Genomic DNA, 57,671 nt, shown 5'->3' on the forward strand with positions numbered 1-57,671 from the left:
GATATCGTTTGCGCTTTTGATATTGCCAGTGTGATGGCGCAAGTGGTTTTCGTTATGAATATGGCTCGACGATTTTACCGGAGACGATTGGACAACATTAGCCCCCACTTGGCCGTTCTCGGTCGATAAATTTAACGACACAATATTACCGCGATCGGCCAATATTGTTTGCCCTAACGATTTTTCATTGGCGCCCGATTGCAGTAAATAAAATTCCACGGTATCGCCTACGCGAGCGACACCAGTTTGCCGAGCACCGGTGCTGTCCATGGGAATACGTAAGGCGTAATGGTCGCCCAAGGTATCGAACTGCGCGCCCATGGTGTAGGTATCAATAACCGCGCCGTTTAATCGCGCTTCAATGTGGTAATCGGTATCGTCTGCAGACAACATTTGTAAACCCGACTGAACACGACCATAAAATACGTTATCGGGTTCAGACAAACTGGCATAAGCCGCTGAGCTTAGGGCTTGTAACGCTATCCCTTGTAAAGACAGGGCCATAAACAGTGATTTTTTCAATGTTTTTTTCAAATAGGGTTTTTTCAAACTCGTTTTTTTAAAATTCGTTTTTTTCAACATGTATCCATCCTCCTTTGAGTGATGGCAATTAATTTAACGGCGCCGCAGGCAATGTGGGTTCGGTGGCTACGGCGATGGATTTCGCCTCTGGGTCGACCAAACTGGCCAATACGGCAGCGTCGCGTTCAATAGAAAGATTGTTTCGCAACTGCGCTTTGGCGGTGTGTTTTATTTCCCGTAGCTTGTCGGCTTTTAATGCGCTCATAATGTTGTTTTTGACGTCTTTAAAAGGCTGAACCGTTTCCGGCTCGGTCTCCAGCAAACGCAAAATATACTGCGCGTTAGAGGTTTGAATGACGGGCGATAACGCGCCGCTTTCGGTGAGTGCTAAACCGGCATTGATCACATCGGTGTGCCAAGTGGTGGAAGGTTTCCCCTCAGAGAAAAATCCCACATCGCCACCCCGGTACCGACTGGGGCGATGCTTGGAATGCGACACCGCTAAACGGGAAAATAACGCTTCTCGCTCTGTGATAGGCAATGCCGAGAGTTGTTGGTGACTCTCGAACGCCACCGGCGAGTCGGCCTCAAATTCAATAAGCGCAATTCGCACTCGTCGCGGTTGGGTGTAGTGTTTGATGTCTTTTTCATACACCGCTCTGGCTTCGTCCTCCGTCACCGACAACGACGGCGCCAAGGCGGTTTCGAAGTGTTCGAGCAGGGTATCCATCACCAACTTTCGGTAGGCGCGCTGAAAGCTTGGGTCTTCATCGAGCTTTAAGGCTTTCAATTGCGCGACCGCCGCATGGCGATCAATTAATTGCTCTAACAATCGGTGCAAATCCGCTGAGTGTTTTGGCACATTGAGGCGTTCGGCCTCTGCCATTAACGCTTGTGCGGAAATGCTGTGGTTTTCCACCGTCGCCACCTGTGGCTCTCGTTCGCAACCGGCCAATAAAAGGCTGGCGGCCAACGAGAGTGCGACGGCGGATGATCGGTAATTTAACGTTTTCATTACGGTCATCCGCTTTTTCATGGTTTGTAAAACTACGATCCCGTAAAACTATAGGTATCGAACACGAGGCGAATATCGCTGACGCCTTCGCCGCCATTGGCCCCATTGATGAACACCTCCAGTCCTTCACCGTTGGTGCCACCAAGCAAGCTTTGGCTTGGAATAATTAATACCCATTCTGTGTTCCACACCGAGCGACCCACCAAGCGGCCATCGGTAGTGACGTCATCGAAATTGAAATGCGCTTGAGTATTCACCGGCATTTGGCTGTGGCGACGACGATCGGCCCAATTGCCCAACACGTCTAACTGAGGAATCCAGTCATCGTCGGTGTAGGTGTCGTTGGCTTGCACGAGGTCGGTGGGTACGGGAATCGATTGATCCAACACTTGATAGAAGCGCAGCTGGGTGATGTCTTCGGGTGAACGCATCACGTCCGTGCCCACGGGCACCAAGTAGGCGTAAGGGGTACGAATCAGCGAATCGGTTGGGTAGTTGTCGAAATGCAACCCCACTCGATAGAGCTTGGTGGCCGAGCGTGAGGCGGAATAAATCGCATCACCGGCACCGGCCTGCCAGCCGAAGAGGTTTTTGCCATTTTGAATGCTGGTGCCAAAACGCAGCACTAATCCGGGCAATTGGCCATCGGCTGGGCTCACACCAGGCGCCACACAGAACTCGCGGAATTCGGGTAAATCCCACAAGTCATCCACGCGAGCGTTTTGCAGCATCGACTGCCAACGCTCACGGCCCGAATCTCCCTCCAGAATGCGGAAGGCTTCGCGACGCAAAGAGAAGTGGTGTTCTTCGTTGAGCGGGTCGAGCAGACCGTAACGACTTTCGGCACCGGTGTAGACTTGCTGCATACGCGCCAAGGGTGTCGATAAGCCTTGAACGCCCGCGACGGGAAGACCACTGCCATCAAATTGCCCGAGGGAGCGCTCTTTCACTAACGACTCGTAGAAAGATTGGTCCTCAACGCTGTCTGACAGTAAACCGGTTTCGTAGTCGAACGCTTTGGCGGCCAAGTAGGTGTAGCGCGCCGCTAAATCAAAACTGGCGCGGTATTTTTGCAAGGCATCGTTGCGGAAAACACGGTAGGTCATGTCCCGATAGCGTTCATCGGTGGTGCGACTGGCGACCTCTTTACGGAAGGCAATCCGCTCTTCCATGACCCGCACGGCTTCGGCCACAAGCTGTTGGTAAACCCCTTTGGCGTTTTCCATTTCTTGCAGTAACTCCACCACGCTGTGCTGCTTTTGTAAGGCTTCGTGTATTAAGTTTTCAATAACAGTGAGCTGCTGCTTAAGTTCAATTTTGAATGACGATTTCTCGATAAAGATTGAATTGCTAAAAGCTAAATCCTCCACTCTAGCTTGCTCGTTCATGGCGTTGCCTCCAATAATACCTCCCGTGAGCACGCCAGCTGCGGCAAAAGAACCAGAAACTGAGCCAAAAGCTGCACGAACCGGGAAGGTAGGATCAAAAGACATACCGGCTGCTCCACTAAATCCAGCTAAAACTGGCCCTGCGAGCCGGTACACCGCCTCACCAGCTAAGGTGGATAGCTCGGCTGCTGCTCGCATGTCCGCCAGTTTATTCGTTAGAACGTAATTGCTACTGGAATTCTTATTCAGCACTAGGATCTCATCGCCGCGAATCTGATAAATCGATTCCAGTAGATCCACCTCCGCTTGAATCTGTTCGAGTAACACTTGGTTATCCGCTGTCGCACTATTCAATCGTGCTTGTACGGATTGGATTTCTCCTAGCTGAAGCTGAAGTTTTCCTGGTGCACGACGGCTTTCCCATGAATGAGGAGCAACAAAAGCATAGGAAGACAATTGAGAGTAATAAGGCATTTGCATGACCGCATTGCCACTCTCATCTAGGTTGAAGAATCCATTCACATCTTCCTCAAGATCCCTCCTGAACAAAAAGCCGGATGCGCTTCCTGTACCACACCTCTGACAGCCTCCTGAGGGTATTGTCAAAGGTGGAAGGGAAAATTGTACCGTTTCCAATCTGCTTTCCGGTAAATCCGGCAAAGCACTATCAATGTACATATATTGATACAAATCCGGCCCGTCGTAGCCGCTGGGGTAGACTTTACCGGGGCCAATATTGCCTTGGTATGGGTAACCCATTAACTCGATTAAGCGATTTTTAAAATCTCGCTCTTTGTCTTCCTCTAAGCGTTGGAATTCCGCATTGCTTAACTGCCCCTGGCGAATTTGCTGGGTTAACGCATTGGCGTAGTTGAAGATTTCCAACGAGTTATTGGCCGATTGCAATGCCCGCGAATACACCTGCTCAAAGTGGGTCTCGCCTTCACGGAGGGCTTTCGGGCTGATGTCGAAAGGAATGGCATCGCTCGCCAAGCCAAAGGGGTTATTGCCTTGGTCGGCGCGGCTAACAATGGCATCGATTTCTTGCAGTGCAGCGGGAATGGCCGTCAACTCAGATACCGTTTGGCGGTCGATACGATCCACATCGGTGCCGCTGTCGGTATCGCTGTTTGCGGAATCATCGTAGGGCAATAAGGCATTGGCTAAGGCCCAATCGAAGAACGCCCCTTGGCCTGCGCGCCTCGCCCAGCCGTCCATCCCCCACGCGCGCTCGGCGTTGGTGTCTTTGTAGCCCTGCCACTGGCCAGAGGGAGCATGGGTGTACTCTTTACGGAAGGTTAAATCCACGAGCCTTGCGCCTGTGCGGGCTTTGGCGGCCGCTGTACGCGCGAAGCGTTCTTCGTCTTGGTAGTCCACTTGCAACGCCACACCGGCAATGGTGGTGGTGTCCGTTAAGGGTTTCCAATCGTAATTGGGGTGACGGGCCAACGAGTAGTAGAGCTTGTTGGCCGTTAAATAATGGCCCCAGGCATCCCCATGGCCTTGTGGGAACTGCCGTTGGGCTTCGTCTTCAATGCCATCGCCATTGGTATCTGATAGCCCATACACTTGAACGTAAGTGGCCTCCACGGCACCGCCGCTGGTGTTCCACAAGAGCCGATTTCCGGTCAGGGTGTTGCGTCGTGGCACACCGCGCAGTAACGCCAGTTCTTCATCCAACAGGCTCGGTAGTGCTTGCTCGAAAGCAAACAAGCTGGGTGAGAGGTAACCGTTGCCATCGCCCGCCTGACCAATGGTGGGGTCCATGGCATCCGAGAAGGCTTCGTTCCCCAGCAGGGTGTAGAGGTCGGCCAAACGGCTGGCGGCAAACAACAATTGCTTGTTAATGGCATCGTCGTCAGTAATGGCATTGGGTGCCTGAATACTCAACGCAATGGCTTCATTGAGGATGGTTTGGTACAGCTCAATTAACCCAATTTGGTTGAGGTTACCGTTTTCGCTGTTGAGGGCCACATCCCCTTGGTAAGCCCGGCCCGCTTGCACCAACATGCTGGTGTAGCTGTTCACATCGTTATTGTGGAAGTCACGATAGCGCTGCTCGAAAGTATTGATGTCTTCCAATACACGCTTCACCCAACCACTAACGGCCACCGGGCGAATGGGGTCACCCGGCACCACCGCTTCGCCACTCAAACTGCTCCAATGGATGCCTTCTGGGTCGTTTTCGGTTCTCAAACCACGATAACGGCTTAAAACCCAGCCGTCGGACAACAGCGGGCGACCTTCGTCGAGATAATGACTGATGTCATCGCCTTGTAAGCGAACCCAACCAATCGGGGCTCCATTGCTGCCTACAGTGATGCTCGGCTCGCCGTCCACATCTGGGTGCCAGTACCATTCGAACTCCAATTCATCGGCACGGCCACCGAAATCCAAGTGGTGGCGCAGTACCAAGCGTTTATCCAGCAGGTTCAGTTCATTGCGCAAGACGTTCACACTGCCTTTGGCAATGGGCTCGACCACTCGAACAATGTGTAACTTAGTGGAGGGGGTATCGGAGTCGGTATCGGCGTTTTCTGCCAACACCACATAACCCGGTTTGCGGGCAAAGGCGGTGGTTAATGCCACATCCGCTTGCACCAAGTTGTGTTGCAATTGGCGATTGCCGTTGCTATCCAGAATGGGGTCTGGCAGTTCTTCGCTATCGTCATCCGGCGCTTCACGGGCGAGTTCCATCCCGATCAGTAAGGCTTCATCGGCTAGGCCATCGCCATCAAAATCCGTTTTATTGGGGTTGCGTGATTGATGGTAGAGCTTATCCACCACCACGTCCCAAGGGGTGCCAGCTTTCACATCGTCTGCGTTCAAGAACGGGTCATCGCTGGAGCCACTGACTCCGAAGTTATCGAAACGCTTCAGTAGCTCGCGTTCGAAATTCGTCATCACATTGGTTAAGTGCATGACGTTGGGCAGGTCGTCGGCGTCTTGCCCGGTGGTAGGGTCATACTTGCCACCACGGAAGTAAAAGAAACCGCTTTGCTCATTGAGCAAATGGCGGAAACGCAAACGATAGCGCAGGTCGCTGGGTAGGCGAGGGAAGTCGTAGTCGCCACCTAAATCTGGGCGGATACGCGCAGGCAGGTTCACCAATACTTCACCGGTATTACTGACCAGTTGAATCACGGGGCCACTTTCATTGGCACCTAACTGCACTTTGCCTGTGGGGGCCACTTGAATCTCTTGACGGTAATTGAACAACCGCACTGTGGCTTGTTCGGCGCGAGCGGCACTGGCGGGGTTAACGTCGATGGGGTCATTCTCATCGTACACCACCTGCAAGTTGCGCATGTTCTCGACGCCCGGCAGGTTGTTTCGGGCATCAATCAACGTTTCACCAATGGCGATGACTGGCACATCGTCTGGCCACTGGTTAGTAAAGGTAATGGTAAACGGCGTGCCGGCGCTGTCCACGTCATCGTTGCTGTTCTGATTGTGGATATCCAAATACGCGATTTGATCCACCGCATCCGCCGTGCCGTCGCCATCAGCGTCGTACCAGAAATCGAAACCGGCGGGTAGCTGATAAAAGAAGTTCACTGCCACATCCGTATCGCCAGAGCGTGACCAGACTTGATTGGTTGGGTCTTGCCAGAAACTCTCTGGGTTACCCCCGGCGGTGGTATTGCTGGTGGCCCAATTTTGCAACACCGGTAAATTCACCGGCTGACCGGCAATGGCATTCAAGGAGAAATTCGGGTAATCCGCACTGTTAAAGGCCACTTGGAAAATCCGGTAGGCGTAGGACGTTTCCTGATCTTCTGTCTCTTTTTGATAACGCACCAAGACGTAGGGGTCGGACGTCTCAACGCCGGATGGGTAATGATTTAAATCATGGCGTATGGCATGAACCACCACAAACTGGCCATCACCCGAAGTCAGCATATAGGCATGCTCTTCGTTGGGGTTGAAGCCGGCTTGCGTACGATCATTTTGAATGTACAACTCCGGCGCGTTCAGGGCGATACGGAGCCCGTCCAACGATTGCGGCTCACCTTTGTGTACACCCTCAGAACCCAATTGGCTGGTAAGCGCAATCAGGCCAGTCTCTGCGGGCCACTGGGGCACATAACCACTGGAAGCAAAAGGCCATTCAATATTTAAGGCACCTTGTTGATACCAGGCCACCAATAAGTCGTCGTCTTCCCCCTCTGGCCCGTTTTTATTCACTGGGATAATTTGCCCGGCACGGGTTGCGCGATCGTATACCAATGGCAAGGTGTCGTAACGGCCTAAGTTCGACATCACATAACCGGGCCGCTCTTCCATCGCCTCATCCAGTGGGGCAATCGTGCTACCAATATCCACAGGCAAATTGGGGGTATATTTTGCGGGTGTGTCCCAAGGGTAACTTCTTACCGACACTATGGTCGGGAAGCTGGACATCCCTACCAAATCACCTTCTTCAAAAAACACGACACTGGCAAGGCGGGGCTTTTCTGTGGCCAATGTTTCCTCATTGACCTTGATGCCATAAGGAATCGGCTCACCCGGTTGGTAGGTGATGTCGTTCTGCGTTTCTGACTCAATTGGGGTCGCATATTGCAGACCTGCCACCGCTTTGTTGGACTGGCTCAACACAACGGCCGGAATCTCTACCCCTTCTGTGGTGGAGTACAGATATTCCTGTAACCCTTCTGCCACCGTAGGCCAACGGACCTTGATGGCACGCCCAACGACGGGCTGAAAGGCTTCTTGCACGATACTGCTCGTGCCCCAGACCACGATGCCCTTCTCCAGCGGCCCACCGGCAAATACCCCGTGTTCTTTGCTCACCGACAGCAATGGCGTATTGGTGATAGTGGCAGAAGTAGGCACGCCGGCGCCCAACCCTAAATTATCGGGAATGGAGCGACGGAACGGAGAAGGGAGTTGCGTATTACTAATGACCGCCCCATTGGGTGGCAGAACGCGATTGCCGACTAGCAGCTTGGTGTAATGTTGGAAATCTTCAGAATGCTTCCCGTTGGCGGGGTTCAGCACACTCATCACACTGCCCATACCGTTGACGTTATCGGCGTTGGTGTCTGCATTAACGGCATCGAGTGGCGGCACTTGTGCACTGCCCTCGTTATTCGACACACCACCGGTCAGCCAATAGAGCGAATTTAAGTGGTTAATAAAAACAGAGTGCCCCTGGCTGTAGCTGGCGGAGTGAACGCGTTTTTGCCAAAGAGACTCAATACCCGTGGCATCCGCATTTTCTTTAAACCCGAAGATAAACGGCGCTTGGTTACGAATCGTGTTGTCGGGGGTAAGCGATTTGATTCTGAGTGAATAACCCCCTCGGTTATCACTGTGATTATTGTCATCCCACCGGAAATTCACATTAGCGGTTTGCCCTTGCCGCACTAACGCACTTACGGCATGAGGTAGCGCTTGCCGATAGTCCTGAAATCGCCTACCTACACCGATATTATGCCGAGTGTCGTTCAAATCGATCATATGATAATTGGCCAACACCTTTTTAAGGGTATTGGAGCGAATAAAGAACTGTGGGAAAAACCCTCTCGTATTAGTCTGATGACCACAGCCGTTCGGATTTGTGCAGGTAGAGTTACTCCAATAACTCACACTGTAATACTGCCCACCATTCAACGGCCCCACACGTTCAATGGAGTGAAATCCTTCTTCCAGCTCCACCAGTGTTGCGCCCGAATTTTTGCCATCGACATTCACAATTCGGGGGAGGGGTGTGGTTGGGTCTGGCGTGATCTCACCTGGACGTAAGTACGCACCCGTCACAACATAGTTGTCATCAAGGTCTTTCGCGATGGCAAGCGCCTTGCCGTTGCGTGTGGTGTTTGCCCACAACCAACGACCGGAATTGTTGTCATCGAGCTTCGCCACTAGGGTTTTCGCGTCAAGCTCTGTATTGAGGGTAACCGCTTGGGTGATGTCTACCCCGGTATTTTGTGAGCGGAAATCGATATCGGCGGTGCGTCCTGACGTGGGAGATACAAAGCCCGTTGCCATGACAGCATTACTCGCACTGTTGTACACCAGCCCGGTTATGGAAGACTCCCCGCCCACCGTCGACATATAACGCTTTTGGCCTTGAGCATTAATGGATGCCACAAAACCGTTCGCTTTGCCTGCCTCACTCTTCAAGGTTTGTAAGCCAGAAAATTGCGTTTGGCCGGTAAAATGACCACCGATATACACCGGGCTTTCTAAACCTTGGTTCGGGTCCAGCGTGATCGAGGTAATGCCTTGTGTATGGCATGGCTTGGTCACACTCGGGTCGAATACATCAATCTCATAGGTGAACTCTAACGAGACCGCACGGGCCCAGATATCATGATATGAGGCGGTTAAGCTGACGGTATTGATGCCGCCGTATTCGTATAGATATCGGTTGTTATTATTATGGTTCGCGCCCATCTCATAAGTCTGGGTACTCCGTGTTTCAATTTTCTGCGAACGTACCACACCCACGTTTAACCACACAGATACTTTGCCGTATTGAAAATGATCGTCTGCGGGGGGGAGCTGAACCAACTCCCCACGAAACTTCGCACTCACATGAGTAATGCGTGCCCCAGGGGGGGTTGGGTCTCGAAACGTAAAATTGGTTCGCTGCGACAGCTGTAGTTGATTTGCGTCTTCTGATAAGAAAATTCTGTGATTATTGCTATCGGCACCCGGATCAAAGCGCGTAATGTGTCGCTCGGTGACGGCGGTGGACGTTAGAGTAGAGCGTCCTACCACCCGGCCCGCCGGTTGATTTTCACAAGATTCCACCTCAACAGATTCTGCCCCTGCCTCTGGTAAGGCGCTGTCGTCCAGTTTGGTTAACCAGTCCCACTCCCAACGGGTTTGGTCGAGCGGTGCTTGCGGGTTATCCAAATAATTTACCCGTGCCACGAAAGCCCAATCACCTGAAGTGGTCACACCACCGCTGTGCGCTCGCCCGAGGTTATGCATGGTTTTACCGGCCAAACCGGCTCGAAGATTCCAAACCTGATTGCCCCCTGGTGTCGCAGAGGGTTGCATGGCCAATGAGTTTGTCACTTGTCCGGTTAAATACAAGGCAATGGTTTGATCTGTGCCACGAACGTCCATCGCCAACGACAACCCCTTGCCAAGGCTGTCATCGTCACTAGCCAAAGACAACTCTTTTAATAGCACATTGCTCGGGGCATTTTGCAATTGCGCTTGCAGCGGCAATACCGAAATATCTTTCCATTCGCCGTTGTCTGGGTTTAGGTTGGCCACAAATAAATTGGTGGCTGTCGCCTTATCAATTTTGCGCCCATCCACTACGGCTCCTCTCGCCCTTGCATCAAAATACGCCGTGCCCGAAATATAACCCGAAATAAAAATTAAATTATTTTGGCGGTCATATACGATACCGGTCGCGGCGTCCTTACCGGTGCCTCCGGCGGTTTTTACCCACTGCAAGGTGCCACGCCAATCAAATTTGGCCACCAATAAATCCCGATGACCTCGGTGGTTTCCGAGTTGGTGAATATCACCTTGAGGTAGCTCAGTGCCACCGGCAATTAATTCACGTGTGCCATTGCCATCGGTATCTTCATACACACTAAAATGCGTATCCGAACCCGCTTCAAAATACCCAATCACATAAAGATTGCCGTCATCATCGGCAATGGAGCCAACAATTTTTTCGTTACCAGAACCATCCAGTTTGACCGTAAAAGGCGCTGGATTCGTTTGTGCGTGGGCCATACCAACAAAGCACATGAGCCACAACATTGTTAAACAAAACAACGACCTACAATGCAATAAACTACAATACAACAGCGCAGACGATATTCGCCTTTGTATAAAATGAGGTATGTTCATGAAAATCACTCAGCATTTCAGCGTTAAGTTTTCAGAAATAAATTGAACGGTTTTAAGGATAAATTTTTTACATTTATCGTTTATCGCGTTTCAATCGAGACTAAGGGTCGATAACATCAATGGTATTAATGCGGTTAAGTTCATATCGGCCTCGCACCGTAATCACGTCTTTATGCAAACCATGAATCTGTTCTTCATACACACCGGTTAATCGCCCTAAACCATTATCTGGCGTAGGCTCTAAAGCCGAATTTGGCGTGAGAGACAGGGTTCGAGTTATTGGCCAAACTTCATCGGTAAACGTGGAAGCGGTATCGTCAATAACGTCACCCGTCGAATTATTTTGATCGTCATGGCCAAGGTGCCACTGATGCTTCATGGGATGCGTCGGTAAATTGGTAGGCAGTTCAATTACACCCGACAGACCGCTATGCACACTCCCTTGCAGCGACAAGGTATTGCCTACAAAATCAAATGCAGAACTGCTCAAGCGCACGCCCATAGACTCTCCCCGAGTAAGAGTCACACCGCCATAATTCGGCAATTGTTGATCGTCGGTAATTAATACCCCGTTGTCATTGCCATCCAAACTCGTTTCGCGCACCACATACACTTGTTTTAATAAACGCGCTTGGTCATTCTCATCCACATGAACGATGAGTTTCATCATTAATGGAGCGGGGGTTTGTTCAAGGGCGTCTCCATCAGCACTGTGTACATAACTCACCTGATCAAGCACTGCAATGCCCGCCCATAATCCTGCGAACGAATCCATTGGCGTGGCTTCTAAAGGTAAACGAATACGCTCACCTCCGGCCTTAATGGTTAACACACCTGACGTTTTTTCTGACAACACCGCCTTATCCAACCCCATTAACACATCCACTTGCTCGCCAGGGTTCATCGACGGCGAAAACCCCTCTATCCCAAGCCACTGGGGTTCAGCACTGTCTTGTGCAAAGCGCGAAAAATACATCAAGGGGAAGTCACCGACAGACACGCTCACCGCATCAATAGGGCGACTCATTCGATTGGTCAACGATAACGTTAAAATCGAAAGGTTCTCTGGGTAAATAAGGCCATTACGTGCCACACCGCCAATTTCTAACGGGCCAGAGTTGATGAGTGATCCATCGTTATACACATAATAACCCCGCCCCGGCTCCATTAAGCTGTCTGCACTGACCCGCTGCCATTGAGAACGCCCAACACTTTCATCAAACGCGAGTTCGTAAATTTTTTGATCGGAGCCGCCAGGTAAATTTAAGAAACGTCGAAAATCCGTTGGGTTATCTGGGTCACTGTAAAACCCCACCAAATTAAAACTGTTGGGCTGCCAACGAATCGGTTTGTAAGCAGGCTTTCCCTTAACCTCTAATTCGATCGAATCTTCTCCGGATACTTTCACCAAGTAAACTTGACCTGCGGTTGCCGCAAACAAATTGGTTAACATTGCGCCAGGTTTATCTTCTGGGATGTAAACTTTCCATCCTCCTTCGTTAAATCCCAATTCATCGGGCTGCAATAAATACTGCACCGGTGACTCTGGTCTGATTTGTGCCCAGATTTTTTCAATGCTTTCCGACTCAAAAACACGAGACATTATATTGTCGTTTGTCGTTTCCTCATCGCCATCATCGGGGCTTACTTCTAAAAAAACCGCATTCCATCCCGGGTTGAGCGAAATAGTTTGCGTGATGAACGCGTCCTGCGCCGCTGCTCCTTCTTCATTGGCGCTGATTGTTTTTGAAATCGGCACCAAAAAAAACAACACACCGAGACAAAACCTTAGCCGTCGCCAACCAAAGGGGGTTAAATGTTTCATTCTTGTTTCACCTAGGTTAAATAAAAATTTAATTTGATCAATTATTAAGTGCTTTCTAAGTGCAGCGAGAAACTCAGAATCGAATTCCACGACTCTAATAACGGAAAACTAAAAATACTCAGTCAAAAAAAGATTCAAATAACAAAAATTTAATAATTTGACTTATAGATCAGAACGAAATAAAAAATTAATGTGCTTGTCATATTTCAGACTTTTTCTACACTAAATGAAACTTACGCCCTTAATAGAATTTAGAGAGAGCAAATGACAGGAAATTAAATTTTCAACAATTGAAAAATATTACTTTTAAATAGGATTATAATTCATGCTTGATGCATTACTCGCTTCAGATCAAAAACCTTACATACCCGGAAATCAGAAAAAGATAACGGTGTTTTTTAACCTGATTGGCACCGGGTTTTCTATTGATGTACCAAGTCAAACTCACTCAAGTATGGTTAATTTTGTAAATTCAGAATCTACAATTGACTATTTTAATTATAGCCAGAGTGAGCTAACAATATGCGGCGATCTAATTTCAACGGGAGATGATCTCGTGGACTTTATCCCTCTTTTAATGCAAACCTACGAATTGCGCGGATTTCCTTTTGCCCTAACGAGCTTAGCCAAAATTGATCTTTCCATTAGCTTAGAATATTTCCCGACCATGCCTAAAGCGTTTTCGTTATTCAACCCGGCACACTTGGAAATAGCGACTAAGTATTTTATGTATTTCAATAATGGGCCGGGTGCAAAAAGTAAAAGTGAATTTCGAGAAATCGCTCCGACTCATTGGCAAACAAAAGAACTAGCAGGTTCGTTTATCGTGCAATATGACTCTGCTTACACCGATAAAATAAAGCGTGTAGAAGAACCTCCTTTTACTTACTCTCTTATTCCTATTAATCGATATCATGTCATCGTCATTAAATTTATTACACTACAAAAAGTCAAAACTCAGCGATGCCTTCCTATAGTACGAAAAGTACAAGAAGAAATTTTACAAAGTATTAAAGTTAAGTTATCAGACTCCTCTCGCAAAGAGCAGGACTATGCGAAAAGAACATGGCCAAAGGCTACCATCGCTCAAACCATGGAGCCTCAAAAATGGGTTTATGACGAAGGCCATTGGGAAGGTAACCAGTTTATTGTAACCGATCATAAAGCAACCCCACCACAATGGGAGTGACAATGCCCAAATAGATCTACAGAAGTAACCACAACAGCAAACTCAGTACCCCGATGCACATTACATTCAGCACTGCCCCCACCCTCATCATGGATTGTTGGGGAATAAGGCCACTGCTGTGCACAATGGCATTAGGAGGGGTAGCGACGGGTAGCATAAAGGCGCAGGAAGCAGAGATGCCTACCGCCAGAGCGGCTTGCTCCGTGCCCACCACAGAAACGGGCAAGGTAATAAAAATCGGGACGAGTAACGCAGTGGAGGAGGTGTTACTGTTAATTTCTGTTAATAAAATAACAAAGCTCACCAACACCACTAACACCAATACACCAGGCAATCCCATTACTGCATGAGACATCACGCTGCCTAAAAAAGCGCTGGCACCACTGACTTTTAAAACAGCACTTAAAGTTAAGCTACCCCCAAATAATAATAACGTGCCCCAGTGGGTGTATTCTTCAATGTGCTTCCATTCCACCACACGGGAGGCCACCAAGGCACACACAGCCAATAATGCCACCCAGGCATTCATTCTCTGTTCGATGCCAATAAGTTGGCCCAAAGGTTTACTAAAAAACCAACCAATCACCGTAAAAGTAAAAATGCCCATTAAAATCATTCGAGCGGGTGTCCACTCAAAAGTATACTGCTCTACTTCCACACGAGTTCCATTAAAGGAAGGCTTTAATACCCGATGCATTACCCATAACATTAACGGCCAAAGCAATAAAAACGCAGGGCCCCCAACTTTTAACCACGATAAAAAATCGTAGTCAATCGCGGTGGCCGCAATGCCGTTAGGCGCACTGCCCACCAACGTGGCAACACCCCCTAAATTTGCCGAATACGCAATACCTAATAAACTGAAAATTTTGGTGGACGCGCTTAAAGTTGGCTCTTGCCGTAATAATCCTAAAATTAACGGCAACATTAATGCCGTCGTGGCCGTATTGTTCATCCACATGGACAACACCGCCGTGGTCAAACACAGCATCATCACCGCTCGACTCAATAAACCGCCAGACATCCGCAAAATATTGTGAGCAATCCATCGGTCAATATCTTGTGCCTGCAAAGCCGCCGCTAACGCAAAGCCACCAAAAAAGACAAAAATAATGGGATGAGAAAACGCGTCTAACGCCTGGGGCAAATGCCAAATTCCAAACAAGACCGACAATACAGGTATCAACAACGCCGTAATCGTGACATGCACCATTTCACTCAACCACAGCACGGCAATAATCCATAACAAACACAAGGCGCGAATGGCAATCGGTTCGGCAGGTAACCATTGCAACGCAATCGACCCCAAGGTAATCAACAATAATACAACAATGGCTTTTGGCATTTATTTTTATCCATCAGAGAATAAAGCAGTGAATGAGTGTCTCACTCACTCGTTGAAATGCCATAGCTTATCGGAAGGCGCAATCGTTCTGCAAAAATTCAGCTTTTAACTGCTCAGCTTTCAACACCTCTGTTTTTCACTACTCGGTGATGCATATTCTCTAACCTAAAAAGGTTAAGGCGGCGGGCGACGATGATGAGGCGGTGGGTGACGTCCACCTCGCTGCTCTCGCTGACCAGGGTGTTCACGAGGCGGATGCCCCATGGAGGGATTACTGGAGGACGGGTTACTGGAAAGAGGTTTTTTTTGAAACGATAAATGAGGTTGCCCGCGAAAACAATTCAAAATCCACGGGTAAGTGTCTGTCACGTAATAACCGTATTGACCATTAATACGCATCCCATTGCACTTATCTAAATCGCCACTGCCTTCCTTAAAAGCATAATCGGCAATATAGGTGCCATCATAATTTCCACCGGGGTCAGTGCCATTTCGTCCGGGGCGATACCCCTGTTTTAATTGATAACTGGAACGGGCTTTACGCACGGTTTGGCCATCAAAAAAATAACTGCCATAAATGGGAAAGCCATCGGCGGCAAACCCAATAACCGGCGAGCCTTTCGCGCCCGGTTGATCATTAAATAACGCCTTAGGATTACCATGGTAATGGTACATTCCCCCCGGCTGAGTATGGGCATTATGAGCATCGGAACCGAATTTATGAATCGAGCCCAACGGCTCTAGCACCCATTTTGCGTTGCCTCTGCAACCCGCCGATACATTGCCTTCGCGATCGGCCATAGGGGCATTAGGCTGATAACACCCGGCAGACATCAAATCAATCACCACACCATTAAGCATAATACCATTCAGCCATTGTTGAGATAACGGCACCGTATGCTCACGGTATATTGGATAACGATTAAGAGTAAATTGCTGTGCTATCTCTTCAACGGAATGAGCAAAATGGGCGGTACGATCATTAAAATTATGATTGGGAATATTATTGGAGTGAAATAAACAATGATTGCCTTCTGCGGTAATAGTGAGATGACTTTGGAATGATTTTCGACGCTGCTCATCTTCAACACTTGCGTAAGTCACCGAGACATACTCTGCACAATCTGCAGATCGTTTGGTTAAAACCGTATTACGAATATTCTGCTTAGGTGAGCTTATGGAAGCATGACTATGCACTGCACCAGATGCCGCACTATTTTTTTCACTGGATGATACGTGTGATAATACCACACTAGAAAACAGCATTATCATCACTGGCAAAGTATTTTTTATCACAACCTTTAATACCTTTTCCTCAGTTTTCAGATATGTCAGTTTCATATCATAGGTCTACAATGAGAAGATAATTCGCAAATACTGTGATTATAAATCAAAAAATACCGTTTTGTTTCCTAACACAATTAGTTTCCTGCCAGTTTTTAGGTCTCACGCGCAACATCTATTCATTTTCTGCCATATTAATTTTTCTTTATTTATTTTTATTGCATTACCGTTTTTTAACGGTAACGTCATTACTTGGGCGCCTTATAAATCGATTTTTACACTTTTAACTTCTTCGTTCTTAACCTTCTTACAAGGCAATTAATTTTCGAGAAATAATCATGAATAAAAAAATTCTTACCATCGCTTTACTAAGCGCCAGCCCTTTATTGGCTTCTGATTATACTTCGCACTATTTAGGTGCCTTAGACATTCCCTTTGCTGCATTTGTAGACACACAAAAATTTTACGATCAGCCCACAAAATCCCTCACGGTCAGTAGTTTTTCCATCACCAATGCATTCGGCATTTATCGTGTAGACAATCTATGGGCTATTCCTACATTCGGAACCACCGATATGGTTGAGGTGAATGTTATTTCCGAAAATATACATTGGCCCAATGAGGCACAACTTGTCCCTGCCGGAGTGACGCCTTTTCAATCGATGACGATTGCCAGTGGATTTTTTCCTCCCTACCAAGAACAAGGTGGAATATATCTTTTTAATATGGAAACCCAAATGCCCCACCTTATTTCTGAAGCAGGATGGCTACATCATTCCGTGCACTGGGAGGACATTAATCACGATGGAGCACTGGACATTATCACCGCCAGAGCAAAAATAGCAGGGCCGGCGGGAGTATTGACAGAATTACTTTGGCTTGAAAATCCCAATAACAATTCTATCACTCAACCCTGGACGGAACACACCATTCAAGCGGGGCCAGATGTGAATTTTTATGTCGGTGATTTAAATAATGATAACGCACTGGATATCATCGCCACAGAGTTTTTTGCACAACGTCTAACGTGGATTTATGAAACGAATGATGCCAATACACCATGGGGATATCGTGTGATTGATGCCGAACTGGGGGCCGGGTTTTCCGTCAGTGCCAGCGATTTAAACTTGGATGGCAATATCGATTTATTGGTCACTAATCATCAGTCTGATTTAAGTGCATCGGTCTTTGCCTACGAAGTACCCTCTAATCCGCTCACTGAGATTTGGCCAAAACACACTTTACTCACTAATATTGAAACCCGAAAACCCGGAGATCGACAAGCCTCTCCTGGCGAAGCCGAAGCCTTTCACCCGAATACTCTCACCACGTTTTTAACCAAACCCTGGATTTACGTCAGTGGCGATGGCTCAATGCGTGCACATCTCCTGGTGCCCACGTCATCCTCTTCCAACAACTGGGATTACGAAGAAAGAATTCTTCACGAAAGCACAGAATCCGTCATCGGCACCGCAGCCATTATAGATAGCAATCTTGATACGTTTACGGAGATTTATATTCCTGCCTATGACGAAGGCAAAGTACATGCTTATACGTTTGGAGTAAAAAAATAAACCACTCTGATAAGCTTTATAAGGAAATCTGAATCTTATTTAGGGCAGAGCTATCTGCCCCTGTTTTCTCTTTATACTTCCTTTTGAACGTCACCAAACTGCAATTGGGCCAATCGCCGATACAAAGGTGAACTTTCCATTAATTCTAAGTGCGTGCCCAAGTCTTGCAATTGCCCGTTTTCCAGTACGGCAATATTATCCACATGCAAAATGGTGGATAGCCTATGCGCAATAATTAATGTGGTACGATTTTCCATTAGAGTCTCTAAGGCTTGTTGGACGTGATGTTCGCTTTCTGCATCTAAGGCGCTGGTGGCTTCATCCAACAATAAAATTTTGGGGTCATTCAAAATAGCGCGAGCAATAGCAATACGTTGTTTTTGTCCACCAGATAATCGTGTGCCTTGCTCGCCTAAATGACTGTTATATCCTTCTGGCAGTTTTTCAATAAATTCATGGGCATGTGCCGCCTTTGCCGCTTGGATGACTTCTTCATCCGTGGCGTTGGGTTTGCCGTAACGGATGTTGTACCAAACATCAGCGGTAAACAGCACCGGCTGTTGCGGCACTACGGCTAATTGTTGTCGTAATGATTCTGTGCTTAAAGTACGAATATCGACACCGCCTAAGGTAATTTGACCGGCGTCCGGGTCATAAAATCGCTGAATTAATTCAAATAATGTGGATTTACCGGCACCGGACGGGCCCACCAAGGCTAAACTTTTTCCCTGCGGGACATCAAGCGACAAGCCGGCCACCGCCGGTAAAGTGGGGCGAGAGGGATAAGCAAATTGCACATTTCGAAATGCCAATAATGGCCCTTGATTTTCTTTTTCACCTTGGTAGGTATCCCCTACGTTTGTGGGAATCAGGGATTTTACATTTAATAATTCAATTAAGCGCTCTGTTGCCCCAGCCGCACGCTGTAATTCGCCCAGCACTTCGGAAATGGTGGCGACGGCCGACGCCATGACGATGGCATAAAACACAAAAGCGGCTAAATCGCCCCCAGTCATACGACCAGCTAACATATCGCTACCGCCCACCCAAATTAGGCCACCAATAGCCACAAATACCAATAAAATAACAGAGGCAATTAACATTGCGCGCTGACGAATTCGGCCTTTAGCCACTTTGAAAGCTGTTTCAACTTCTTTGCCGAACGCTTTTTTTTCCAATTCCTCATGGGTGTAACTTTGTACGGTTTTAATATTTTGAATAATTTCTCCAGCGTAAGTGCCTACATCGGCAATGGCATCTTGGCTGGCTTTGGACAGCTTACGCACTCGGCGCCCGTACCAAAGAATGGGAGCCAAAACTAACGGCACACCAATGAGCACCATTAAACTTAATTTTAAGTTGGTGAATAATAATAAAATCAACGCCCCCACAAACGTTAACGCACTGCGCAAGGCCATAGAAAAGGACGAGCCAATGATGTTTTGCAATAACGTGGTGTCTGTGGTTAAACGCGACATAATTTCACCACTGCGATTTAATTCAAAGTAGCTCGGGTGCAAGGTGATTAAATGAGAGAAGACAGCCGCGCGTAAATCGGCGGTGACTCGCTCTCCTAACCACGACACTAAATAAAAACGGGTGTAGGTGCCCAAGGCCATTAATAAGGACAAAACAACCACAGTCATCACTGACTGCCCTAAAGCCGCTTGAGACTGAGCGATAAATCCTTCATCAATAAGCAACCGAACGCCCTGACCAATCGACAGAGTGACCCCTGCGGTAAATACCAAAGCCACCCCTGCCGCCACTAATGTGCCTTTATAAGGCCGCATAAATTGCCACAGGTGCTTCAATACGGTAAATGAGCGTACTGGCTTTTGCTCCGTCTCTTTTGTAGATGAGTCCATGGGGGTTGTATTTGTCATAACAAAAAGTCTCTTACATTCTTGTCTACACCATGGCAGTCACGCCCAATCACTCACAATAGCAAAAGGCGTCATTTTTCCAAAAAAATGACCAAACATCGAATTTTAGTCACAACGGATTACAAACAAGCCACTCTAAAAAAATCGTATGACTTTAGGATTTCTTTCCAATGAATTTGCGAAATGTGCCAAAGACGACAAGTTACACTGTGTTCATTGCATAGATTGCTATGCCCAGCTTAGCAGTACAATTTAACCGTCACGGCGCAGATTGTGACAATCAAAGGATGAGAGGAAAAGTAAATGTCTGATCGCGATACCAGTGCAGTAAAAAAAGGATTAATTGAAAACCCAAAAAAATTTCTATCAAAGAATATTCTCCTTGTTCCTTCACCTACTGCAAATCTTAATTGCTCATACTTACGCAAATTTGATTTTGATCTTTATGAAGGGCCAAAGACAACAACCTACAGTGGAAATATTGATCGCGGTAATCTCCTAGCCTATTACCTCCCATGGGGGGAAAACTCAGGTTATCACGTCGTTCTGGAAAACAACGACACAGCAGACATTATGTTTACAGCTCAATTATCGGGCTGTGCTGTTGGCTATATTCGTGCTTCTGACGGCAGTGGTGCTGTCCGTGTAAGCCACCACAATATACAAACGGCAAACGGCTCTACCGATGATGCAGCAATGAAAGAAAGCCTCGATTTTGCACAATCTACATTGCATAGAGGTGACTATCGAACTACACCTGATATGTATGCTTATTATTACGGTATTAGACAAAAGGGTATGATTAGTGGCGTAAGTTGGAAGTTTTATCGTCAAATTGTCAAACAAGTCGGCTTAGGTGAGTTTACCGTGGAGAGCGTTGCTGAAGTATAAAATCCTAAATAGAAAGCGCTCCCTACTCAATTATGAAGAATTGATTGGAAGCGCTTTTTTTATTTTTACAATACGTAAATTGAATTGTTACTCACACATTAACGAATCAAATTACCCTCACCCAATTCATAAAAAATACCTTGCCCAAACTCCGCACGAGCACGCTCAGCCAGATCAATTGCTTGATTCACTAAACGACGGCGATCACGATCTTTAATTGGGTCATCATCATCGTCGTCATCTTCATCATCGTCGTCCATTAGCCGCCTTCTATCTCCATCCTCATCATCATCGTCATCATCGTCGTCGTCATCACGACCGAGAGCTCGACGGGTTCTTTGCAGTGCGGCTTGCAAATCTCTCGCCGCCGATTGATGTAAAATTCGGCCTCGTGTTCCCAATAACACCTGCCGAGCATCTTCCAATTCGAACTGCGCCAGTTCAATCAAATCAATTTGTGTCTCTAAAGAATCGCCATTGAAATCATCCAAAACAACGATGACGGCTTCTAAGCGCTGTAATGCCATATCAATATTCAAGGCCGCATTTAACACACGCAATAAACGCCCCACCTGGTTGACTTCTTGACGACTTAAATTAATTGGGCTGCCCACCTGGCCACTGGGAGAGTTAGCAAATGCATCAGAATTATAGAATTCGATCGCCTCTTCCAGATCACCCGAGGCGTTAGTGTGAAAAAAGGGCCCGGTATCGGCCGCTTCAATTAACGGCGGGCTGTTAAACGTACCATTCCCAAAGGCATCATTGATATTATCGCCATTGGTATCCACATTAAATTCGGTTAACCCAGCCCCACCAAAGCCACCATCGCGTGGAATATTTGCAGCATCCACCGACCTTAAGCGTGCGGCTTCTGTCCCTGTATTAAAATTTCGGTTATTGCCATTAACAATAAAATTGGCACCGGCATTTAAATGACAAGCATTACAACGGCCTTGATTTAAAAAAACATCAATACCCGCTTGAGCGGCGTTATCGTTCAATTGCAGTGCACTCAAATCAATCTCATTAGTGCGCCCTAATGCGATCTGAAAATCCAGCGCAAAATCCAGCTCTTCCTCCGTAGGCAAGCGGAAAGACACCCCATCCACCCGACTTAAATCTTTCGGAAAATGTTGAATAACCGCGCCAGTTAAAAAATCCCGTAATGTACCATCGTTCGGCGCACCATCACCCGACCAACCTGTTCTTTCAAAGGGTGGAATAGTGGTACCATCGGTTACATCCGGCGCTAAACTGGTTGCCATAGACAGTGTATGAGGAATAGAACGCAGGGTAAATTTATTATCTAAATCTTCTCTGCCGTCCACATTCTCAAGAATGAGCGCAAAATTTCTTAAAAAATCCGGACGCTCCAGTGTGGCAATAGAAACGTTATTGCTTGCAACGAACAACGGGTCATCAGAAGACAGTCTTTTTATAAATTGTGGAGAAATTGTAAAGTTGTCTTCCGCACGATGGCAGGTACCACAGGTGCGGCCATTTCCATCAAACGTTTCTTCAAAAAATATTTTTGCGCCAACACAGACGCTTAGGCTCACCAAGCCTGTTTCGACGCGAGGATCATTTTCGCAATCCGCCTCAAAGGCTTCAAACGAATACGAACTTTCACTGATCATCAGTAGAGAAAACAATACGACCACTAAAGACCATAATGAAAGACTGGATTGAGCTTCAGACTTTTCACTTCCTTTCACATCCATATTTGTCACCTTATTATGATTGATTTTTAAAGAGGTACACACAAACGTCTTTTCGATATTTTTTATGCAAACTAAGAAACCATGTACATGGTAAAAAACATATACAGACAAAAAACTCACACATAAAAGTCAATGCATGTAACACAAGTACATGCCAATAGGCTCAATAAAATACGGAACCTAAAGGAGCAGCACACACATGATAAAAATGAGAAAAGACGGCAACACCACTTTACCACTACCCCAAAAACATAGAAGTAGAAAAGTAATGTCTAATTAATTAAAACCTTAATTTTTCTTTAATGGGATGTATTTTGCGCCATTGTAGTATTTGGCACAAAAGGGATATGTATACAACAATCTTGAATATGTATACGCCGATAACGACAGCGATTGGTATTCTGTACTCACTGTTTAATGAGTTACACGAAAGGCTCACCACGCCACCCGTGCCCGCTGTATCAACATCCGAGGAAAGACCATGATCGCGAATTTTCTAATGAAAAAAGTGGCTAAAGTTATCGCCGATGTTCCACGCACCCCCATCCTAAGACGCCCTGACGAATACGGCATGGCGTATGAAGAAATTACCTTTCCCTCCTCAGATGGGATTGTGTTGGAAGGTTGGTATATGCCCGCCAAAAAGCCATCTAACAAGGTAGTTATTTGCAATCACTTTTCACCAGGCAATCGCTATGGCTATGCCGGACATATCAAGCCTTGGCATAAAGCTGGCGGGTTTGAAGTCAACTTTCTCCCTAAATACAAAGCTTTGGTTGAAGCCGGTTATAACGTGCTTGCCTACGATTTAAGAAATCATGGGTTCAGCGCTCCGGCTCAAAACGGTGGTTACAACCCCAATCTTTTTGAATACAAAGATGTGATTGGTTCTTTAAATTACATTCGCTCCAGAACCGATACTAAAGAGATGGACATTCATCTTCACAGCATGTGCTTAGGCGGTAATGCGACTTTAGTAGCCATGCGTAAAGCACCAGAAGCCTTTGAAGGCATTAAATCCATGATGTTAATTCAACCTATCTCAGGCACTGCGCTAATCAAGAAGCTCAGCAAAAACATGAAGCTGGGTAAGAAAGGCGAAATCGCTTTTGAAAAACACTACAAAGAGATCTGGGGTTATAGGATGTCTGACTCGGCACCCATCGGTGATGCCCCTTTTATCAATATCCCTACCTTTGTGGTACAAGTGAGAGAAGACGCTTTCACCTGCGCAGAAGAAGATGTCCAAGCGATTTACGATGCGATTCCAGTCAAGGAGAAAAAATTGTATTGGATTGAAGGCACCAAACAACGTTTTCGCGGTTATACCTATTTTTCAGAAAATCCTCAGCAAATGCTGGAATGGTATGATCAATATTCTAACTAACTACTAACTACCAACCACCATAATCTGCCTAAAACCTGACTGACGCGGTGTCACTCTCTATAGAGGGTACAGCCTATTAGAGGGCACCGCCTATCAATTTCGCCTTAACACGATGCTCTGCGTAATCACTATCATCACTACCATGAGGTTCATATAGAATTCACGCAAGCGCCCTTATACTACAGGGGTATTTGGAGAGTATTTTTTGGAGAGTGGCCTGTAATGAAAAAAACATTGTTAATGGGTGGTATCACCTTGGCGCTATTGCCATACACATTACAGGCTCAAACCGCTACCAGCCAAACCAGTGTGGATAATATCCTCACAACAAGCGCGGCACACGAGTCTTCCGCAACTCACTCAATAACGCCACAAGAGGAGTGTTCACAACAAGCACTTAACCAACTATTAGATTCCACTTGGCACTATAAAGCCAATTACGATGGCATCCACGCAGATGCAGTTCGACGTATCGAGGCCACTGATGACCAAACCATTCACGCCACCACAGAAAGTTCGTGGTTATTTATCCGCCTAACCGAAGAAAGCCAGTTTCAATGGCCATCGTGGCAATTGATGGAATACCGCTATGCACGGCAGGGGTTAAGTAATAAAAAAGATTACACCATTACCCCATCGAATCACGCTAACGAATTTATTTCAGATTCCCCCACACGCGGACAACGTAAACTTACCACCACAGAGCCAGTGTACGATCAATTAAGTCATCAAATTCGATTGCAAATTGACGTCGCATGTAATGCAAACCAAAACACATTTGAGTATGCCATCGCAAAACGCCGTGGCGTTAAACATTACCAATACGAGCGACTGGGTAACGAAGAAATAAAAGTCAATGGAAAAACCTATTCCACCGTAAAGCTGGAAAAGAAAAATAACGGGGAAGAAAAAACACAAATTTGGCTAGCGCCAGAACTGGCTTATGGAATCGTTAAATTGGCGTATATTGAAGATGGCGATGCGAATTATATGGAATTATCGGAAATAAAATTACCTCAATCTAACGTGGAAAATACGCATTTAGACGGCATTAACTAGAAGGCACCAACTAAAAGCGATCTATTGAGATGGGAGCTGCCAAAAATTGGCTTAATAGCAGCTCCTCTAAATATTATTTCTTCTCTGAGGGTTTACCCGCCTGCAAGTATTTCTTTGGATTTAATACTTCTTTTAACCAACGTTCACGAATGAGTGGGTTCACCTGCACACGGCTGTCGCCCCAAAAGCCCGAAGGGCAATGAGGCTGACCGGCTTGCCCGCCAGGTATACAATGCCACATAAATTGACTGTCCCAATGGGTATTAATGTAAGCCACAGAAGTAATCACATCACGGTTATCATCAATAAAATCAAAAAACGGTTGGTACCATTCATTCCATAACGCTTCTGCGGAAATAGACACCGGTTCGTTTTTCATAATGGGGCTACGAGATAACTCTGCTATGCGATAACCTTGCGGAGCCGCCTCTGAAATCATCACCGGCTTATGGTGAGCACGAGCAAAATCCAATAATTGATCTTGCGCACGCTGGGGCGTATCCGGTGGCGTGTACGTCCATACTGTGAGATCACGATAAAAAACCGAGACGCCTACCACATCCACCACATCGTCGCCGGGATACCAATCGTTTAACATTTCAGGCCGCTGATGATCGTAATCGCTGGCACGCTCGCCACCCAGACTTTTATCCGGCCAAGTTGCAGAATGCCATACGGTTTTTACATTAGTAGCGCCGGCTTGCTCTAAAAGATCATGAATGTGCCGAAACGCCGCTTTATAACTGGCAGGGTGGTATTGATTCCATGGGCCGTCAAATTCATGGCCAATGCGTAAATAAACCGGTTGTTGATGGTCACGCAACGTCTGTGCAAAGCGCGTAATGGGTTCATCAAACTTGCCTTCAGCGATCTCTTTTGCAATACGATCTTGATCTACCGGCTTGTCGGTAAACGCTAACCCAATGGCCAATGCCGCGCTGGGAAAGTCCGATAGCGTTTTTTGAAAATCAATAATGCCAGAATCCCAGTGGGCAGGGGTATACACCCCCGGAAAGTTCTCATTGGTGGCTTGTTGGAAAACCCCGGTATACAAAGTAACGCCTTCCAGCTCATCTTCTGGAACCGTTCGATGATATTCATCAATCGTGTAGGTATCTTGACCAAGAAACAACAACACCGGCTCGCCGGTTATGGCTTTTGATTCATCCGATTCAGCCACAGGCTGCGTACCCTGTGATGCACACCCCGATAAAAGCGCTGCTGAAAGCAAAGCAGCACCGAATAATTTTTGACTAAAATTTCGCCACCCAGACCCAGAAGAAATCAACATTCGCACGCCCCTTTTTCTATATGCTTTTCTATATGCTTTTATTAATGCCCGCTTCATTGTGAAATGAGGCGGGCTACCATAGTAGACGCTATTGGGGTGGAAGGAAAATCTTAATAAGCTCTTTCAAGAAGCTTTAAATTAGTACGAGAGTGAATTTTTCCATTTTCATCCGATACAAACCAATGTATCTCATAAATATCACCAAATTCGTCTCCAATAAAATCTGGCATATCCAACTCTCTGCTTTCAATAAGAATAGGCTCTCCATATTTAAGATTAACTTCGAAAGGCTCTTTAAGAGCATAAGGCAACCCATTAGATAAGAACATAGTGGCCCACACCGTCATAGTCTTTTCAAGATCATTAAAATCATTATTAACAATCTCTACATTGTAATTCACTATTTTATCGCTACCCAAATCGGATTGAGAAGGTTGGCGCGTCAACTTACTAGACACTAAACTTTTTTCACCTTTTACAGTGACTTTAATATTTTCAACATCATAATATTTCAAATCATCCTCTGAGTCACTAGAAAAGGAGGGAACTTCCAATCTTAAATTATACCGCCCATCTAAATAAACCTCTTCATTTCCAGGAAAGCAGACTTTAATTTCAGGTATAATTTCTACAGTTTTAAATCCTATCACTTCCCCATTTTCATCATAAATTTCTTCAAGCCTAAGTGCGATTGGGAAATAGCTAACTAAATGCATAATTTTAATATCATAAGGATCAGACAACTCTCTTTCGCGGCTCACGGAAAGCCCTCTAGGAGAAGTTGGGTAAGTCACTTTATCCACTAATTCAAGAGAAACACACACCTCTTCAATAGAGAGGTATTCCTGACCAAGATCGACAGGAAATCGATAAACACTTCCTTCTTTCAACTGCAAAGGATATTCAAGATCTAAGTCAACTTCATTGACATTAGATTCTGCACCAACCAAACCTGAAAAAATAATACCAGCCAACAGCAGTGATTTTTTTATCATATTCAACAACCTTTATTAGAGACAAGAAAAACTTTCTTCATGATTATTCTTTAACAAACCGCATATGCGCCTGAACCTGCTCCTGAGTTTCCGGGTCTTGCAAAAACCAATACAAATCGTACTCGCCCGGCTCAAACCAAGCGGGAATATTCAAATAATTTCGATTAAATAATTTAGGCTCATTAAACTTCACCGCTATATTATGAGGTGTTTTTACCGGATAAGGGGTCGCATCTGGAAAATAGATGACCGACCAGGATTTAAAACGTTTTTCTGGATTGTCTTCGTCATTATTGAAAATCTCTAAATCGTAATTAACTCGGCCTCCGTAGCTGGGTACGTAAAAATTATCATGCTCATCTAATGTTGAGATAACTCGTATGGTGCTTTCTGTGCCTTTCACATTAACCGTTACATTTTTTATCTCTACACCCCCTCCTTGAGTTAAGAGGTCTAAATTAAACACACCATCTCGCAGTGCTTTTCCTGAAACAGGTAAGCAGGCATTAACGTTACTCAAATAATAGTTAGTGGAGCCAGGCACCAACACATTGCCCTGATCGTCGTAAATTGGATTTATGATTTCTGCCCATTTTAAAATAGAATAAGAGGGAAAGAATGTTAATAATTTATCTTTTATTTCTGTACGCTCAATTTCTCGCTCTACAGATAAACTGTCTGCAATACCATCAAAACTTTCTATGTCACCAAATTCAAATTGAACACACAGCTCTTCGATAGACGAAAACTGCGCACCTAAATGGATGGGCATTGTAAATGATTCATTTTCAATCAATGCGATCGGATAATCTGCTTCAATCTCTATTGTTTGCGTCATGGTTTCCGCATTTAAGATTGCTGAAAAAAAAGTACCAACAATCAACAGTGATTTTTTTATCATAAAATGATTACCTTTATTGAAAGCCGTAAAATTAAACGCAATACCGGCACCGATTGTGAAGAGACATCAGAGCAATGATTGCGTTAACAATAAAAAAAATGGCATACCCATTCGTAACGCGCCGAATATGTATTGTGCTTGTATCAGTGTTATGAAGGTGGATAGATAAATCGTAAGATCGCTCTTGAAAAATGATGCGAAAGAAAGCATCTCAAGAACGAAACAGATTATACCAAATACTGCTTTTTTATACAGTTTTTATGGCGACAATTTAACGCAGTCGGTGCCATTAAAAAATATTGAGGAGACAAAAAAGGGGCAATAAAGCCCCTATAAAAAAAATTACCGAAAGGTGAAATAAAGTGGCTGCCAGAAAATTCCTTCACGCCAGCCACTTAAATACATAACTTTTCTACATCAGCACAATCTTTCTTACATCATCACTGAACGATCAAAAGGCGTATTCAATTGACGAGTCACACTGGGGATATGCACATCCTGATGATTTACCCCACCCACTTCAGACTCGCTACCATTGTCAAAAGAAGCCATCGCACTAATTAATACATCCATACGATTATTCATTGCAATGCTATCACTGGATTCTAAAGTCTCTTCCGGTAACTCAACCACAAATGATTCGAACTGATTTGCAGGAATCAAAATACTCACCTCGCCTTCCACATAAGGCGCAACAGCCTCTATGGCATAACTTCCACCCAAGAAATGATTCATTACGGTGACTTGCTGTTGGGTATCGTCATCAACTCGAACAATCAAATTATCTCCCTGACGATACCAGTTAAGACGATCAATACTAACATCGTTAAAGAATAAGACATCTTGAGTGCCATCGGTTTCAGATATGACATCTTGGCCATTATTGGCGTAGTAATAATAATGGTCATTACCTACGCCACCTTCGAGCCAATCATTCCCATCTTCACCAACGAGAACATCATTACCTGCACCACCAAAGAGTACATCATTGCCCGAACCCACATGAAATCCATTGCCACCCGATAAATAATCATTTCCATCATTGCCGGCAAGATAGTCATCGCCACCGTGACCAAATAAATTCTCATTTTGATCCCAGCCATTGATGTAATCATTGGCATTGGTACCTTCGGTTTGCGGCCCACTGGCATTGATTTGCGTATCGTAATCGTCAGGATCCACCGATATCCCACCCGGCGCTCCGGTATCTGGATTACCGGTTCCAGGATCAGTATCTCCTGGATCGCCGTTTCCTGAATCACCGTCTCCTGGGTTTCCAGTGTCACCTCCGCCAGTATCTCCTCCTCCGGTATCATCATCCGCTTCAGAATAAGGCCTTACCTGTGGCTCAATAACGTACATTGGAATTTGGTTATGAGGTACTGAGTCGCCGTTATACACGGCTACGCTAGACAAACTCTGATCCCCCCCCAAGAAATGATTCAGTACTCGCACCTCCTGCTCTGAATCTCTATCGACCCTAACCACTAAGTCGTCGCCATCTTGATAAAAACCCAAACGGTCGAATGAAATTTCATTCATAATGAGGACGTCATTACCCCCTCCTGACACATCGATGGTATCTAACCCCCCTTGCTCACCATAATCAAAAGTATCGTTACCAGCGCCACCAACAAGATGATCATTACCGAGGCCACCAGCAAGATAATCATCTCCAATTCCACCTTCGAGAAGATCCATTCCTTCGCCACCGAATAATTGGTCGTTGCCTTGCCCCCCTCTAAGGGTATCATCGCCCCCATATCCGGATATAAAATCATCACCATTTTGCCCCATCAAAAGGTCATCCCCACCTTCCGATGAAGGTAGCGTGTTATCTCCATATATCTGGTCATTCCCATCGCCACCTAAAATCGTATCGGACACATCTAGGTAACCTTGCAATTGATCATCGGCATCGGTACCAACATACACTGCAAGGCTGTCTACCTCTGAGGACACCAACTCTGTTCCATCAGCAAAAAGGAATCGTTCGATTTTCATCAACACTCTGTTGTTATTGTAAGGATAGAACCAATCCTTAATTGTAATTTGATCGTCTGTCCCGTTGATTGTGATGACTAAATCCAGATCCTGGCGAGTAAATGCTACATCGTCCGCAGATATGCCTTCTCCAAATTGAAGAATGTCTTCTTCCGGTGTCGACGGATGTCTCCTCCCATCCAATTGAGTTTCAATAATCGTATCCTGACCATCTCCACGACTAAACTGATACACATCGCCTTGGAAGGAGCCGTAAAGGGTATCGTTACCGGTGCCGCCGTTGAGAATTTGCACGCCTACATCTTCATCATCAAAATATTCCGGCCCTTCTGAATCATCGGCGTATAAAATATCATCACCGGCGCCCCCTCTGAGTTCATCTTTAAGTCCTTGGCCGGTCAGAACATCATTGCCCTCACCCCCACTCAATACCCCGGTTCCGGTTAAGGTATCGTTACCCGCTTCACCAAAGAGCTGGCCCATACCTGTGATGGTATCGTTGCCGTTACCACCGAAGAAGGTGTTGTATCCGAACTGATCCGTAAAGGTGTCGCTGCCTTCACCCCCGTCCATCGTATCGTTACCGAGGCCGCCGTCGAGTGTGTCGTTGCCGCTGCCACCGTAGAGGGTATCGTCACCTCGATTACCATAGAGCGTATCATCGCCGCCATTACCGATAATCTCATCATCATCACGGAAGCCGTTAAGCGTGTTGTCGCTCTCATCCCCCACCAGCAACATGGCTTTGATATCACCTTGGCTCCAACTTACGCCGCTGGCAAACTCAATAGCATCGATGGCGTGAGTGCTGTACCCATCACTGACGAAAAAGTCTTCCACCGTCACCGCATCATCTGCGTAGTGGATCACTAAGTCTTCGCCTTCCCGCACAAGAGATACATCGGCTTCATTCACCGAGTCGTCAAAACGAATTACCTCCAACGTATCAACATCGGTTTCTCCGGTAATAATCCGATCATCACCATCACCTGCGGCAAAAAGGTAAGTATCACTGCCTGCACCGCCGGTAAGTACATCATTGCCACCTTGGCCGATAAGGGTATCGTCGGAGTCGTAGCCTTCGAGCACCTCATCTTCCTCAGTACCAATCAAGGCCAACGCACGCATATGCTCGGCATTCCATTGGGTAGAATCAGAAAATTGAACCGTGCCCACCGTGGGCGACCCAACAAAGAAATTTCGCAGGGTAATAGAGTCTTGGCTGTCGTCGATAAAATGCAGTAAAGCGTCATCCCCTGAGCGGCGAACAAGGAGGCTGCTCTCGGCAATGCCCTCGCCAAACACCAGAATATTCTCTGTGCTGCCATTGTCGATAATCACATCATGGCCATCGCCACGAGCGAAGTGGAACTCCTCCACGGTACGGGCGTTACCTTGCAGTACATCATCACCCAAACCACCGATGAGAAGGTTCCGCCCAATGCCATTTTCTTGACCCGTGAGATAGTCATCACCCTCTCCGCCTTCTAAGCGGCCAGTACCCACAAGACTATCATCGCCTTGTCCACCCAACAGCTGGCCGCTTCCTCTGAGAGTGTCGTCTCCTGCTCCGCCATCTAAGCGGTTTGTGCCTTCATAGTCCGTCAGCCTGTCATTGCCTGCACCACCGATGATCGTATCGTCCGAGTCATAGCCCTCTAACTCATCATCACCGTCTGTGCCCACCAACGACTGGGCACGCATGGCGTCCAGATCCCACTCAGTATCAGACTCCGTAAATTGAATCAGCGCCATCGCCGTTGAAACACTACGGAAGTAATTCTGTAGGGTCACCACTTGCTGGATGGCTTCCCCGTCGATAAGGCCAGAAATGGTTAAGATCGCATCATCACCCACTCGGGTCACGGTGGTATTGTCTTCACGAATGCCCTCTCCCAATACCACACGATTCGCATCAAGAGTGTTATCGATGATGACATCGTCACCATCGCCAAGGGCAATGCGATACTCATCCGCACCTCTCCCGCCTTCTAGGGTATCGTTACCCGCATTACCAATGAGCACATCATCGGAGTCGAAACCGACCAAATGCTCATCCGCTTCGGCACCAATCAGGGAGCGCGCACGTACTGCCTCTTGGCCCCACACGGTTCCAGAACCTTCAAAGCGAACGGTTACCACAGGCTCTTGGCCGCTGGAAAAATAATTCTGCACGATGACTTGGTTAACGACCTCGCCCCCAGGGATCTCTTCGCCCTCCTCGTCATACTCGCTCAGAGAAATCACCTCAAAGCGCGCGGTATTGCCGTCGCGAATCACACGGACTTGCCCTTCTTCGATAGAGCTGTCGAAAAGCAGAGTGTTATTGATCTCACTGTTGTAAGTTGAGCGATCAATAATTTCATCCACGCCCTCATTCAGGCTGATCCGATAGGTATCGTGGCCCAATCCACCATCTAAGGTGTCATTCCCTTCACCCCCAACTAAGGTGTCTTCGCCCGCACCGCCCTCAAGGGTATCGTCGCCGGCACCACCATCGAGGTAATCTTCCCCACGGTCGCCCTGCAAGTTATCGTCACCGACCTCACCAAAGAGACGATCGTTATCGTCGTTACCCATTAGGGTATCGTTACCCACGCCCCCCATCAGGATATCGTCACCGGTACCGCCATTGAGTTGATCATGTCCGGCTTGGCCAAGAATGACGTCATTACCCTCAGCCGAATCCAATGTATCGTCGGCGTCCGTTCCCGAGAGAATGTCGTTTTCTGCTGCGACGCCACTGGTGTCGCCTTCTGCGCCATCGGTCACCGAATCCACTCCGTCGGGGGTAACAGTAGGCGGGGTATCGCCATTAAAGTTCGGCGCAGCCGTCAGCAAGCCCGCGCCGTCTGGCAATAAGGTGTATTCCGTCACGGCACCAGCCGGCGGCAAGAAACCGCCACTACCATCGGGCACACCGGCCATCAATTCGCCGTCGGCGTTCTCAAAGTAGGTTACTGGGCCGGTAACGGCGACAGCGCCATTTTGCAACCAAGTCAGCGGGTCGGCAGGGTTAACATCGCTCGCCTCATCGTTGGCCACTGCTTGATCGATTGCGAGCAATTGACCAGAAAACCACAGCAAGTAATAACGTGGTTCAGACGCCGTGCTGTCTGAAGTCGTGCTATCTAAAGTCGTACCATCTGAAGTGACACTGCCTAAAGACTCATTGCCTGTAGAATCACTCTGGAAAAGCCCATTCAATGACTGAGCTTGAGAAACGCTCACGCTACTTCCGCCACCCACCTCATTACCACTTACACCGTTACTGGTATAACCGTATAAATTGGCATTCAATGCTTGATACTGCTCTAGGGCAAACGACCATAGGTCGTCGGCGGTTACTGTGCCATTGGCAAAAACAAAGGTACCGCCCGAAAAGGCAGCTCGTGAGAAGGTAACGGCATCGCCACCACCAAACGACAGCGTTACCGGTGCTGTGGCCGCATCGGCACCCAGCGCTAAACTGGCCGAGTAAACGCGCACATTAGAGGCGTTAATATGAGAAAATTCAAAGCGGTTTTGGCCGTTATCCACCACCGAATCGTAACCATGGCCTCGCTCGAAACGGTAGGTATCTGAACCTGCTTGACCAAACATATAGTCTGTGCCCGCACCACCAATCAGCACATCATCACCGTTGCCGGCAATCAAGTAATCCAGCTCACCGGAGCCACCTAATAAAGTGTCGTTACCATCTTGGGAGAAAAGCATATCCGAGCCTTCACCACCATCTAAAATATCCGCTCCTTGTGCAGACAATAACGTGTCATCACCCCCCTCTCCAAAAAGGCGGTTTATATCTGAGGAGCTGGCATCAAGCGCGTCTTGAACAAAATCATTACCTAAACCACCACGAAGAACATCACTGCCTCCGCCACCCAATAAAACATCATCACCTTCGTCACCCGATAAGTAATCATCACCGGCACCACCGGAAATTTGATCCTCTCCAGCACCACCAAATAAACGATCATTACCCGTACCATAGTCAGCAGGATTATCCCCGACCTCAACACGCACGCCCTCTTCAGTTTCATAGAAATGACCATCACCATAAAGAGAGTCGTTACCCTCTCCGCCTTCAATGAGGTCATCACCAGCTCCACCAATCAGAACGTCATCACCGGCACCACCATATAGGCTGTCATTACCGTGATACTGAAGGTCTATAGCGTGATCATCACCGATAACCCAATCATTACCCTCACCACCCGACAAGGTATCGTTACCGCCATTACCATAGAGATAATCATTTCCAGCACCCCCATCGAGCACATCATCCCCATGGAGCTCACCGGCTAATTGGAAAGCTTCTTGAGAGGTATCGTCGTATCCATCCGTTAAAAGGGACGATAAATTTTGCCGATACGATCGATCCCCCATCAAAGTATCGTTACCTTCACCACCAGAAATCGTATCGTTACCCAGCTCACCAAAAATATGATCATTGCCTTCACCACCACTCAAGATATCATCGTGGGTATGTTGGCCAGAATCGGTACTAACGAAGGAACTGTAATAATAAATTAGATTTTCGACTGTATTATGAAAATCGCGAAAACGTGAGTCCCCAAAAATTAAATCATTCCCCGACTCACCAGAGATAATATCATCGCCTCTTTGCCCTAGGATGCGGTCATTACCATCACCGCCAAAAAGGTAATCTGTGTAATGGTCTCCGCTGATAAAATCATTACCACCACCACCGTAAATGGTATTTTCATCGCCCTCTACATCATAAAGATTTGCCGTCATAAGATTGGAATACCACTGGCCAAAATTATTCACTGTAGGCCAGTCTGAGCTCGTGGATGGAGTATCTCCAATACTCAGAGAATCATGTCCCCCAAATAAATAATCGGTCCCTTCGCCCCCAATGATCGTATCCGAGCCACTTCCTCCTGCAAATACATTGAGCATATTTGGTTCTACCTCAACATAACCATCGTCTCGAATATAATCATCACCAGCATTTCCATATAAAAAAGAACGACGTCCTTCTGCACCAATCAAAATATCATTGTATTCAGACCCTTCAAACGTAATCCGCCCCGCAAAATGATCCGCATCATAATAAATTGCCCTACCATGAAAAGGACCTTCTAAAAGACCAGGATACAAACGCGCCCACAAGCGAAAAGCCAACCACTCAGATCCCGTTTCGGTGATATCAGTAATTTCCTCCGGATTCCAAACAAACATTCCATCCGTATTCCCAGGCATCTCTGGCATCTCTGGCGCTTCTGGCTCACTAAACGACAACCCAAAATGATTATTGTCGAAATGAAAATCACGAACGGTAATACTGTCACCGGAATTGGCACCGCCCACCAGAATTTGCAATTGATCGCCGTTGGCAATAAACAATGTTTCTTCATCAAGAATTTCGCCATCGGCATTTACCCATTGATAAACATCCGACTCACCCATTACCGCTTGCAAGTGCTCTACCGCCGTGCCATTAATCACTAACGTATTTTCACCTTCGGCATCCACAACGGTATCGTGACCATCACCGGTATTAAAAATAAAGGTATCGTTACCCTCACCCCCTAATAACCAATCGTCACCGTCTAAACCGGTCAGCGTATCGTCACCACCATTGGCCCACAGCCAATCGTTACCTTCACCTCCTTCTAAGGTTTCACTGCCTTCACTGCCTTCAATATCCTCACCAATCACCACCTGATATTCTTCATCCGACAACCCTTCTTCGGTCTCCCACAATTCACCTAAGGTGTCTTCCATGTCAGTGAGCCATTCGTTTAATTCGCCCAAGGTTTCATTACCGGGGAAGGCCACTTCAGCAATTTCTAGGGATGCCCGCAACGCGGAATAATTTTCGTAAATTTCATAGGCCGTGCCAATCCACGCCAGTGGGCCGCCTAATAAACTTAAGGCTAAACCGATGGCGGAGTCTGCGGCAGCGCTTTGAACAAACCCAATAAATTGTTCTTGAGTAATATCCAAATTCGAATTGGCAACAATCTCTGCCACCTCTGCCAACGTCAAATCGCCGTATTTTTCTTCTACGATAGCCACAAGAGAAAACACGGTAATACCCACGGCCACCGCACCGATTTTTCCACTGTGATTATTGATCAAATCGTTGAAAGTAGAACGACTAAAACCACCAAAATTATGAATTTGCCGATATTTTCCGGTCTCTGGGTCTAACTCAATACGCGTTGCCAAGTGCCGGCTAGCCGCAATATTCGCATCCACTTCGGGGGCTAAATCGTTATAAAATAAACGATTCATCCGAGATGTGACATTCTCCCCCGGATAACGAAAAGGCTTATCCGGGTCGGTATCAACATGCTTATCGCCATACAATTCAGACATGGCTGCCCGTTCTTCATCCGACAATGAAGGGTCGTTATACCGATGTCGATACATCGGGTCTTTATCGTACAAAAAGAATTTAATCCCATCTGCGGAGTTTGAAATTAAACCATCACGCAATTCATTTTGCAGCTCTGACACCATATTAAACGCATCTCTTGCGACAATAGCGTGATCTTTAGGGTCAGCAGACTCTAATTTTGTTTCAAACACATCGCGTATTTGTAATAAACGACCTTCAACAAATTTAATATACGCAGGGTGGCCAGACAAATGCACAGCGGCATAATTACCTTTGGCTGCTGCATCTTGAGCAACTTTCACGGTTCTAGGTAAAAACACACCATTACTAGCAGCATCTTGTTCATAAACCAAATTGCCATTTAGGCTTTCCATTTTTTTCAAGAAGTTAGCAATATCTTCATTAAAATCATCCATATCTTCTTGTATTAAAGTTGTTGGAATCAGATGATGCGCTGCAACTTGTTTTCCATCTGGACGAAAGGCAGCCTGATTCGCACCAGGTATAGTTTCATCATCTTTAAACGCATTATTTAAACTACCTCTTAACTTTCTTGGGTCGCCTGTATAATCACTCACTTAAAACTCCATAAATTCATTAAACAAAAAAACACTACCAAGCCAACCTAACTGTATTCAAATATCACCAAAACTCTCTCAGCTTTTACATTATAAAAAAAGAACAAACGAGCCATTAAAAAACTCTTATTAGTACTACCGATATACACATATTGATTGCCTTCAGAATCGAATAATGTCACAGCTTTATCTTCATCAAATGATGAATCCAGCTCTTCTTTATCAACTTCTCTTAGAGCAAAGTTAAAGTACTCTTCGACATCCGAAAACCAGTTATATAGATATGACGGGTATGACTGAATTGAGAAAAGTGGTATTTTTCCATCTCCTCTAGAAGATCGACTAGGCAAACATTTATTTTCATTAAAAATTTTCTTTGCTTCTTTGAGACCATTATTTGCTTTTTCATAATATGCATCAAAATTCAGCAGATCATCAACAGAGCAATCCATCTTCCACTTTCCATTAACTTTCGAATAAGTTAACCAAGTTTCACCGCAAAATTCGCCATAATTATCTTTGCCTATCAAACCTTCTTCATCACCTAAAGGAGTAGCAATCAATACATCATGCTGCCCCTCATCCGTTTGCAAATGAAAGGTGCCTAAAGGTAAAAATCGCTCCTTTTCCACTTCTGAATAAAACACCTCATCCGGATCAGGAAAGGCCGTATACAATTCATTATTTTCGTAAATCGGTTCATTTTTCATTTTTCTCCTCCTATCAAGCTACCCCAAGGCGTTATGTCAAACCGTTGTTTTATGGTTGCAATTTTCGTTACAGCCATAAAACAATGGACTGAATACACATTAGTCAAACTCATTAATCACAAGAACTCTCTCTGTATTTGGGCAATAGAAATAGAACATTTTTTGGTATAAAGCTCTAGTAACAACATAACCCAAATATTCATACTTATTATTTTTATCATCGTATATCAACACCTCCCTATCTTCAGCATGAGTAGACTTTGAGACACCATCAATATCTTTTAATTTATAATCAAAACACTTCGCAACACCACCAAGCCAGTTGTAGCCATAGCAAGCATATTCCTGGTGATAAAATAAAGAAATTTTTCTAACATCTTTGGAGTACTCTTTAACCCCTCTCATAGAAACTGGCAAAAAACCATTCAACTTAAATACTCTTTTAAAATCACTATAAATTTGATAAGCCTCATCAAAAGCAATTTCAAAATCCAAGAGCTGATCAGGGGAACAATCCAACCTCCACTTTTCATCCACCTTTAAATAAGTTAACCAAGTTTCACCACAAAACTCTCCATAATTCTCCTTTCCTATCATTGCCTCATCATCCCCAATGGGTGCTGCAATCAATACATCATGCTGCCCTTCATCCGTTTGCAAATGAAAGGTTCCTAAAGGTAAAAATCGCTCTTTCTCTACTTCTGAATAAAACACTTCATCCGGATCAGGAAAGGCCGTATACAATTCATTGTTTTCGTAAATCGGTTCACTTTTCATTTTTTCTCCTCTTATCAAACCACCCCAAGGCGTTATATCAAACCGTTGTTTTATGGTTGCAGTTTTCGTTACAGCCATAAAATAATGGGCTGAACGCAACTCAATCAAACTCATTGACCACCAAAACTCTTTTGGTCACAACATTATAAAAAAAGAACATTTCATGGATTAAAGCATTTGCACCAGCACACCCCAGAAAAACATATTCATTATAATTACTATCCATATATTTAATTTCTTTATCCTCTTTAAAAGGAGGCTCAAGCTTCTGCTCATCCACACCTTCAAGAACATATTTAAAATACTTCACCACATCATAAGAACAGTTGTACCCATGAGACATGTATGACATCAAACTAAAAAGGGAAATTTTTTCACTTTCAGGGGACTTAACCTCCTCTTTCAAAGGATGTGACAAAAAACCATTCAATTGAAATATTCTTTTCAGCTTTTTAAAAATACAATCAACCTCATCAAAACAAATACTAAAATCGAGCAACTGATCTGGAGAGCAATCTAGCTTCCACTTTCCATTCACCTTTGAATAGGTCAACCAAGTTTCACCACAAAATTCTCCATAGTTATTTTTACCTATCATCCCCTCGTCATCCCCAATAGGCGCTGCAATCAAAACATCATGCTGCCCCTCATCCGTTTGCAAATGAAAGGTTCCTAAAGGTAAAAATCGCTCCTTTTCCACTTCTGAATAAAACACCTCATCCGGTTCAGGAAAGGCCGTATATAATTCATTATTTTCGTAAATCGGTTCACTTTTCATTTTTTCTCCTCCTATCAAGCTACCCCAAGGCGTTATGTCAAACCGTTGTTTTATGGTTGCAGTTTTCGTTACAACCATAAAACAATGGGATGAATACACATCAGTCAAATTCATGTACAACTAGCACCCTTTCTGTTGCTAGGTTGTAAAAATAAAATAAATCTGGAGCTAACGCCTTCGTGAAAGTGTATCCCAGATATGTATACGCATTACCTTCACCATCAAATATAGATAGCTTTCTATCTCTCCCATAGGGAGATTTTGGTAATCCATCAACTACATCACTAAGAACACAAGAAAAATTTTCTTTTATATCGCCACACCAGTTGTATCCACAACGCGCATACGATTGCAATTGAAACAGTGGTATTTTTTTCGCACCTTTAGGAAACACCCTTACCTCGCTTAACGGCTCCGCCAAAAAACCATTCAGTTCAAATATTCTTCTTAAATTAAAAAAAATTTGAGAAGCCTCTTCAAAACAAACACCAAAGTCCAGCAACTGATCAGCTGAACAATCCAATTTCCATCTCCCATTAACTTTGGAATATGTCAACCAGGTTTCACCGCAATATTCTCCATAATTCTCCTTTCCTATCATTGCCACCTCATCCCCAATAGGTGCTGCAATCAATACATCATGCTGGCCTTCATCCGTTTGCAAATGAAAGGTGCCTAAAGGTAAAAATCGCTCCTTTTCCACCTCCGAGTAAAACACTTCATCCGCTTCCGGAAACGCGGTGAAGAATTCGTTGTTTTCATAAATGGGTTCGCCGTACATGGATTGCCTGCTGTCTTTCGTTAAATTTTGGCACAACACCGCTTAAAACCCCTCTGGCATGGCAAAGGGGTTTTGATCTCTGGGTATCTTTTCTCTTTCGGTGTAATCGGTGCGGTTAAACTAGGAAATGGTCTCTAGGGTCATTATCCATCTTGGCGGCACAGGGAGGTCATTGGGCGCTTGGCCCGACGATGCGCCGGGCTGCAAGCGCATACGAAATTGCTGTTGCCCACCAATGCCGATGGTGTCGTTGTCTTTAAACACTGGGCCATGGTTTAACGCATAACCTGCCATGCCGAATAAATGCTTGGCCGCTTCAACGGGCTTACCTAGGAAAGGGTCCACTTGAATTTCAAACCCCGTCAGGGAGGCAAGCCCGGCGGTAACGGCACCAAATTGGGTTTTACGATCCGGCGAGAGCATCCTCATACCCACCCAGTAGGTGGAGGGCAAATCGTACCAGGGATCAGATTCTTTATTGGTGTATTTGTCCATGGCTTGGCTCGCCCCGGCCAGAGCCTTACCAAAACCTTCGGCATCCGCCAATATCTGCGAGCCACTCCAAAAATACGCCAGCGGTTTGGATTTTTCACTCAAAAAATCCGCCAAGGTCATTAGCCCCATGGCGTTGTAAATGGCTTGCAATTGATGGGTAGCGTGCTTGAGTGGCGCAATAATAAGGTGCGCCTTATGAGCGGCGATTAATTGCTCACCATTACTCAGCCCCTGGCTGGTGCGCAACGCCACCTCAAAGGTCTCGGCGGGAATCGGCTGGTCAATCAGCATGATCGAGAAAGCAAACTTCCCCCACAACATGACAAAACTGTTATTGTCATCGGGCGCGCCTTGTATCGTGATGTCTGGATTGCCCAATTTTTCCTGAAAAAACGTTTCTAGCTCCGGGGCGGTGGTGCGCATGGCCTCTTCGAGCAGAACCATTTGCATCATCCCTGGGAAGGGTGGTTGTTCCATAATTACCTCGTTTACTCTCTTGATCTGTTTTTAAAGTACGGTGAACCAAACCGATCTTATCCATCGATTAAAGAATAGCCAATATAGCGGCAAAATGGTGATGAATAAGATTATTTTCTGTTTTTATAAGACGCTAATGTCACAATTTTGTTCCCCCCATTAATACTGTATATAAATACAATTTACTAAAAAGAATTCTATCATATTCAAGCCAATTCAGGGGAAGATTTCAGCGCCATTTGTGGATTTTATGACGGTGGGGGAAAGTGATTCGGACTGTTCTTGAGTGAAAAAAAATCAACAAATTTTTCGATAAAAAACCCTGAAATAAATACTCTATTCAATTCGCGAAACCTTGAATTAATTGTTGCCATATCCGAAACTAAACATTAATTTCTTAACCATTATTTACTTTAAGTACTTATGAGAATACATGACAACATTATTATAGAAGCGTTAGGCTACCTTAAAAAGATTCAAAAACCCGAAGATTTCGATTCCTGGAAATTTGGCTCCCACAGTGGTATGGGTTACGACGAACAATTTTCGAAACTTATTCAAGATTTCAATAAAGCGGTAGATAACAACACCTAATTAATTCCATATATATTCGATGGGTAAGCTCTCTAAAACTCTGCCAGAAAAACAACCGACTCTTTACCAATATCAGAAACATAAGATGATTTTTCCGCCACAACTTGGCCACTGATTTCCGGGGTGCCATAATAAAATCAACATTGGCTGTGAGCATTTATCAAACAAAGGATCGATCTTATGAGCGAGTCACCTTCACACAGCGTATTGCAATTTTGGTTTCAGGAGCTTGAACCTGCCAGTTGGTGGAAAAAAGACGACCAACTTGACGCACTAATCCAGCAAAAATTTAAATCGCTCCATCAACAAGCCATCCGCAATGAGCTATTCGAATGGCGCAGTACCGCCAAGGGGGCATTGGCTGAGGTGATTGTGATCGATCAGTTTTCACGCAATATTTACCGAGGAAAACCAGAATCATTTGCCTACGATGCTCTCGCGCTGGCTTTGTCACAACAAGCCATCCACCAAGGGTTTGACCAAGAACTGCCAAACGTAGAGCGTTCTTTTTTGTATTTACCGTTTATGCACAGTGAGTCGGCCATCATCCATAAAGAAGCCGTGAAACTGTATACCGCCTTGGGCAACCCTCAGAATTTAGAATTCGAGTTAAAACACAAAGCGATTATTGATCAATTTGGCCGATACCCGCATCGCAATACACTATTAGGCCGAACGTCTACCGAGGCGGAAATTGAATTTTTACAACAGCCTGGCTCGAGTTTTTGATTCGAATTTCTACCTCGCGGCAGCAGCCCTTTTACACACTTAGCGTTCACGAATACTTTCACTGCTGGCACGTAATAAGGGTGCCAAGAAAAATTCGATAATACGCCGTTCGCCGGTTTGCATCTCTGCCGTTACGGCCATACCCGGTTGTAAGCGCATTTCTTTTTTATTGACCCACAGGGTATTTTTGGCCATTTTAAGCTGCATTCGATAAATAAGCCCTCGCTGCTCATCAACCGTGGCATCGTCTGATACATTGGTAACTTCTGCATTAATGACTCCGTATTTAGTAAACGGAAAAGTGTGAATTTTTATTTCAGCCGTCATACCTTCTGAGACAAAGCCGATGTCTTTGTTTTCTAAGAAGACTTCTACTTCTAATTGTTCTTCATCAGGAACGATTAACATTAATTGTTGTGCTTCGGTTACGACACCACCCACGGTATTGACCATTAACTCTTGTACTCGACCCGCCGTGGGGGCATAGAGTATTTGTTTGGCATTGGTGTCTTGGGCTTTAGTGAACTCTTCTTCCAATGAGGCAATTTGCCTTTGCAAGTCGGCCATTTCTGTGAACAAAGCGCTGCTGGTTTGCGCACGGTGCAAATTCATTTGCTCGCGCACTTCCGACTCTGACGCCCTCAATTGCTTTAAGCGTTGGCGCTCTGCTGCTAAATCTTGCGCTTGTTGAATCCGTTCTTGCTCGGCCATTAAATAATCGTTTTCAGAAACGAAATCTTGCCCCAGTAAGGTTTCATAGTTAGCTACCCGTTTTTGTGCAATGGGCAAGGTTTGCTCCAGTTTGGTAATGACCTCCTGGGTGGCAGATTGTTCCGCTAGCGTTCGTTGTAATTGACTCTGAAGCGCTTGTGCTTGTGCCTGATATTGTAACCATTGCTGTTGCAATAAGTTTGCATACAGAACGTTATCTTGCTCTGTTGCATTTACTGGCGCGGTTAGCGAATTCGATTTCAGTTCTTTTGTGTCACTCTTAATGGACGAGACCATGGCGGTATTCACCGCTAATCGCCACCGAGCACTGTAAAGCTCAGACGCCAAACGTTGTTTTTCCGCTTGGGTTAAGGTGGTATCTAATTCAATTAGGGGTTGATCTTTTTCAACGTATTGGCCTTCAGACACCAATAACTCACGAATTAGTCCTTTTTCCAACGGTTGCACTTGTTTCACACGAGAGCTAGGAATAATTTTTCCTTCTGCCGAAGCGACAATATTAACCTTACCCAATAAGGCCCAAACAATCGCAATCATTACAACGGTTAAAAGCGACCAAGCCAACCAACGTGCCAAAGGGTTGGGTGGAGCTTCTTGAATCTCCAAGGCGGCGGGCAAAAACTCTGCCAACTCACGGGTATGATTGGCATCACCCAGTGTATCTCGGTTCTGCCACGCCTCTTTTAAGGTTTGCCAAGCACTCATGGTTGACCCTCCTGTTGATTTGGGGCTTTTCGCTCGACCCGAAACGAGACTTTGTCGGAATTGGAAATAACACGAGCTCCGCCTTTGTTCGGGTTTTGGTTTTTAATAGTTTGATTGGGCACACCGGCTTGATAGCGGTGTAATTGTGCGTAGCTCCCCTGTTGTTGCAATAAGGCTTGATGAGACCCTTCCTCGATAATACGGCCTTTATCCATTACGATAATACGATTACACGCCTGCACGGTACTTAGCCTATGCGCAATAATAAATACCGTACGCCCTTGGCAAATTCGGGCCATGTTATCTTGAATTAATCGTTCCGATTCGTAATCCAACGCACTGGTGGCTTCATCAAAAATTAAAATACGAGGGTTATTAATTAATGCACGAGCAATGGCCAAGCGTTGGCGCTGACCACCAGAGAGATTACTGCCTTGTTCACCCACTAAGGTGTCATACCCCTCAGGTAATTCCACAATAAAATCGTGGGCTCCTGCCATTTTGGCAGCGTCAATAACACGCTCCATCGGAATGGATGGATCAACCAGAGCAATGTTTTCACGAATGCTGCGGTTAAACAAAAAGTTTTCTTGCAGCACCACCCCAATTTGGCGCCGAAGCCATGCGGTATCCACCATGGCAAGATCTACCCCATCAACAAGCACTCGACCAGACTCTGGTACATACAAACGCTGTATCAACTTGGTGATGGTGCTTTTGCCGGAACCGGAACGCCCGACAATACCAATGACCTCACCAGGCTGAGCGTGAAGGTTCACGTCTTGCAGGATGACGGAGCCATCGACTCGATAACGGAAAGTCACATGGTCGATAGAAACCGCACCATTCAACGCCGGAAGCTGTGAACGATTAGGGTTAAAACCGGGCTCTCTCGGTGTGTTTAAAATATCCCCAAGGCGAGCTATTGAGATTCCTGCTTGCTGAAAGTCTTGCCACAGTTGCACCAGTTTTAATACCGGCCCACTCACTCGACCAGCTAACATGTTAAAAGCGATAAGTTGGCCCACGGTAATACCGCCTTCAATGACTAAATGTGCCCCCCACCAAATAATGCCGAGCGTCATTAATTTATTAATTAACCCCGCCACTTGGCTAGAAACATTGCCTAAATTTTGGCTACGAAAAGAAGCATGCACATAGCTTGAGAGATGATCTTCCAATTTACGGCGCATTTGTGGCTCTACTGCCATGGATTTAACTGTACCAATACCCGTAATGGATTCCGTTAAAAAGGCGGTATTGGCTGCACCGTGTTTAAATTTTTCATTTAATCGACTCCGTAAAATCGGTGTGATAAATATCGACAAAATCACATAGGCGGGAATGGTGGCTAAGACGATCCAGGTCAGTGCCGGGCTGTAATACCACATTACCCCCAAAAACACGAAGACAAAGAATAAATCGATCACTAACGTGAGTGCGGTGCCAGTAATAAAATTGCGAATGGTATCCAGCTCTCTTACACGGGCGACATTTTGGCCTACTTGTCGCGACTCAAAGTACGCCAACGGCAATGCCAATAGGTGATGAAATAATCGCGAACCCAGCTCAACATCTACCCGATTCGTAGTATGGCTGAAAATATAATTACGAAAACCACCCAAAAATGCCTCAAATACCACCAATACAAAAAAACCAATGGCGAGAACATCCAGCGTGGTAAACCCTCGGTGAACCAGTACTTTGTCCATCACCACTTGGAAAAACAGTGGTGTCACTAACGCGAATATTTGTAAAAAAAAGGACGCAATAATGACCTCTGTAAAAAGCTTTCGGTATTTCACAAGAGAAGGTATAAACCACGAAATATCGAATTTTTGCTGCAAACTCTCACCCAGCCCTTGACGACACGTGAGCAACATAATTTGCCCGCCCCACATCGAATCAAGCTCGTCTTCTGATACGGATCGCGGCGTATTTTCTCGGACATCCTGAATGAGATATGAACGCTGTGTTTTCTCATTCCGTTTATGATTGTTTTTCTCAACGCTATTGTCGTCACCAAACCCGGCATCATCATTGCTGACTTTTTGTTCAGACACTCTCGCAAGAATAAAATAAGAGCCCTCTTTATTTTTAACAATGGCAGGCAAAATGTCGTTTTTACAATCAGATGCCGTCAGCGTCATAATTTTCGCCTTCAGCGTTAACGCTTTTGCCGCTTGTAAAAGCTCAGTATCCGAAAAGACCTCGCCGGGTTTGGCAAATTGATGGGTTAATTGTTCCGGCTCAGCCGGTAATTGATGAAATCGCGCAATAGCGACCAAAGAATGTAAACCAGTATCCATGAATATACATCACACCAACACGACCAAAACAGTGTGTTTAGCCAATAGTGCGTCCTTAGTAGTCAATACGGAGGGAAATTAAATCAATATTTAATGTTGAAATTCGTTAAAAAATAATAATAAAAGTCATATAAACAAACAATAAAAAAGAGGGTAACCACATCAACCTTAAGAAGTCTTTACACTCTTGAGAAATAAAAGTGAAAACCAATGCGTCTTAATGACACTCATCAAAGCCTAAAATTCAATCTTTATTGGCGACTGATATCAATATTATGAAGGTGGATAGATAAATCGTAAGATCGCTCTTGAAAAATGATGCGAAAGAAAGCACCTCAAGAACGAAAGAGATTATACCAAATACTGTTTTTTTATACAGTATTTATGGCGACAGTTTAACGTAAAAAACGCCATTAAATCTTGAGCGATCAACACTGAAAATCGACTGGTCTATTGATCAAAAAAAGCACGCGAGGGGGTGTGGTAAGGCTCATCAGGCCGCTTAACGCCGCCTGATGATGGAAGGCTAATTAGAAGAGAACGCGGGCGCGTATGGTGCCTTCAATTTGCTTGAGTTGCTCAAGGGCAAGGTCACTGTCACCGGAATCTACATCCAGTACCACATAGCCCACTTTTTCATTGGTTTGTAAGTACTGCGAACAAATGTTCAAATTGTTGTCTGAGAATACGCGGTTAATGGCCGTAAGCACACCAGGAATATTTTTGTGGATGTGCAATAAACGATGCGCTTCTCCGTGCTGCGGCAAAGCCACCTCGGGGAAGTTCACTGAGCTGATGGTGGTGCCGTTGTCGGAATATTTCGCCAATTTTTCCGCCACCTCCAAACCGATATTTTCCTGCGCTTCTTGTGTTGAACCACCAATATGCGGGGTTAAGATTGCAGTATCGATGTTACGCAGCGGGCTTAAAAATTCGTCATCGTTACCACGAGGCTCTACTGGGAAAACATCAATTGCCGCACCAGAAAGATGTTTGCTTTCAAGAGAGGCCGCTAACGCTTCGATATCCACAACCGTCCCCCGTGAGGCATTAATCAATACCGCACCGGGTTTCATCTGTGCGAGCTGATCTGCGCCCATCATCATTTTGGTGCTGGGTAATTCCGGCACATGAAGGCTGACAATATCTGCCATGCCCAACAAATCGTTTAAATTACGAATCTGTTGCGCATTCCCCAATGGCAGCTTGGTTACCACATCATAAAACCGGACTTTCATACCCAAGCTTTCCGCCAGCACACTCAGCTGCGTACCAATGGCACCGTAACCAATAATGCCTAGGGTTTTACCACGGACTTCGTAAGAGCCCACGGCGGTTTTCATCCACCCTCCACGGTGACAGACGGCATTCTTTTCTGGAATGCCACGCAGCAATAAGATGGCTTCTGCCAAGACCAATTCGGCCACCGAGCGGGTATTGGAGTACGGCGCATTAAAGACCGCCACACCATGCTCTTGAGCAGCACCCAAGTCCACCTGGTTGGTGCCGATACAAAAACAGCCCACCGCTGTGAGTTTTTCAGCGTGTTCAAAAATACGACGAGTTAACTGAGTACGAGAGCGAATACCGATGAAGTGGGCATCTTTAATGACTTCAATCAGTTTTTCTTCGGGCAATGCCGTTTTGTAGGTATCGATATTGTGATAGCCCGCCTCGTTTAATGTGGCAACAGCGGACGAGTGAATACCTTCTAAGAGTACAATTTTGATTTTGTCTTTATCCAGAGACATTTTGGCCATGTGGCTTACCACCTGCATATTACGTTGTCGGATTGGTGTCGGCAGTCATTCTGTGCAACCTGTCAGGACAAACCCGACGCGTTGCTTACCTAACATTTGGCCAGAAACTGAAAACACAACAGCTTACTCCCCCTGGTTGGTATTGATGCTTTACACCGCTGTGAGTAACACGGCTAAGTCAATCCTGTGGATAACACGACCGAGCAATACCTTTTTTGGCCAATTTTGGCAGCCAATCCGCCCCAGGGCGGCTAAAAATGCGGCGTATCATAGCATACAGATTAGCCGCTCCCATTGTTTTTGCTGGGCGATACACTCTCACCCCCTTCCCCCCTCATAGAATGCTCAGCCAGGCGAAGATGTGGTCTCTTGCGCCGTTTTTTACATACTCGACGCAAGCTTAGGGGCAGCCGTATTCCGTATATCTTAGAGTGGTGATAATGTCTGAAAGTCAGTTTTAAACAAATGATGAAGTGTTGATTCACTGCCATCGCAGACTGCCTGAAACACGTATTATTGAGAAGCAACCAGTGATCAATCTCAGTACCCCACGCTAATGCGTTGCTCGCCATCAGCCATTTGACAGATGTAGGGAGAGAAGAATGTCGGAAGCACTACCGGGGAATCATGCAGGGTTAAATCAGGTGATTCAGCATCTCAGGCTCATCGCCGAAATGACCTTAACGAGCGGAGCACACCCTTTACAGAAGCGCTCTTTGCTAGAAATGTATTTTTCTGCAGCACCACAGATTCTCAACATTGAAGCGAATATCACACCTGAACTTGTGGGTGAGCTGCCATGCGAGTGGGTTTGCGCAGAAGGGGTGGATACCCGCAAGCGCATTCTTTACTTGCACGGAGGTTCTTGGATGGCAGGCTCAGCCATCAGCCACCGGTCACTGACCAGCCGACTTTCGGCGGCAACTGGCTGCGCTGTGTTAAGCCTGAATTATCGTCTGGCGCCAGAATACCCTTTCCCAGCAGGGTTAGAAGACAGTATTCATGGCCTTCAGTGGTTACATACCCATGGCCCAGATGGGGAGTCTCCCTCACACAGTTTATACATTGCCGGAGACTCCGCCGGTGCCAATATTGCCTTGGCCACCCTACTTGCCTTAAAGCAGGGGAATAAAACCATGCCTAATGCCGCCGTGGTCTTTTCTCCTCCCACAGACTTACATTTCAAGCGTGACTTTATCAAAGCCAATGATCACATAGACCCGATACTGTCTGCGGAATTATTACCTTATGTGGCCGCTAATTACGTTCAAGAGCAATCCAATTTTAAAGACCCGTTAGTCTCCCCTATTTATGGCGACTTATCCGACCTTCCCCCCATATTGGTACAAGTGGGTGAAGCCGAAATTTTGCTGGAAGACAGTACCCACTTTGCAGAAGCCGCCACCGCAGCGGGTAGCCCTGTGACATTAAGCCGCTGGCCAAACATGCCCCATGTTTTCCAAGGGTTTGCACCACTTTTACCAGAAGCCACGCAAGCGATTGAGGAAGTGGCTCATTTTCTAAAGGAGCACACCTCTAGCACACATACCGAATAAATCGGTATTTGATTTATTCAACACGGATTGGCTGGGCCACTATTTTTTGCACTGCACTTTCTTGCACTGCACTTTTTTGCACTGCACTTTTTTGCACTGCTCTCTTGAACTGCATTTTTGCACTGCGCTCAAGAAATAGGTCACAATTTCTGTTAAAAAGGACAGCGATTATCAAAAACAACGGTCTGTAAGGCATCACTGACCGTCAGAAATAACCAGCAAAACAAATGAGTAGAATCATCATGAAAACAAAAGTATTAATGATCATTGGGGTAACCGCCATTTGCAGTGCGTGCTCTTGGGTAAAACTCACCCCTGCCGGCAAAGGTGTGGATGTTAGAGTGTCCACCAGTGTGGCCAACTGCAAGCCCATGGGTGACTTAACGGTGTCTGGTGTCGACAATGTTTCCATTTACAAGCGGAATCTTGAAAAAGTCGAAAGCGAGTTAACCACCCAAGCACGTAATGATGCTGCGGTCATGGGCGCCAATGTGATTGTACCGGTTGCGAAACCGTTAGAAGGCCGTCAAAAATTCAAAACCTATCAGTGCCCCTAAGCACAAAAGTCACAACAAACACAATCATCACTCACAAGTTAAAACTGATCGTACTCGGGTTTAACTTGTGATCAATCATCGCTTAGACATTACTCTTTGGAGGTTCCATGTCTATCACGCTTTACGGTTCACTTCCCTCGCCTTACGTACGCCGAATCCGTCTGCTTCTGGAATCTATGGAGTATGAGTTTAAAGCGGTGAACGTTTACGACGACGCAACTCGTGCCGAATTTTCAGACATCAGTCCACTGCGTAAACTGCCGTTTCTGACTGATGGCGATAAAGAAATTTTCGATTCACATGTGATTTCTGAATACGTTCGAAAATTAAAAGGACTTCCAGAAACCACACTGGACGAACACAACCTAATTAGCGCCCTGGATGCCGTCACCGACTCCCTCATTATATTGCTGATGGCACAGCGCTCCGGTTTAGACGCCACCCCTGAAACCTTATTATTCAAACTGCAATTAGAGCGCGTGCCTGTCACATTGCACTGGTTAAATCAACAAGCTCAAGCCGGTGCGTTTACCGAATGGAATTTGGCGACAATTGCCTTAATTTGCATGGTGGACTGGGTCATTTTCCGGGAGCTGTACGACTTAACCCCCTACGAAAATTTACTAACAGCTCGCGCTCAATTTGCCAGTAAAGAAATCGTTAAATCGACCTTTCCTGAGTAACCGTACACACTGCAAACCTGTATTGCCATGTCGTTAAAAGTATAGAGATATAGAGAATAAAAAAACGCCGCTAGAGCGGCGTTTTTTTATGGGTATATTTTGGCAATCTATCGCCAAACTCTTACCATCACCCCTTTTATTTAGGTGTGTTTTTGTTTACTACGACTTCACGCTTTACTTTTTTCACACCGGGGTGCGATTCAAGCTGAGCAATAGCGGCATCCACATTAAAGCCTTTTCGCACTTTAAAGGTAGCTACTTTACGCTTTTTACCAGAAATGAGTTTCAACCCAAGCTCTTTGGCAATGCTTTTTGCGGTACCCTTTTCAGCCAATTTAACTTTCAGTAAACGGGTCTTTTTGTATTGACGCTCTTCAGTACCTGATGCGGCTTCATTCTCCAGCTGTTTGAATTCAGCGGTGGATTCTAGTTCACGAATCAACTCTTGATCTCGCAGTGTTTGAGCGTCTTGGGCTGCAACATTGAATGCGACCAAAGCGGTCATCATACAAACTAATTTTTTCATGAGATATTCCCCTTATTAATGGCCGTAGATACGAACAGACCAATCAACCAATTGACCCAGTGATGTATTGTTTGCAGTGCGTATTTCTTCGAACGGATCGCCATCTGTATCATCACGTCGATAGCCGTAGAACACAAACTCACCAGAGTTAGTGTCTGTTACTTTTAGGGTCCAATTCCCTTGGGCGGCTTCACCATAAAAAGCATTACTTAACAATACAGTGTCGTTGAAGTCGGTTTGTGTTTCTAATGCATCTTGAAGATCTGACTCAACTGGAGTGCCTTGATCTAATACCAACATACTGCGAGGTGTGACTACCATACTACTGGTTCCAGCAGGTGATATTAACTCAACGGCTAAATCCGCATCACGACCATGACGAATACTTAACTTCACTTGCACAGCTTCTACGGTTAAGGCATCGGTTATTGTCAGGGATTGTGAAACACCTTCTGGCCCTTCTGGAATCGTCGCATCACTGCCAGTAAATTCCACAAAATCAGTGATTTGTAGTACTGGGAGTGGTTGGTAATCGTCGGACAACGCCATTTCAACTGCGGCGGTTGCATCGGCACGACCAAACCCATACCAGTTATGGAAATCATACCCTGCTGCATTTTTTAACCAACCGGGTTCAGCGACGAACTCACCCGAGCCTGTTTCAACGGTGATTGGTTCGAAATTTTCACCCACTTTGGTGGCCGTTTTCGCCAAGATATCTTTTGCGTCACGCCAAGTTAAATTAGGGTTAGCATCGAACACCAAAGCAAAGACACCAGACGCGACGGGTGCGGCTGATGAGGTGCCATTGAATGTTGAAGTGTAGTTGCAATCTGGATTATCTGGGTGGGAGCTATCATTAAAGTCGGTGTCTTGCCCATTGCGTGCATAGCCAGAAGCACAACCTTCAATGTCGGTGGTGACCATGGCCGGATTGGCATCGCCAAACTCACCGCCATGGGCAGAAATCCAAACCGAAGAGCCCACCGTGGAATAAGAAGAAATTAAGTCACCCGTTTTATTACCATTTTCATCTTCACTTTCTGCGGCGCTCAATGCAGAAATAGTGGTGTGATAAAAGCTCGCATTAGACGGTTCTGTCGCCGCAATTTGCGCAGGTAAGCTATTTACTTGAGTTTTATTGGAGTCGCGTGAATCCGCTGAAAAGATAAAATCAGGCACGTAGGTAGAGCTGGCTTGACATTGAGGATTCGATGGAACCCAGCTGCACCACCAAGGTAGAGAGCCAGAACTCGCACCTTCAATTTCAAACTTAAATACGCTTGCAACATTTCGTAAATATCGGAAAGAATTACCTGCGGATTTGACAAAGACTATGCCTCGGCCATTGTTTGCGTCAGTAGTAACATCTGCAAGATGATTTTCTTCGGTAAGGTTATCGATACTGTCGAAATTCACTGGCCAAATGGGTGAGAAGCCGTAGCTTTGATTAATAACGAGGGCATCATCGGTAACACCTTCACCACCATGAGTCTCTAACCAGCCTTCAGAACTTTGGTTTTCTAACCAGTTAAACCCCATTAGTTTGGCAAGAGGGGCAACACCGCGTCCGCCTTTCTCGTTAAATCCACGAGCGGCAATTAACCCTGCTACAGAGGTGCCATGGTCACCACCTTCTTCAGAACTTGGAGGCGTAGGGTCCGTTGGGTCGGAAGCGCCATCAACGTAGTTACGTGAGCGACCCGGTAAGATATTACCCTCAAAATCTTCATGATTAATAGCAAGTCCAGAATCCACAACGGCAACGTTTACTGATTCCCCAAGTACACGATAAGTAAAGTGAGCGCCAAAGGTGTTGACGTCGTTACCCTCATCGCCACCATTATCGGCTTCTGCACTTTGGCCTGTATTTTCTAGGTGCCACTGCATAAAGTAGAGTGGATCACTATTCCTGTATTCTTCAGCATCTGAAAATAAATCAGCGTATTTTGGGGTTTCTTGTGCGTTTGCTAACGTTGCCATGCCCATAAGGCAGGCACTAACAAGCGGCAAAAGTTTGCTGTTGTGTTTCATCATGAGTAATACCTCGGTTACATACGAGTAACGAATTACTACGGTGGTAATTCGATTTTACATTGCATCATCCGTCGTCAGATCGGATAACTTTATTTTCAAAGTGGACAAGTGGCTACTGGTGAGACACAAAAAGAAAAACCTATGGAACGCTTTCTTTTTGTACGATTTACTGCGGAGTATTTAAATAAATCCTTTTAGTCATGCTCCTAACATCAAACCCTAAACCCAAATATTCACATATCTTTACTTTTTGTTTAAAACACAATCGATGAAAAATGACATCATCGATGTGATTATTTTTTCGCTTTATTGGTGAATGACTATTCATTCACTGTTTTTGTATTTAGTTTGTTTGCATATGAAACGTGCGTATGAAAATTTACCTCAAAAAAAACTCGTTTTTTTGAAGATAATTTTTTCTGTGAGAACGAAATCAAATTTAATTTGGTTAATGGCGGAGGGTTAAATTTGGGTTTTAATTACCCCCTCAGAATGCATAAGGAGTGCAGAGGGAGTAGATTAAAGGCGACATAGAGACCAAAAAATGGTCATAAAGGGATATATATTCTTTAGAAGAAAAAATACTACGATCGCGCCCTGGAATAAAAATTGGTTATTTCTCTCAATATTCGATTAATTAATCTCCAATCTGTCTTCAATGAATATCTAACTATGATCAACCTGCAATCAACCTGTTTATTGACCCACCCTTGTACATGCCTGGTCATTTTTTACTCTAGCACGCTTTAATCGATACCCTGCAAAGCCAAAAAACATCAACATCAAGAGAAAACCAACAATAGACAAATCTCTTCCCTCTCGGCCTAATAACGGTTTTAACATATTCCATTTATGAAGATATGAAAAACTCCAACGCTCACTTTTTTGAAACCCTTGCGCTTGCATGTGCTCAACCAAAATGCCCGTTGCAGGATCAATAAATAATTTTTCACCAACGTGGCTACCTAGAACTTCCGCCCGCCAAACGGGTAACCGTTTATTTCTGAAATCATAATCTGGGCCAAACCGCGTCACCAAACTCAGGGCGACTTCGTCTGTTGGTGACAACTCAAGGTAACGTCTGGCTTTATCTTCAACAATCTCTTTGTCGGTAACAGCAACATTTTCACCGGTTAAATAATCAAAAAATATCGCACTCTGCTCTAAGCTCTTTCCCTCAAATCGTTGCTGCCGTCTTTGATGATCACTCAAATTTGTTTCGGGGTTATCGGGCGCGATACTGACTCGTAACAACCAGCGCGAATCATAAGCCACCAGCGAAATATTATTTAAGCGTTTGGATGCTAAAAGTGCATTTTCTATAACAGGCTCAAGTTGAGCATTTGTATTAATAGAGTCAGGCGACAATGCCGTCCACCCAACGGGTTGATTTAAGCGAAGGCCAGCTGGCGGTTCTGCGTATTCCATTTGCAGTAAATGAAACAGCGCACTCCCCAAAAAACCCAAGAGGGGAAGGCATACATACCAAGCCATTTTACGATGATAACGCTGAAAGGCATCCTTGTAGACTTTACGTTTTATAGTGATCATCATTACTATTCCGCTTATACAAGCCGCCAATAAGCTCAACAGCAGAATGGTGATAATACCTACTCGCAACAATGGCAATTCATCTAACCAACTCCAAGTATGAAAAACTCTAAAAAAAGTTTGTAAGGCGGTTTTCCAACGATTATTAATGGCGGCCAAGGCATTGGTTTCGGTATGAACGTAAACCGTTAATTGATCAGCACGTTCAAACTCCACCTTATAGACGGGCAATAATCGATTCACCCACGGATAATCTGGCGTAAACTCGTTGATAAAGGTAACGTTTTTTATTGGACTTTGCTCTTGCGTATAATATCGTGCTAGCCATTGCGCATGATATTCGTCGTAATTGGGAGGTAATGTATTTGTATGAAACGCTTTTTTTTCATCAGTGCTATCGAGTGAAAAATAATGGCGAGGGTGGTTATGCTCCGTTGTCAATTGCAGTACGACCCTGTCGTGGGAAGGTAATACTTTAGCTTGTATTAAAGAGGTTAACGGTATGTCTGATGCGAGAGTTGAATCTTCTATGACCGCTTGAGAAAGTATCGTGCTCACCTTTTGCAAATGACGAGATGTCAATTCATGCCCTTGCACCCCAGAAGCTTGCGCTTCTAGAATTTTAGGCGGAAAGGCTTTTTTTGCCTGTGGCCCGGTCCAAACCATGAGAGGGTGAGCCAACGCAGAAAGCACAAACATCACTAATGATAAAAGCGAAACCCAAACCAACATACGATGAACATTAAAAGCCGTTCGAATTGTCGTTGATTTTTTTAATGTTAAAGCTTCTTTAATTGCAATGAATGCCGTCAGATTACTCATCTATGAATACCATTATTATCTGTATTATCTATTATTCTCTGCATGAGAGTGCAAGGGTGTTGAAAAGCTGTTAAATCAAAAAGTGTAGCGAAAACCACCAAAAACGGCGCGAGGCATACCGGGACGATAACTGATGTCTGGGTCACCTACTTGATTAGAGGTGTAGGTGGAATACAATTTGTCGGTTAAATTTTGCACCCGCCCATAGATTTCAAATCGATCATTTAAGGCATATTTTGCTCTAACGTTATAAAGCCCATGCCCACCATATTTCTGTGTATTGGTTTCATCTGTGTAGTATTCCCCCAAATGCTCCCACTCCAACTCTACCCGCACCCCCGGTAATGCTTTGGGGTGATACGCCAATGAAACATTCCCTATTGTTTCTGGCGCTTTACCAACATCATTGCCACTGACGGTAATATTTTGTGGTGGGAAACAACAGACATAAGAAAAATCACGGTATATTTGACGGGTTTTGGTAAACGCCACAGCCAATGCAAGAGATTCTGTAATATTGCCTTTCAATAAAACTTCAATACCCTCATGACGTGTTTCTCCGGCATTAAATCGATTTCTTTCAAAGCCATTCACAACACTGATTAAATCATCGGAAATATCCATACGATAAAGAGCTAATTCATAAAACCATTTTTGTGTTAATGCCCCTCTCATTCCCACTTCATAGCTTTTCGCAGAAATAGGTTCCAGCTCATTGGAATTATTCGTGGTGCCTGAACGGAATAATGTTCCAACCGAAGGAATAGAAAAGGCTTCTCGATAATTTGCATAAACAGAGTGCTCATTCAGCCATTGATACACCAATCCTAATTTAGGACTAATTGCATCAAAGGAAGCCGTTTCATCCTGTGGGCGAAAATGCGTTACTGGCCGGCCTAACTGAGGGATAAAAATTCGATTAGGCACCGTTTCGTCTACGTTGTTTTGATACTCAATGCGAAAATGATCGTATCGAATACCCGCTTGTAAAATAAGCTGCTCTGTTAATTCTGCTTCAATTTGAAGGTAGGGGGATAAAGACGTTTGCTTGGCAGTGTAATCATAATTTTTATGATCTAAACGGGAGAACCCACTAAAAACCGTGCCATCCGTTTCGTAACTCACCGCGAATTCTTCATACTCAGAGGGCGTATAGTCAACATCTACACCCATAATCCATTGGAGGTGTTCATGGCTATCGATACGATACTTCCCTAACATCCCATAAGACTGAAACGTATTTTTCCTTTCATTAGGGTCATAATTCACCATCCATGATGGCGACATAGAGAGTTCATTATTACGATAATAAGGCGTCAACGTGAATAATGTATTTTCTGAATTTTTCCATGAAAACTCTGAAGAGAGTCTTAATGCTTTTACTTCTCGAAATGCGCTATCCCCTTGGAACCCATTTCGTTCTGTATTCTCTCGATAATCCTCTTCTTCTAAACTGGAAATACCGCTTTGATCCACCTCGGTGTAAGAAAATAAACTTTTTACCCGAAAGCCCTCATTCCCACTGACATCCCAACGCCCTGTGAGAGATTCCCTTGTGTATTCAGCGTGATCACGAAAACCATCGTTGTCTGTGGTATTGAAATTAACATGGATACCGTGTGTGAGTGCGCCGATATCTTGAGTGGTGCCTACCGACAATAACCCTCGTTGCCAACCGTAACTGCCTGCCTCAAGATTAACTTTCGTTTCCGTCTGCTGTGGTGGCTTTTTACTCACAGAGTTAATAATTCCACCAATGGCATCACTGCCATATAAAGCGGAACCAGGCCCTTTCGTCACTTCCAATTGCCCACTTTGAGGAATATTCACTTCATATAAAGCATTATGATTAAAAAAACCCGTGGGGCGCACAGGAACACCGTCTTCAAGATATAAATATACCCCTCTGGTGGTAATGGGTTGCCGAATTGCCGTCATGTGCCCTTCCCCTCCTAAATTATTCACATGCACACCAGCGGCACGATTTAAAATTTCACTCGGGTGCGAAGGGGATACGGCTTGTATATCCGATTC

The 57,671-nt window shown here is 45.4% G+C and carries 34 protein-coding genes (2 of these 34 cut by a window edge); 10 read left to right on the forward strand and 24 right to left on the reverse strand.

The window, feature by feature from the left end:
- The 4 genes from LU351_RS01495 to LU351_RS01510 form a co-directional block, all read right to left on the reverse strand.
- On the reverse strand, positions 1–582 hold the start of the coding sequence (locus LU351_RS01495; RefSeq protein ID WP_232592236.1) for a hypothetical protein. It extends 1,065 nt beyond the left edge of the window; the window shows 582 of its 1,647 coding nt (coding positions 1–582); it begins with the start codon at positions 580–582; the stop codon falls past the left edge of the window.
- Positions 583–610: 28 nt separating this feature from the next.
- The gene (locus LU351_RS01500; protein ID WP_232592237.1) at positions 611–1,546 is read right to left on the reverse strand and encodes a peptidyl-prolyl cis-trans isomerase; all 936 of its coding nucleotides are present in this window, start codon (positions 1,544–1,546) and stop codon (positions 611–613) included.
- Between the two features lie 23 nt (positions 1,547–1,569).
- Positions 1,570–10,635 carry a hypothetical protein gene (locus LU351_RS01505; protein ID WP_232592238.1) on the reverse strand — a complete coding sequence of 3,022 codons (9,066 nt, stop codon included), beginning with the start codon at positions 10,633–10,635 and terminating at the stop codon, positions 1,570–1,572.
- 217 nt (positions 10,636–10,852) lie between these two features.
- The gene (locus LU351_RS01510) at positions 10,853–12,577 is read right to left on the reverse strand and encodes a hypothetical protein (protein WP_232592239.1); all 1,725 of its coding nucleotides are present in this window, start codon (positions 12,575–12,577) and stop codon (positions 10,853–10,855) included.
- Positions 12,578–12,902: 325 nt separating this feature from the next.
- Between LU351_RS01510 and LU351_RS01515 the strand changes: the two genes are divergently transcribed.
- A complete protein-coding gene (locus LU351_RS01515) occupies positions 12,903–13,766 on the forward strand; it encodes a hypothetical protein (RefSeq protein WP_232592240.1) in 864 nt (287 codons plus the stop codon).
- Positions 13,767–13,782: 16 nt separating this feature from the next.
- Here LU351_RS01515 and LU351_RS01520 read toward each other — a convergent pair whose 3' ends face one another.
- Positions 13,783–15,111 (reverse strand): DASS family sodium-coupled anion symporter, encoded by a 1,329-nt coding sequence (locus LU351_RS01520; RefSeq protein ID WP_232592241.1) that lies wholly within the window; start codon positions 15,109–15,111, stop codon positions 13,783–13,785.
- Between the two features lie 174 nt (positions 15,112–15,285).
- Positions 15,286–16,377, reverse strand: a complete 1,092-nt coding sequence (locus LU351_RS01525) for a YHYH protein (protein WP_232592242.1) — start codon at positions 16,375–16,377, stop codon at positions 15,286–15,288.
- Positions 16,378–16,733: 356 nt separating this feature from the next.
- Here LU351_RS01525 and LU351_RS01530 point away from each other — a divergent pair, with 356 nt between their 5' ends.
- On the forward strand, positions 16,734–17,969 hold the full coding sequence (locus LU351_RS01530) for an FG-GAP repeat domain-containing protein (protein WP_232592243.1): 1,236 nt from the start codon (positions 16,734–16,736) through the stop codon (positions 17,967–17,969).
- 71 nt (positions 17,970–18,040) lie between these two features.
- Here LU351_RS01530 and LU351_RS01535 read toward each other — a convergent pair whose 3' ends face one another.
- Positions 18,041–19,855: an ABC transporter transmembrane domain-containing protein gene (locus tag LU351_RS01535; protein ID WP_269783228.1), complete on the reverse strand. Its 1,815-nt coding sequence runs from the start codon at positions 19,853–19,855 to the stop codon at positions 18,041–18,043.
- A 303-nt stretch (positions 19,856–20,158) separates the two neighbouring features.
- Here LU351_RS01535 and LU351_RS01540 point away from each other — a divergent pair, with 303 nt between their 5' ends.
- Entirely contained in the window at positions 20,159–20,746 is a 588-nt protein-coding gene (locus LU351_RS01540; RefSeq protein WP_232592244.1) for a hypothetical protein, read from the forward strand.
- 98 nt (positions 20,747–20,844) lie between these two features.
- Here LU351_RS01540 and LU351_RS01545 read toward each other — a convergent pair whose 3' ends face one another.
- Complete coding sequence (locus LU351_RS01545; protein WP_232592245.1) at positions 20,845–22,470, reverse strand: hypothetical protein; 1,626 nt, start codon at positions 22,468–22,470, stop codon at positions 20,845–20,847.
- Between the two features lie 481 nt (positions 22,471–22,951).
- On the opposite strand from LU351_RS01545, the gene LU351_RS01550 reads away from it, so the two are divergent.
- Both LU351_RS01550 and LU351_RS01555 read left to right on the forward strand, forming a co-directional pair.
- The gene (locus LU351_RS01550; protein WP_232592246.1) at positions 22,952–23,857 is read left to right on the forward strand and encodes an alpha/beta hydrolase family protein; all 906 of its coding nucleotides are present in this window, start codon (positions 22,952–22,954) and stop codon (positions 23,855–23,857) included.
- A 222-nt stretch (positions 23,858–24,079) separates the two neighbouring features.
- On the forward strand, positions 24,080–24,916 hold the full coding sequence (locus tag LU351_RS01555) for a DUF3108 domain-containing protein (RefSeq protein WP_232592247.1): 837 nt from the start codon (positions 24,080–24,082) through the stop codon (positions 24,914–24,916).
- A 73-nt stretch (positions 24,917–24,989) separates the two neighbouring features.
- Here LU351_RS01555 and LU351_RS01560 read toward each other — a convergent pair whose 3' ends face one another.
- From LU351_RS01560 to LU351_RS01600, 9 genes are all read right to left on the reverse strand, one after another.
- Complete coding sequence (locus LU351_RS01560; RefSeq protein ID WP_232592248.1) at positions 24,990–26,207, reverse strand: glycosyl hydrolase; 1,218 nt, start codon at positions 26,205–26,207, stop codon at positions 24,990–24,992.
- 110 nt (positions 26,208–26,317) lie between these two features.
- A complete protein-coding gene (locus tag LU351_RS01565; RefSeq protein WP_232592249.1) occupies positions 26,318–27,202 on the reverse strand; it encodes a hypothetical protein in 885 nt (294 codons plus the stop codon).
- Between the two features lie 43 nt (positions 27,203–27,245).
- Positions 27,246–28,103 carry a hypothetical protein gene (locus tag LU351_RS01570; protein WP_232592250.1) on the reverse strand — a complete coding sequence of 286 codons (858 nt, stop codon included), beginning with the start codon at positions 28,101–28,103 and terminating at the stop codon, positions 27,246–27,248.
- A 432-nt stretch (positions 28,104–28,535) separates the two neighbouring features.
- Positions 28,536–37,058, reverse strand: a complete 8,523-nt coding sequence (locus LU351_RS01575; RefSeq protein WP_284284982.1) for a calcium-binding protein — start codon at positions 37,056–37,058, stop codon at positions 28,536–28,538.
- Between the two features lie 47 nt (positions 37,059–37,105).
- On the reverse strand, positions 37,106–37,768 hold the full coding sequence (locus tag LU351_RS01580; RefSeq protein ID WP_232592251.1) for a hypothetical protein: 663 nt from the start codon (positions 37,766–37,768) through the stop codon (positions 37,106–37,108).
- A 99-nt stretch (positions 37,769–37,867) separates the two neighbouring features.
- On the reverse strand, positions 37,868–38,659 hold the full coding sequence (locus LU351_RS01585; protein ID WP_232592252.1) for a hypothetical protein: 792 nt from the start codon (positions 38,657–38,659) through the stop codon (positions 37,868–37,870).
- Positions 38,646–39,323, reverse strand: coding sequence for a hypothetical protein (locus LU351_RS01590; RefSeq protein WP_232592253.1), 678 nt, complete (start codon positions 39,321–39,323; stop codon positions 38,646–38,648). The genes LU351_RS01585 and LU351_RS01590 overlap by 14 nt, the downstream gene beginning before the upstream one ends.
- A gap of 100 nt (positions 39,324–39,423) precedes the next feature.
- Positions 39,424–40,104 (reverse strand): hypothetical protein, encoded by a 681-nt coding sequence (locus LU351_RS01595; protein ID WP_232592254.1) that lies wholly within the window; start codon positions 40,102–40,104, stop codon positions 39,424–39,426.
- A gap of 120 nt (positions 40,105–40,224) precedes the next feature.
- A complete protein-coding gene (locus LU351_RS01600; RefSeq protein ID WP_232592255.1) occupies positions 40,225–41,076 on the reverse strand; it encodes a DUF4261 domain-containing protein in 852 nt (283 codons plus the stop codon).
- Between the two features lie 423 nt (positions 41,077–41,499).
- Here LU351_RS01600 and LU351_RS01605 point away from each other — a divergent pair, with 423 nt between their 5' ends.
- The gene (locus LU351_RS01605) at positions 41,500–41,670 is read left to right on the forward strand and encodes a hypothetical protein (protein ID WP_232592256.1); all 171 of its coding nucleotides are present in this window, start codon (positions 41,500–41,502) and stop codon (positions 41,668–41,670) included.
- 180 nt (positions 41,671–41,850) lie between these two features.
- Positions 41,851–42,399 carry a DUF924 family protein gene (locus LU351_RS01610; protein ID WP_232592257.1) on the forward strand — a complete coding sequence of 183 codons (549 nt, stop codon included), beginning with the start codon at positions 41,851–41,853 and terminating at the stop codon, positions 42,397–42,399.
- Positions 42,400–42,438: 39 nt separating this feature from the next.
- Here LU351_RS01610 and LU351_RS01615 read toward each other — a convergent pair whose 3' ends face one another.
- The 3 genes from LU351_RS01615 to serA form a co-directional block, all read right to left on the reverse strand.
- Complete coding sequence (locus LU351_RS01615; protein WP_232592258.1) at positions 42,439–43,836, reverse strand: HlyD family type I secretion periplasmic adaptor subunit; 1,398 nt, start codon at positions 43,834–43,836, stop codon at positions 42,439–42,441.
- The gene (locus LU351_RS01620) at positions 43,833–46,145 is read right to left on the reverse strand and encodes a type I secretion system permease/ATPase (protein ID WP_232592259.1); all 2,313 of its coding nucleotides are present in this window, start codon (positions 46,143–46,145) and stop codon (positions 43,833–43,835) included. Before LU351_RS01620 ends, LU351_RS01615 begins: the two co-directional genes overlap by 4 nt.
- Positions 46,146–46,675: 530 nt before the next feature.
- On the reverse strand, positions 46,676–47,905 hold the full coding sequence (gene serA / locus LU351_RS01625) for a phosphoglycerate dehydrogenase (protein WP_232592260.1): 1,230 nt from the start codon (positions 47,903–47,905) through the stop codon (positions 46,676–46,678).
- Between the two features lie 602 nt (positions 47,906–48,507).
- Here serA and LU351_RS01630 point away from each other — a divergent pair.
- The 3 genes from LU351_RS01630 to LU351_RS01640 all read left to right on the forward strand — a co-directional run bounded on the left by LU351_RS01630 (position 48,508) and on the right by LU351_RS01640 (position 50,701).
- The gene (locus tag LU351_RS01630) at positions 48,508–49,461 is read left to right on the forward strand and encodes an alpha/beta hydrolase (protein ID WP_232592261.1); all 954 of its coding nucleotides are present in this window, start codon (positions 48,508–48,510) and stop codon (positions 49,459–49,461) included.
- A 242-nt stretch (positions 49,462–49,703) separates the two neighbouring features.
- A complete protein-coding gene (locus tag LU351_RS01635) occupies positions 49,704–50,018 on the forward strand; it encodes a DUF4156 domain-containing protein (RefSeq protein ID WP_232592262.1) in 315 nt (104 codons plus the stop codon).
- Between the two features lie 107 nt (positions 50,019–50,125).
- Positions 50,126–50,701 (forward strand): glutathione S-transferase family protein, encoded by a 576-nt coding sequence (locus LU351_RS01640; protein WP_232592263.1) that lies wholly within the window; start codon positions 50,126–50,128, stop codon positions 50,699–50,701.
- 136 nt (positions 50,702–50,837) lie between these two features.
- On the opposite strand, the gene LU351_RS01645 is transcribed toward LU351_RS01640, so the two are convergent.
- From LU351_RS01645 to LU351_RS01660, 4 genes are all read right to left on the reverse strand, one after another.
- Positions 50,838–51,227, reverse strand: coding sequence for a S8 family serine peptidase (locus LU351_RS01645; protein ID WP_232592264.1), 390 nt, complete (start codon positions 51,225–51,227; stop codon positions 50,838–50,840).
- Between the two features lie 15 nt (positions 51,228–51,242).
- The gene (locus LU351_RS01650) at positions 51,243–53,264 is read right to left on the reverse strand and encodes a S8 family serine peptidase (RefSeq protein ID WP_232592265.1); all 2,022 of its coding nucleotides are present in this window, start codon (positions 53,262–53,264) and stop codon (positions 51,243–51,245) included.
- 696 nt (positions 53,265–53,960) lie between these two features.
- Positions 53,961–55,637, reverse strand: a complete 1,677-nt coding sequence (locus LU351_RS01655; RefSeq protein WP_232592266.1) for a PepSY domain-containing protein — start codon at positions 55,635–55,637, stop codon at positions 53,961–53,963.
- A 75-nt stretch (positions 55,638–55,712) separates the two neighbouring features.
- On the reverse strand, positions 55,713–57,671 hold the 3' portion of the coding sequence (locus LU351_RS01660; RefSeq protein WP_232592267.1) for a TonB-dependent receptor. It continues 237 nt past the right edge of the window; 1,959 of the gene's 2,196 nt are visible here — the last part of the coding sequence; its start codon lies beyond the right edge, outside the window; the stop codon is at positions 55,713–55,715.

The sequence above is a fragment of the Marinibactrum halimedae genome (assembly GCF_021234875.1).
GTDB classification, from domain to species: domain Bacteria; phylum Pseudomonadota; class Gammaproteobacteria; order Pseudomonadales; family Cellvibrionaceae; genus Marinibactrum; species Marinibactrum halimedae.

Coding starts and splice junctions, on each gene's coding strand:
- LU351_RS01605 (WP_232592256.1), top strand. CDS start 41,500: ATGAGAATACATGACAACATTATTATAGAAGCGTTAGGCTACCTTAAA.
- LU351_RS01525 (WP_232592242.1), bottom strand. CDS start 16,377: ATGCTGTTTTCTAGTGTGGTATTATCACACGTATCATCCAGTGAAAAA.
- LU351_RS01505 (WP_232592238.1), bottom strand. CDS start 10,635: ATGGCCCACGCACAAACGAATCCAGCGCCTTTTACGGTCAAACTGGAT.
- LU351_RS01585 (WP_232592252.1), bottom strand. CDS start 38,659: ATGAGTTTGATTGAGTTGCGTTCAGCCCATTATTTTATGGCTGTAACG.
- LU351_RS01520 (WP_232592241.1), bottom strand. CDS start 15,111: ATGCCAAAAGCCATTGTTGTATTATTGTTGATTACCTTGGGGTCGATT.
- LU351_RS01545 (WP_232592245.1), bottom strand. CDS start 22,470: ATGGATGTGAAAGGAAGTGAAAAGTCTGAAGCTCAATCCAGTCTTTCA.
- LU351_RS01555 (WP_232592247.1), top strand. CDS start 24,080: ATGAAAAAAACATTGTTAATGGGTGGTATCACCTTGGCGCTATTGCCA.
- LU351_RS01500 (WP_232592237.1), bottom strand. CDS start 1,546: ATGACCGTAATGAAAACGTTAAATTACCGATCATCCGCCGTCGCACTC.
- LU351_RS01515 (WP_232592240.1), top strand. CDS start 12,903: ATGCTTGATGCATTACTCGCTTCAGATCAAAAACCTTACATACCCGGA.
- LU351_RS01620 (WP_232592259.1), bottom strand. CDS start 46,145: ATGGATACTGGTTTACATTCTTTGGTCGCTATTGCGCGATTTCATCAA.
- LU351_RS01595 (WP_232592254.1), bottom strand. CDS start 40,104: ATGTACGGCGAACCCATTTATGAAAACAACGAATTCTTCACCGCGTTT.
- LU351_RS01615 (WP_232592258.1), bottom strand. CDS start 43,836: ATGAGTGCTTGGCAAACCTTAAAAGAGGCGTGGCAGAACCGAGATACA.
- LU351_RS01610 (WP_232592257.1), top strand. CDS start 41,851: ATGAGCGAGTCACCTTCACACAGCGTATTGCAATTTTGGTTTCAGGAG.
- LU351_RS01510 (WP_232592239.1), bottom strand. CDS start 12,577: ATGAAACATTTAACCCCCTTTGGTTGGCGACGGCTAAGGTTTTGTCTC.
- LU351_RS01535 (WP_269783228.1), bottom strand. CDS start 19,855: ATGACAAATACAACCCCCATGGACTCATCTACAAAAGAGACGGAGCAA.
- LU351_RS01635 (WP_232592262.1), top strand. CDS start 49,704: ATGAAAACAAAAGTATTAATGATCATTGGGGTAACCGCCATTTGCAGT.
- LU351_RS01655 (WP_232592266.1), bottom strand. CDS start 55,637: ATGAGTAATCTGACGGCATTCATTGCAATTAAAGAAGCTTTAACATTA.
- LU351_RS01570 (WP_232592250.1), bottom strand. CDS start 28,103: ATGATAAAAAAATCACTGTTGATTGTTGGTACTTTTTTTTCAGCAATC.
- LU351_RS01560 (WP_232592248.1), bottom strand. CDS start 26,207: ATGTTGATTTCTTCTGGGTCTGGGTGGCGAAATTTTAGTCAAAAATTA.
- LU351_RS01640 (WP_232592263.1), top strand. CDS start 50,126: ATGTCTATCACGCTTTACGGTTCACTTCCCTCGCCTTACGTACGCCGA.
- LU351_RS01530 (WP_232592243.1), top strand. CDS start 16,734: ATGAATAAAAAAATTCTTACCATCGCTTTACTAAGCGCCAGCCCTTTA.
- LU351_RS01550 (WP_232592246.1), top strand. CDS start 22,952: ATGATCGCGAATTTTCTAATGAAAAAAGTGGCTAAAGTTATCGCCGAT.
- serA (WP_232592260.1), bottom strand. CDS start 47,905: ATGGCCAAAATGTCTCTGGATAAAGACAAAATCAAAATTGTACTCTTA.
- LU351_RS01565 (WP_232592249.1), bottom strand. CDS start 27,202: ATGATAAAAAAATCACTGCTGTTGGCTGGTATTATTTTTTCAGGTTTG.
- LU351_RS01630 (WP_232592261.1), top strand. CDS start 48,508: ATGTCGGAAGCACTACCGGGGAATCATGCAGGGTTAAATCAGGTGATT.
- LU351_RS01645 (WP_232592264.1), bottom strand. CDS start 51,227: ATGAAAAAATTAGTTTGTATGATGACCGCTTTGGTCGCATTCAATGTT.
- LU351_RS01590 (WP_232592253.1), bottom strand. CDS start 39,323: ATGAAAAGTGAACCGATTTACGAAAATAATGAATTATATACGGCCTTT.
- LU351_RS01580 (WP_232592251.1), bottom strand. CDS start 37,768: ATGAAAAATGAACCGATTTACGAAAATAATGAATTGTATACGGCCTTT.
- LU351_RS01540 (WP_232592244.1), top strand. CDS start 20,159: ATGTCTGATCGCGATACCAGTGCAGTAAAAAAAGGATTAATTGAAAAC.
- LU351_RS01600 (WP_232592255.1), bottom strand. CDS start 41,076: ATGGAACAACCACCCTTCCCAGGGATGATGCAAATGGTTCTGCTCGAA.
- LU351_RS01650 (WP_232592265.1), bottom strand. CDS start 53,264: ATGATGAAACACAACAGCAAACTTTTGCCGCTTGTTAGTGCCTGCCTT.